At 32.7% G+C, this 57,671-nt stretch carries 60 protein-coding genes, 6 tRNA genes and 1 other annotated feature (1 of these 67 running past the window's edge); of the genes, 2 read left to right on the top strand and 64 right to left on the bottom strand.

Features of this window, described 5'->3' with window-relative positions:
• The 56 genes from PP176A_RS14515 to PP176A_RS14260 all read right to left on the bottom strand — a co-directional run.
• Positions 1–940, bottom strand: the 5' portion of a protein-coding gene (locus PP176A_RS14515; protein ID WP_071141192.1) for a N(4)-(beta-N-acetylglucosaminyl)-L-asparaginase. 20 nt of this gene lie to the left of the window's left edge; 940 of the gene's 960 nt are visible here — the first part of the coding sequence; the start codon lies at positions 938–940; its stop codon lies beyond the left edge, outside the window.
• 26 nt (positions 941–966) lie between these two features.
• Positions 967–2,091 (bottom strand): Sapep family Mn(2+)-dependent dipeptidase, encoded by a 1,125-nt coding sequence (locus tag PP176A_RS14510; protein ID WP_071141191.1) that lies wholly within the window; start codon positions 2,089–2,091, stop codon positions 967–969.
• A 33-nt stretch (positions 2,092–2,124) separates the two neighbouring features.
• Positions 2,125–3,462 (bottom strand): PTS sugar transporter subunit IIC, encoded by a 1,338-nt coding sequence (locus tag PP176A_RS14505; protein ID WP_071141190.1) that lies wholly within the window; start codon positions 3,460–3,462, stop codon positions 2,125–2,127.
• A gap of 2 nt (positions 3,463–3,464) precedes the next feature.
• Positions 3,465–3,797 (bottom strand): PTS sugar transporter subunit IIB, encoded by a 333-nt coding sequence (locus tag PP176A_RS14500; RefSeq protein ID WP_071141189.1) that lies wholly within the window; start codon positions 3,795–3,797, stop codon positions 3,465–3,467.
• Positions 3,798–3,884: 87 nt separating this feature from the next.
• Positions 3,885–4,346, bottom strand: a complete 462-nt coding sequence (locus tag PP176A_RS14495) for a PTS sugar transporter subunit IIA (protein ID WP_071141188.1) — start codon at positions 4,344–4,346, stop codon at positions 3,885–3,887.
• 11 nt (positions 4,347–4,357) lie between these two features.
• Positions 4,358–6,154 carry a BglG family transcription antiterminator gene (locus PP176A_RS14490; protein ID WP_071141187.1) on the bottom strand — a complete coding sequence of 599 codons (1,797 nt, stop codon included), beginning with the start codon at positions 6,152–6,154 and terminating at the stop codon, positions 4,358–4,360.
• Between the two features lie 225 nt (positions 6,155–6,379).
• Positions 6,380–6,655: a hypothetical protein gene (locus tag PP176A_RS14485; protein ID WP_373419521.1), complete on the bottom strand. Its 276-nt coding sequence runs from the start codon at positions 6,653–6,655 to the stop codon at positions 6,380–6,382.
• A 31-nt stretch (positions 6,656–6,686) separates the two neighbouring features.
• Positions 6,687–7,208 (bottom strand): GNAT family N-acetyltransferase, encoded by a 522-nt coding sequence (locus tag PP176A_RS14480; RefSeq protein ID WP_071141185.1) that lies wholly within the window; start codon positions 7,206–7,208, stop codon positions 6,687–6,689.
• On the bottom strand, positions 7,183–8,694 hold the full coding sequence (hemZ, locus tag PP176A_RS14475) for a coproporphyrinogen dehydrogenase HemZ (RefSeq protein WP_071141184.1): 1,512 nt from the start codon (positions 8,692–8,694) through the stop codon (positions 7,183–7,185). The genes PP176A_RS14480 and hemZ overlap by 26 nt, the downstream gene beginning before the upstream one ends.
• Positions 8,695–8,699: 5 nt before the next feature.
• The gene (locus tag PP176A_RS16275; RefSeq protein ID WP_159429072.1) at positions 8,700–8,861 is read right to left on the bottom strand and encodes a hypothetical protein; all 162 of its coding nucleotides are present in this window, start codon (positions 8,859–8,861) and stop codon (positions 8,700–8,702) included.
• Positions 8,862–8,921: 60 nt separating this feature from the next.
• Positions 8,922–9,542, bottom strand: a complete 621-nt coding sequence (locus tag PP176A_RS14470) for an MBL fold metallo-hydrolase (protein ID WP_071141183.1) — start codon at positions 9,540–9,542, stop codon at positions 8,922–8,924.
• 11 nt (positions 9,543–9,553) lie between these two features.
• Positions 9,554–10,003, bottom strand: coding sequence for a D-aminoacyl-tRNA deacylase (dtd, locus tag PP176A_RS14465; protein ID WP_071141182.1), 450 nt, complete (start codon positions 10,001–10,003; stop codon positions 9,554–9,556).
• Positions 10,004–10,017: 14 nt separating this feature from the next.
• A complete protein-coding gene (locus tag PP176A_RS14460) occupies positions 10,018–12,174 on the bottom strand; it encodes a RelA/SpoT family protein (RefSeq protein ID WP_071141181.1) in 2,157 nt (718 codons plus the stop codon).
• A 4-nt stretch (positions 12,175–12,178) separates the two neighbouring features.
• Positions 12,179–14,671 (bottom strand): single-stranded-DNA-specific exonuclease RecJ, encoded by a 2,493-nt coding sequence (recJ, locus tag PP176A_RS14455; RefSeq protein ID WP_071141180.1) that lies wholly within the window; start codon positions 14,669–14,671, stop codon positions 12,179–12,181.
• A gap of 4 nt (positions 14,672–14,675) precedes the next feature.
• Complete coding sequence (locus tag PP176A_RS14450) at positions 14,676–14,996, bottom strand: LapA family protein (RefSeq protein ID WP_071141179.1); 321 nt, start codon at positions 14,994–14,996, stop codon at positions 14,676–14,678.
• Between the two features lie 137 nt (positions 14,997–15,133).
• On the bottom strand, positions 15,134–15,376 hold the full coding sequence (locus PP176A_RS14445; RefSeq protein WP_071141178.1) for a helix-turn-helix domain-containing protein: 243 nt from the start codon (positions 15,374–15,376) through the stop codon (positions 15,134–15,136).
• Positions 15,377–15,389: 13 nt separating this feature from the next.
• On the bottom strand, positions 15,390–15,536 hold the full coding sequence (locus PP176A_RS15955; RefSeq protein ID WP_114219514.1) for a YvrJ family protein: 147 nt from the start codon (positions 15,534–15,536) through the stop codon (positions 15,390–15,392).
• 1 nt (position 15,537) lies between these two features.
• Positions 15,538–16,074, bottom strand: a complete 537-nt coding sequence (locus tag PP176A_RS14440; protein WP_071141177.1) for a sigma factor-like helix-turn-helix DNA-binding protein — start codon at positions 16,072–16,074, stop codon at positions 15,538–15,540.
• Between the two features lie 439 nt (positions 16,075–16,513).
• Positions 16,514–17,869, bottom strand: coding sequence for a thioether cross-link-forming SCIFF peptide maturase (gene scfB / locus PP176A_RS14435; protein WP_071141176.1), 1,356 nt, complete (start codon positions 17,867–17,869; stop codon positions 16,514–16,516).
• A 59-nt stretch (positions 17,870–17,928) separates the two neighbouring features.
• On the bottom strand, positions 17,929–18,069 hold the full coding sequence (gene scfA / locus PP176A_RS14430) for a six-cysteine ranthipeptide SCIFF (protein WP_071141175.1): 141 nt from the start codon (positions 18,067–18,069) through the stop codon (positions 17,929–17,931).
• Positions 18,070–18,224: 155 nt separating this feature from the next.
• A complete protein-coding gene (locus tag PP176A_RS14425; RefSeq protein WP_071141174.1) occupies positions 18,225–18,920 on the bottom strand; it encodes a hypothetical protein in 696 nt (231 codons plus the stop codon).
• A 475-nt stretch (positions 18,921–19,395) separates the two neighbouring features.
• Positions 19,396–19,773, bottom strand: coding sequence for a TIGR04086 family membrane protein (locus tag PP176A_RS14420; RefSeq protein ID WP_083381990.1), 378 nt, complete (start codon positions 19,771–19,773; stop codon positions 19,396–19,398).
• A 98-nt stretch (positions 19,774–19,871) separates the two neighbouring features.
• The gene (gene yajC, locus PP176A_RS16675) at positions 19,872–20,285 is read right to left on the bottom strand and encodes a preprotein translocase subunit YajC (protein ID WP_071141172.1); all 414 of its coding nucleotides are present in this window, start codon (positions 20,283–20,285) and stop codon (positions 19,872–19,874) included.
• A 65-nt stretch (positions 20,286–20,350) separates the two neighbouring features.
• Positions 20,351–21,466, bottom strand: a complete 1,116-nt coding sequence (tgt, locus tag PP176A_RS14410; protein ID WP_071141171.1) for a tRNA guanosine(34) transglycosylase Tgt — start codon at positions 21,464–21,466, stop codon at positions 20,351–20,353.
• Between the two features lie 13 nt (positions 21,467–21,479).
• Complete coding sequence (gene queA / locus PP176A_RS14405) at positions 21,480–22,505, bottom strand: tRNA preQ1(34) S-adenosylmethionine ribosyltransferase-isomerase QueA (protein ID WP_071141170.1); 1,026 nt, start codon at positions 22,503–22,505, stop codon at positions 21,480–21,482.
• Between the two features lie 15 nt (positions 22,506–22,520).
• Positions 22,521–23,900 carry a SpoIID/LytB domain-containing protein gene (locus tag PP176A_RS14400; RefSeq protein ID WP_071141169.1) on the bottom strand — a complete coding sequence of 460 codons (1,380 nt, stop codon included), beginning with the start codon at positions 23,898–23,900 and terminating at the stop codon, positions 22,521–22,523.
• A 15-nt stretch (positions 23,901–23,915) separates the two neighbouring features.
• A complete protein-coding gene (locus tag PP176A_RS14395; protein WP_071141168.1) occupies positions 23,916–24,125 on the bottom strand; it encodes a DUF2905 domain-containing protein in 210 nt (69 codons plus the stop codon).
• A gap of 5 nt (positions 24,126–24,130) precedes the next feature.
• Positions 24,131–25,150, bottom strand: coding sequence for a Holliday junction branch migration DNA helicase RuvB (ruvB, locus tag PP176A_RS14390; protein ID WP_071141167.1), 1,020 nt, complete (start codon positions 25,148–25,150; stop codon positions 24,131–24,133).
• Positions 25,151–25,168: 18 nt separating this feature from the next.
• Entirely contained in the window at positions 25,169–25,753 is a 585-nt protein-coding gene (ruvA, locus tag PP176A_RS14385; protein WP_071141166.1) for a Holliday junction branch migration protein RuvA, read from the bottom strand.
• 15 nt (positions 25,754–25,768) lie between these two features.
• Complete coding sequence (gene ruvC, locus PP176A_RS14380) at positions 25,769–26,263, bottom strand: crossover junction endodeoxyribonuclease RuvC (protein ID WP_071141165.1); 495 nt, start codon at positions 26,261–26,263, stop codon at positions 25,769–25,771.
• A gap of 120 nt (positions 26,264–26,383) precedes the next feature.
• Positions 26,384–26,998: a hypothetical protein gene (locus tag PP176A_RS14375; RefSeq protein ID WP_071141164.1), complete on the bottom strand. Its 615-nt coding sequence runs from the start codon at positions 26,996–26,998 to the stop codon at positions 26,384–26,386.
• A gap of 186 nt (positions 26,999–27,184) precedes the next feature.
• Positions 27,185–27,775: a BofC C-terminal domain-containing protein gene (locus PP176A_RS14370; RefSeq protein ID WP_071141163.1), complete on the bottom strand. Its 591-nt coding sequence runs from the start codon at positions 27,773–27,775 to the stop codon at positions 27,185–27,187.
• 60 nt (positions 27,776–27,835) lie between these two features.
• Positions 27,836–28,471: a CBS domain-containing protein gene (locus PP176A_RS14365; protein ID WP_071141162.1), complete on the bottom strand. Its 636-nt coding sequence runs from the start codon at positions 28,469–28,471 to the stop codon at positions 27,836–27,838.
• A 50-nt stretch (positions 28,472–28,521) separates the two neighbouring features.
• Positions 28,522–29,253, bottom strand: a complete 732-nt coding sequence (locus tag PP176A_RS14360) for a hypothetical protein (RefSeq protein ID WP_071141161.1) — start codon at positions 29,251–29,253, stop codon at positions 28,522–28,524.
• Between the two features lie 458 nt (positions 29,254–29,711).
• Positions 29,712–30,116 (bottom strand): hypothetical protein, encoded by a 405-nt coding sequence (locus PP176A_RS14355; RefSeq protein WP_071141160.1) that lies wholly within the window; start codon positions 30,114–30,116, stop codon positions 29,712–29,714.
• Between the two features lie 52 nt (positions 30,117–30,168).
• Entirely contained in the window at positions 30,169–31,146 is a 978-nt protein-coding gene (gene asnA, locus PP176A_RS14350) for an aspartate--ammonia ligase (protein ID WP_071141159.1), read from the bottom strand.
• 36 nt (positions 31,147–31,182) lie between these two features.
• Positions 31,183–31,433 (bottom strand) — a binding site (T-box leader).
• A gap of 498 nt (positions 31,434–31,931) precedes the next feature.
• Positions 31,932–32,153: a DUF3006 domain-containing protein gene (locus tag PP176A_RS14345; protein ID WP_071141158.1), complete on the bottom strand. Its 222-nt coding sequence runs from the start codon at positions 32,151–32,153 to the stop codon at positions 31,932–31,934.
• An 11-nt stretch (positions 32,154–32,164) separates the two neighbouring features.
• Positions 32,165–33,202, bottom strand: coding sequence for a ComEC/Rec2 family competence protein (locus PP176A_RS14340; protein ID WP_071141157.1), 1,038 nt, complete (start codon positions 33,200–33,202; stop codon positions 32,165–32,167).
• 16 nt (positions 33,203–33,218) lie between these two features.
• The gene (locus tag PP176A_RS14335; protein WP_071141156.1) at positions 33,219–33,767 is read right to left on the bottom strand and encodes a GNAT family N-acetyltransferase; all 549 of its coding nucleotides are present in this window, start codon (positions 33,765–33,767) and stop codon (positions 33,219–33,221) included.
• Positions 33,768–33,844: 77 nt separating this feature from the next.
• The gene (locus tag PP176A_RS14330) at positions 33,845–34,489 is read right to left on the bottom strand and encodes a zinc dependent phospholipase C family protein (protein WP_071141155.1); all 645 of its coding nucleotides are present in this window, start codon (positions 34,487–34,489) and stop codon (positions 33,845–33,847) included.
• A gap of 125 nt (positions 34,490–34,614) precedes the next feature.
• The gene (locus PP176A_RS14325) at positions 34,615–35,145 is read right to left on the bottom strand and encodes an O-acetyl-ADP-ribose deacetylase (RefSeq protein ID WP_071141154.1); all 531 of its coding nucleotides are present in this window, start codon (positions 35,143–35,145) and stop codon (positions 34,615–34,617) included.
• Positions 35,146–35,251: 106 nt separating this feature from the next.
• Positions 35,252–36,637: an FtsW/RodA/SpoVE family cell cycle protein gene (locus tag PP176A_RS14320; RefSeq protein ID WP_071141153.1), complete on the bottom strand. Its 1,386-nt coding sequence runs from the start codon at positions 36,635–36,637 to the stop codon at positions 35,252–35,254.
• A complete protein-coding gene (locus tag PP176A_RS14315) occupies positions 36,630–36,968 on the bottom strand; it encodes a PadR family transcriptional regulator (RefSeq protein WP_071141152.1) in 339 nt (112 codons plus the stop codon). Before PP176A_RS14315 ends, PP176A_RS14320 begins: the two co-directional genes overlap by 8 nt.
• 112 nt (positions 36,969–37,080) lie before the next feature.
• Positions 37,081–38,835 (bottom strand): ABC transporter ATP-binding protein, encoded by a 1,755-nt coding sequence (locus tag PP176A_RS14310; RefSeq protein ID WP_071141151.1) that lies wholly within the window; start codon positions 38,833–38,835, stop codon positions 37,081–37,083.
• Between the two features lie 35 nt (positions 38,836–38,870).
• Positions 38,871–39,896: a S8 family peptidase gene (locus PP176A_RS14305; RefSeq protein ID WP_071141150.1), complete on the bottom strand. Its 1,026-nt coding sequence runs from the start codon at positions 39,894–39,896 to the stop codon at positions 38,871–38,873.
• Between the two features lie 29 nt (positions 39,897–39,925).
• A complete protein-coding gene (locus PP176A_RS15950) occupies positions 39,926–40,483 on the bottom strand; it encodes an SPASM domain-containing protein (RefSeq protein ID WP_083381985.1) in 558 nt (185 codons plus the stop codon).
• A complete protein-coding gene (locus tag PP176A_RS15945; protein WP_083381984.1) occupies positions 40,480–41,178 on the bottom strand; it encodes a radical SAM protein in 699 nt (232 codons plus the stop codon). Before PP176A_RS15945 ends, PP176A_RS15950 begins: the two co-directional genes overlap by 4 nt.
• Positions 41,179–41,219: 41 nt before the next feature.
• Positions 41,220–41,912, bottom strand: coding sequence for an ABC transporter ATP-binding protein (locus PP176A_RS14295; protein ID WP_071141149.1), 693 nt, complete (start codon positions 41,910–41,912; stop codon positions 41,220–41,222).
• 24 nt (positions 41,913–41,936) lie between these two features.
• A complete protein-coding gene (locus PP176A_RS14290; protein ID WP_071141148.1) occupies positions 41,937–44,498 on the bottom strand; it encodes an ABC transporter permease in 2,562 nt (853 codons plus the stop codon).
• A 245-nt stretch (positions 44,499–44,743) separates the two neighbouring features.
• On the bottom strand, positions 44,744–44,908 hold the full coding sequence (locus PP176A_RS16450; protein WP_200796175.1) for a hypothetical protein: 165 nt from the start codon (positions 44,906–44,908) through the stop codon (positions 44,744–44,746).
• Between the two features lie 248 nt (positions 44,909–45,156).
• The gene (locus tag PP176A_RS14285; RefSeq protein ID WP_071141147.1) at positions 45,157–46,179 is read right to left on the bottom strand and encodes a radical SAM/SPASM domain-containing protein; all 1,023 of its coding nucleotides are present in this window, start codon (positions 46,177–46,179) and stop codon (positions 45,157–45,159) included.
• Complete coding sequence (locus PP176A_RS14280) at positions 46,179–46,526, bottom strand: SPASM domain-containing protein (protein WP_071141146.1); 348 nt, start codon at positions 46,524–46,526, stop codon at positions 46,179–46,181. The genes PP176A_RS14285 and PP176A_RS14280 overlap by 1 nt, the downstream gene beginning before the upstream one ends.
• Positions 46,490–47,482 (bottom strand): radical SAM protein, encoded by a 993-nt coding sequence (locus PP176A_RS14275; RefSeq protein ID WP_071141145.1) that lies wholly within the window; start codon positions 47,480–47,482, stop codon positions 46,490–46,492. The genes PP176A_RS14280 and PP176A_RS14275 overlap by 37 nt, the downstream gene beginning before the upstream one ends.
• Positions 47,483–47,661: 179 nt before the next feature.
• Entirely contained in the window at positions 47,662–48,381 is a 720-nt protein-coding gene (locus tag PP176A_RS14270) for a LytR/AlgR family response regulator transcription factor (protein WP_071141144.1), read from the bottom strand.
• Positions 48,382–48,853: 472 nt separating this feature from the next.
• Positions 48,854–50,047 (bottom strand): DHHW family protein, encoded by a 1,194-nt coding sequence (locus PP176A_RS14265; RefSeq protein ID WP_071141143.1) that lies wholly within the window; start codon positions 50,045–50,047, stop codon positions 48,854–48,856.
• 48 nt (positions 50,048–50,095) lie between these two features.
• Positions 50,096–51,508, bottom strand: a complete 1,413-nt coding sequence (locus tag PP176A_RS14260) for an MBOAT family O-acyltransferase (protein ID WP_071141142.1) — start codon at positions 51,506–51,508, stop codon at positions 50,096–50,098.
• Positions 51,509–51,768: 260 nt separating this feature from the next.
• Here PP176A_RS14260 and PP176A_RS14255 point away from each other — a divergent pair, with 260 nt between their 5' ends.
• Together PP176A_RS14255 and sfsA are read left to right on the top strand one after the other, a co-directional pair.
• Positions 51,769–53,874: a methyl-accepting chemotaxis protein gene (locus tag PP176A_RS14255; RefSeq protein WP_071141141.1), complete on the top strand. Its 2,106-nt coding sequence runs from the start codon at positions 51,769–51,771 to the stop codon at positions 53,872–53,874.
• A 98-nt stretch (positions 53,875–53,972) separates the two neighbouring features.
• Complete coding sequence (sfsA, locus tag PP176A_RS14250; protein ID WP_071141140.1) at positions 53,973–54,659, top strand: DNA/RNA nuclease SfsA; 687 nt, start codon at positions 53,973–53,975, stop codon at positions 54,657–54,659.
• Here the strand turns inward: sfsA and PP176A_RS14245 are convergent.
• The 8 genes from PP176A_RS14245 to PP176A_RS14215 all read right to left on the bottom strand — a co-directional run bounded on the left by PP176A_RS14245 (position 54,651) and on the right by PP176A_RS14215 (position 57,394).
• Entirely contained in the window at positions 54,651–56,297 is a 1,647-nt protein-coding gene (locus PP176A_RS14245) for a glycosyl hydrolase family 18 protein (RefSeq protein ID WP_071141139.1), read from the bottom strand. The two genes, sfsA and PP176A_RS14245, sit on opposite strands and share 9 nt — an antisense overlap.
• Positions 56,298–56,533: 236 nt before the next feature.
• Positions 56,534–56,680, bottom strand: a complete 147-nt coding sequence (locus tag PP176A_RS16090) for a putative holin-like toxin (RefSeq protein ID WP_143037700.1) — start codon at positions 56,678–56,680, stop codon at positions 56,534–56,536.
• A gap of 200 nt (positions 56,681–56,880) precedes the next feature.
• Positions 56,881–56,954: transfer RNA gene (locus PP176A_RS14240), tRNA-Arg, on the bottom strand.
• Positions 56,955–56,959: 5 nt separating this feature from the next.
• Positions 56,960–57,033 (bottom strand) — tRNA-Cys (locus PP176A_RS14235).
• Positions 57,034–57,045: 12 nt separating this feature from the next.
• A tRNA-Gly gene (locus tag PP176A_RS14230) sits at positions 57,046–57,119 on the bottom strand.
• A gap of 19 nt (positions 57,120–57,138) precedes the next feature.
• A tRNA-Gly gene (locus tag PP176A_RS14225) sits at positions 57,139–57,213 on the bottom strand.
• Between the two features lie 19 nt (positions 57,214–57,232).
• Positions 57,233–57,318 (bottom strand) — tRNA-Tyr (locus tag PP176A_RS14220).
• Positions 57,319–57,394: transfer RNA gene (locus PP176A_RS14215), tRNA-Thr, on the bottom strand.
• Positions 57,395–57,671 lie beyond the last annotated feature (277 nt).

Here is a 57,671-nt window from a genome sequence, read left to right as displayed (position 1 = left end):
CTGTCCTTTTTTTCATATAGTTATCCATCCATTCTTCGGTTGCAACTTCATAAATTGTTTTATTATCCTTAACTGAACATACATAAGCAGTCAGCGACAATTTTTCGGTAGCTACCACAAAAGAAAATCCTTCAGCATTAGTCGCTGCACCAAATTCTCCTCTATTATTAATACATACCACAGAAATATCTCCAGATTTTTTTCTTCTGTCGACAAGTATATTATTAAGTTTAAATACAGCCTTATCTGCAGCCTCTTGAGGACTGCAGCCTTCCCCCATCAGCCTCACAATTTCATAAGAAATACAGCCTTTCATTATATCTTCTCCTAATCCTGTAGCCACTGCTCCTCCTATTTCACTGTCCACATAAAAACCTGAACCTACCAAGGGGGAATCCCCCAATCTTCCTCTTTTTTTCATGAACAAACCACTTGTAGATGTTCCGCAGGCCATAGAATCATTTAAATCCAGAGAAACAATTCCTACAGTATCATGTCCCTTATAGGGAGTTAACCTTTTGTCTGCTGTTTCTTTCAATCTGTTCTTATAATGAATAATAGCTCTGTCAGTAAGCATGTTCTTTCTTTCAAAGCCATTTTTATCGGCATACTCTTCTGCCCCTTGCCCTATCAGAAAACAGTTAAATTCTTCTTTACTTAATTTTTTGGCTATACTTATGGGATTTTTAAAATTCTTAATTCCGCCTACCGCACCAATAGACAAAGTGTCACCGTTCATAAAAGCGGCATCCAATTCTACTTCCCCATTTTCATTAGGAAGGCCGCCGTATCCAACGGATTTATAATATGGAAAATCCTCTACCATCTTTATGGCTGTTTCAACAGCATCTCCTGAATTTCCTCTATTCACCAGCAATTCCGCTGCCTTTTCAATGCCTTCCAAGGCCATTCTCCATGTACCTATAATTGCCCAACTCATATTTTACCCTCCCTTTTTATCTGTTTTTATTTTGCCAAATTATAAATTGCCTGAGCAAATATCTTTCCGTTTAATACTATATCACTTATATCCATATATTCATTGGGATTGTGAGAAATTCCCTTTTGTCCAGGAAAAGAAGGTCCGAAAGGAACTATATTGGGCATTATCTTTGCATAAGTTCCTCCCGTTGTCGTAACGGGAGTCCCATCTAAATCAGTAATATCCTCATAGGCCTTTTGCAGGGATTTAACCAAAAAAGAATCTTTGTCAAATTTAACGGGATTATAATTCACCAAAAGATTTAATTTTATATTTTTATTCAACTTTGACTTTATCCTTTTCAATATTTCATCAATACTGACTCCCGCCGGATAGCTCAAACTAAGCTTAAATAATAACTTAGATGGTTTTATTCCGATATTATAGTTTCTCATCTCCATGGTTCCAAATTCTCCATCACTAAAATCAATACCCAGCCTATCCCCATTATTCTTGCCGGATAAAATATAACCGTTTAAAAAGTCAAAAAATTTCCCGACGATCTTCTCGTAATTCTCATCGTTATAATCCGCCTCAAATTGAACATTTGCTCTTCCTCTTTCTCCATAGACAACGGGATATTTGCAATCCGGAGTAAAACCCATTATAGGCGGCTTTTCTTTTTCCAGATAATATGGAATATCCTTAAAGCCGCTTTCCTCATCGGTACCAAATATTATCCTCACCGGTTTATTAATTTTCAATCCCGATTCTTTAATGGCATATAATGCATAAAGAGCTGATATAATCGGGCCTTTATTGTCCAAAACACCTCTGCCGTATATTTTCCCGTTTTCAATATGTCCGCTGAAAGGCGGAAACTTCCATCCTTCCCCTACATCTACCACATCCAAATGTCCTAAAATCCCTATATAATCTTCGTCTTCACCATATTGAGCGTATCCGATATAATTATTCAAATTCTTCGTTCTGAACCCCAAATTTTCAGCTATCTCTAATGCCCTTATCAATGCATTCCTTATATTTTCTCCAAAAGGGGCATCTGTTTTTGCTTCTCCTTTAATACTTGGTATATTGATAACTTCTATGATGGATTTCAATAATTCTTCTTTGTATTCGTCAATCTTATTGTTCAAAATTTGTTCCATTATACAGCCTCCGTTAAAAATCACTTTATTCTCTTACATATCATCTAAGGATATGTCGTCAAAGGAAATATCCTCCGTTTTATCTTTTTTAGTTTGAGAATGTTCTTCTTTCAGATAATTCCTGTCTAATATCTTTACAAAGGGATAATATACCGCACATCCCAAGATTAACAATATAACTTGAAATACAGCCGCTTTTAAACTGCCGGTTGAAAGGTATCCCGAGAAACCTAAAGGTGTCGTCCATGATAATGCAACTCCATTTGTATAAGGTAAAAACCCGGTTTTAAATGCTACCCCCGACAAAACGGTATTCATCAAGGGTACCGCTATAAAGGGTATAGCCATTATAGGATTCAATACAATCGGCAGTCCAAATATAATGGGCTCATTGATGCCAAAGATTCCTGGTACAATCGATAACCTTCCCAACTTCTTAATTCTTTGCGATTTACAAACCGTCATCATAAGGATAACTAAAGAAAGAGTACTTCCTGAACCTCCGAATGTCTGAAATAAATCTACAAATTGCTGCGTATATATATGAGGCAGCGTCATCTTAGCTTCGAAAGCCGCAAGATTTTCTACCGACAGAATCCCGAATATTGGCGAAAAAACTGAGTTTGCAACTGAAGGACCATTTATTCCGAATAACCAAAAAACAGAACATGACACAATATAAATAATTTGTGCTTCCAAACTATCTACGGCTCCTGTTAGCGGAACCTGCAATATAGTGTATATGAAATTATGTACGGATTCATAGGGCGTAAACTCAAATAAAATTCTCACTAAAAAAAATACAAATATTACTACACCACTTGGTATTAAAGCTTTAAAAGAGTCAAAAACAGCAGGCGGTACTCCGTGAGGCATCTTTATTGTATGTCCCTTATCGTATGCCCATTTAAATATCCGAACAGATAAAATTGAGACAATCATCGCAAGAAATATTCCCTTTGGACCTGTATAAGAAAAATTTATAGCCTTTAAGGATGCCAAACCATTATCGGAAATTGTTGTAGGCATTAATATTATAAATGACACGAGCGAAACCATTGCACTTTGTATTTTATCCGCTCCTATTTCTCCGGCATAGGAATATCCTATACCAACTGCCGTTAATAATGATATAATATCAAAAGTTGCCCGCGCAATATCAGAAAAATGAGATTCCCATCCTTTTCCGAAAACTCCTGCCCAAAATTCTGACCAGCCGGGTATCGGAAAGTTTGCTATTAACAAAAATACAGAGCCGACAACAATTAACGGGGTTGAGATTAAAAACCCCTTATGTATGGCAACTAAAATTTTATTTTTTCCTAACTTGTCCGCGACAGGCATTAAAACTTTTCCCAGTTTGTCAAACATTATTATTTTCCTTTCTCCTTATATTCTCTCATTAACAGTATTGATTTCTTTAAAATCTTTTCTCCATCCATCATCCCATAATCTGCGGAATCAATAACTCCAATGGGAACGTCATAATTCTTTAACCTGTTTTTAGTATCTTCAAGTAAATGCCTGACCTGAGGACCTAACAATACACAATCGGGATTTTCTTCATCCATTATCTTTTCTAAAATTTTAATTGAGTATGCTTTTACTTCCAAGGGTAAATTATGCTCGCTTCCGATATCCTGCATCTTTTGGGCAAGCATACTTGTACTCATCCCTTGGTCACAAAACAAATATATTTTTTTCATTATTGTTAACCTCCATATTTATAAATTTTATATCTTTCTAACTTTTAATAGATTTCCCGAAGCTTATTTGACTGCCATATTTTAATTTCAATTTGTTTTTGTGATACTACAAATGAATTCAATTATTTCCTTTTTTGTATTTAATTTTAAGAGCTTCTTCACTAATTTTGTATCTCCCAATGCCGAAAATATTTTTCCTATCTTTTTTAGGTTGTTTTCCATTTCGGTATTTTCAGGTATAACAAACATGATAACTAATTTAACCAAATTACCGTCTTTATCCCAAGCAAAGGCAGTATCTGTTTTGGCAATGGCCATTGCCGGCTTTATTACATATTCAGACCACCCATGAGGAATTGCCAAGTAATCTCCGGCATATGTAAAACCCCTGCTTTCCCTTTCATATATATCTTTTATAAAACCTTCCTTTTCAGAAACCGCTTTTGAATTCACTAAAAGATCCGATAGCTTATTGATAACTTCTTCTTTAGAATTCAGTTTAATATTTAAAAGAATATTATCTTCACTGATTAAATTTTCATCTTCCATTATCTTCTCTCCTATAACCGTTTCCTTATCAACAGCCTTACAGCCTTTGACAGATAAATATAATCAGAATAATTTATAAAGATTATGTGCTTTTCCGCTCTATTTTTCTCAGGTAAATATTCTCTGATTGAATTTTTTCTGTCACCTGTAAGACATACATAAGTATTGTCTTCTATATGAATTAAATTTTCCTCAATGAAGAACTTCTTAGGTCTCTTTATATCATTCTTTTCACCAATAGTTTCTATTGAAATTTCCTTCATATCATCCTTCAAAAACGATTTCCTTTTATTTCTCAATATACTTTCTATATAATTTTTTATATTTTCTCTGTCTATTTCATTTAAAAATGCAGACACCATTAGGTAAGACTGGTTTATATCAAAATCCACCGTAGAAACTATTAAATCTACTTTACTCAAATCAATCTTATTAATTGAATTGGATGAAACTATCCCTGATATTTCAATATTGTTAAAGGCATTTTTCAGTCGCGTAGCCAATAATTGACTTGTCCCGTATCCGCTGTGACAGATTACTACCGTTTTTATTTTCACAGCCTCGGCAATTTTTTCATCTTCGGATATAAAATAGGATAAAATATATGCCACTTCATCATCATTTATCATATTAAATCCATACTTTTTACAGATTAAGAAACAAGCAATCTTCACTACAAAAAAATCTTCTTTAAATTCCTTTAAAAAATCTTTTAGCAACGGATTTTTAATCTGGATATTATATCTTATTCTATTTAACATAGGTCTTATATGTAATGATAAATTATCGTATAACCCAATTCTTAAATTATAGTTCACCTCTGACATCTGTGATATAATATCTATCAGACCTTTAGTAAAATGAATGTATGACGGATCCGATCCTTTAATGCCTTTTTTATTATCATCAAAACTTAGCCCTATTGATATTAAATATTTATAGATATAGGCTACTTCTTCCTTGTTAATTTTGATATCAAATTTCTTTTCTATTTCTTTAATCAAATAAACAGCGCTATTATATAGTTCATTGCTTATTGATAACACAGAATCCTTATTCCCTGCTTTATCATCAATATAATTCCCATCAATTATTCTCTTTGTCATGATCACTAAATGGCTTAACAAATTCGTATAATAAGGTTCATATACCACCAATTTCAATTTATTTTCCAATTCGTTTAACAAATTTTCAAAGAATGAAATGGATTTGACATTTAAAATACCGCTGATTTCATTAATATTAAGTTCCTTATGACGAATATTTTGATATTCCGTAATATAATCAGGATTGATTTTTCCGTACTCTTGAATTGCAAATACCCAGGCCCTTCTGATATTTATTTCACTGCCTACTATCCTTGTTCCTTTTAATGTCCTTGAAAGTTCTAAATTATATTTATCCAAGCTTTTCCGAATTTCATTTAAATCATTATTAATAGACGTCCTGCTTACCATATATTTATCGGAAAGTTTTTGAATTGTAGTGTATTCATTTGTATTGATGAGCAAATTCAATAAAATTTCAGTTCTTCTATGTTCCAAATCCTTATTCCCATCAAAAGCTTTTGCATCATTCAATATAATGTTCAGCCTCTCCAACTGAGACGGAGTATAATACAGCCTTATGCCGGAACCTTGTTTTCTCTCTATGTAGGCCCCAATAGGATTAATGATATTTTCAACTTCGTCAAGATCCTTTGAAATCGTTTTTCCCGATATGTTAAACGCATCGGAAAAATACCTTAACGGCTGATAACCATCCTGAACTATTAATTTTTTTAATAAATCCACCTGGCGTTTATTCATAATTATACAAACCCTTTCTTAATTAAAATTATACATATATATCTCTTATAAATCCATACCATATATCTTCCTTAATGATAAGTAATTTATGTTCAGGAATCAAAAAAAATATGTATCTATTCTTATAAGTACATCAGTAATTAATTTATTGAGGTTAAACAAAAAATTTTGTATAAGTATAAATATCTTGGTAAAATAAAGGAAATTGGAAAAAGCGGGACGTGATTATCGGTGGCACGGTATGACTACATTTATGTATTTAACGCTTGAATTTATCATTTCAAAATCTATGGTTCTGTACTCCAATACAAAAATTAAATCATTAAGTTTTGTATAAAGCTGGGAAAAAATTTCTTTAAATTCAATAATTCCTTTCCCTACTTCCAAATGAAGGTCATTTTCCCCGTCATTATCATGTATATGAATTCCGATAATAAAGTCAATAAAATCCTCCAAATTTTTTCTGACTCCCAGTTGGTAATGACCGATATCAAAGAGTATTTTTCATTTTGCACCCTTCCCTTGAATATATTCAAAATCTGATATCATTTATATCTTTCCAGCCGTATAATAATTCGTTAAGTTGTACATCTCCTACTTTTGAAACTTTTTTACCCATTATTTTTCCTCCGAATTTTTCATAAAATTTTCTTGAGGGATTATCTTCAAAAGCCCACAACTTTAACGAATTAATACCGTTTTCTTTTAATTTCTTCACAACAGATTTTACCAATTCTCTTCCAATGCCTATTCTCTGATAAGGTTCTAAAATATATAAAGTATAGAGAGTTCCTTGATATTGTTTATCTTCTTTATCTATATCAGCCGATGCAAAGCCTACAATTTTTTCTTCTTCATTTTCCGCAACATACATAAATTCTGTTGACTCCTTATTTTCAAATAATCTTTTCTTCCAGTTTCTTTCTCTGTTATCACAGCTTAGATTATCCAAATATTCATCAGACATAATTCCCTTATATGCAGTCCTCCATGAATCCACATGAACTCTTGCTATCTGTTTAATATCACTAATCAATGCCTTTCGTATTTTCAATTTTTTTATCTCCCAAAAATACCTTTGATTTTCTCTCTATCATCTCATCAATTCTTGTGAGATATTCTCTTAAATCCTTCACATTGGGAACTCTTTCAAGTTTGTTATCTTCGGGATAATATATCTTGGAAACCGCCCCTGCTCCCGCACCTATAATGGTTTCTTTTTCTTCCATAATAGCTATGTTATATATACATTCCGTGCCTTCCTTGGCATATCCCGTATTTTCAAAATTTCCCAACATCTGTTTTTGTCTGTATAAATAATAAGGCTTAATGTTCATTTCTTTCGCATATTCTTGTGAAATTTCAATCATCTTTTCTATTTTCTCTCGATTTATCTTCTTAAAATAGTCTTGGTGCTCTATAAACTTAGAGCCTTTTTTTATTGCGAGAGTATGAACTGTTAAATTTTCGGGATTCAGTTTTTTTATTTCATCAAGGGTGTGAATAACATCATTAATTTCTTCTTTGGGAAGCCCCACAATCAAATCCATATTTATTATGTCAAAACCAATTTCCTTTGCCAAATAATAAACTTCCTTTATGTCCTCGGAGCTGTGATTTCTCCCTAAGGCCTTTAAAGTCCTGTCATTCATGGTCTGAGGATTTATGCTTATTCTGTCTATTCTGTTTTTCTTTAACATCGACAGCATGTCCCTGTCCATGGTGTCCGGTCTTCCGGCTTCTACCGTTATTTCATCGATATTATCCTTATTAAATGTTTTATATATACATTGGATGACTTCGTCCAAATTTTTTATGGGTATGGCAGTGGGAGTACCGCCTCCTATATATACTGTGCGGATACTTCTGTTTTTCATGATTTCACCGATACTTTCTATTTCATGAATCAATTTTCGAGTATATTCATCTACATAACATCTGTTTGATTCGATGGCATTGGACGGAAAAGAACAATAATAGCACCTGCCGGGACAAAAAGGTATACTTATATAAAGGCTAAAATCATCCTTTTTAATATCACCGATATATTTTCTCTGTCTTTCGGCAACACGAATAATCAATTCCGCTTTTTCTTTGTCTATTTTATATCCATTTACAAGAACATTAAATATTTCATCTTGAGCTGCTTCTTTATTCATTAAATCATGAACAATTTTTATGGGCCTTACTCCCGTAAGTATTCCCCAGGGAATTTTGATTCCCGTAAAATCCGTTAAAGACTCATATAAATTTATCTTTATCCCATTTTTAATCTTCTTATTTAGACTTTTCCGTCCAATGTTAAGATTTTGAATGGACTTATCTTTAACATTTGTTGTCAAAATACCGTCTTTGTATATTTTTGTTTCAACTGTCCAATCATTTGATTTCTCCGTCAATAAATTTTCTATAAATATTTCTTTATCTTTATATTCTTCATCCTCATCTAAAAAGATTATATCTTCTCCAAAAAAAAATTCCCTTATAAGCTCATACATTTCATATCTGTAATCATGACCTTTAAGCTGTATATAAACCATTTTCCTCACTCTTCTCTATCTGCGTCCTTCATCAGGCTGTCCACATATTTTATTGGTATATCAAAATCCCTGGCAATTTCTTCTTCACTCAATCCCATCTCATAAAGTTCCTCTATATCATGCAAATCGATATTTTTATGGTTTAATTTGATTCTTTTCTTTTTCATTATCCACACCTCCCATACTTTTATATATATTAAGTTTCCCAGGGAGATAGGATAGTATACTTAATTAATAAAGGGATTATATTTTTTTTCTTCTCCGATAGTGGAGTATCTGTCATGCCCCGGATAAACCACAGTTTCGTCAGGATATATAATGAGCTTTTCTTTAACCGAATTTACTATATCTTCAAAGGAACCTCCGGGAAAATCCGTCCTTCCTACGGAGTGATAAAACAATGTATCTCCCGTAAACAAGCTATTTCCGCATTTAACGCTTATTCCTCCGGGAGTATGCCCCGGAGTGTGAATTATCTCAAACTTTAAATTTCCCACCTTGATTTCTTCTCCGCCTTTTAATAACATATCAGCTTCCAGATTCACATTCTTTTTATTAATTACATTTGATAGGCTTTTATCTCCGTCCTTAAGCATATCCTTATCCAATTCATGAATAAGTACAGGAGCATTGGTAAACTGTTTAACCTCAGATAATGCTCCTATATGGTCTCCATGACCGTGAGTAATTATTATATACTTTATATTTAAGCCTAATTTCTTTATTTTATCTATTATAATATCTCCTTCGGCACCCGGATCTATGACTATCCCTTCATTTGTATCTTCCGAATATACAATATAACAATTTGCCGCATAAACCCCCACAACAGTCCTTTCAATTTTCAAGTTTATCCCTCCTAAAAAATTTTTTTGCTATCTAAAAGAATGGTAACAGGTCCGTCATTTATAAGGCTGACTTTCATTTCCGCTCCGAAAATTCCCTTTTCCGTCTTTATACCTTTATCAACAGACATCTTTATAAACTCTTCGTAAAATTTCTCTGCAATTTTCGGTTCGGCAGAATCGGTGAAGCTTGGTCTCTTGCCCTTCCTTACATCTCCGTAAAGAGTAAACTGAGAAACTATTAATAACTCTCCTCCCGCATCAATAAGGGAAAGATTCATTTTCCCATTTTCATCCTGAAATATTCTTAATCCCCATATCTTTTCGGATAGATACTTTAAATCCTTTTCGTCATCTTCCTTTCCGACACCCAAAAATACCAACAACCCTCCGCCGATTTTTCCTACCATCCGACCTTCTACCTGCACTTCTGCCGAAGATACCCTCTGAACTACTGCCCGCATATATTCACCCTCTCCTAACTCGTCACCCTATATACATCAATGACTCCTTTTATCTTTTTTATTTTTTTCATCAAATCTCTAAGTTCTACAATATCTTTTATCCCTAAGGTTATATTAATCAAAGCAACTTTTTCTTTGTTTGTCCTTGCATTTAGAGATATTACCGTTAAATTGGAATCCGTCATCTTTTGAGTTACTTCTGCAAGAAATCCTGTTCTGTCCGAAGCTTTTATTTGAATTTCAGCTTTATAAGAAGCCTTTTTCTGAGTATCCCATTCAACTTCAATGAATCTTTCATCTTTTCTTAATTCTTTTATATTGGGACAATCTGCCCTGTGGACCGATACGCCTCTTCCTCTTGTGATATATCCGACTATTTCATCACCCGGCACAGGATTGCAACATCTCGAAAAACGCACCTTTATATTATCCAGTCCTTTGACTATTACTCCCTGAGCCAGAGGATGGTCTTTTTTAACAGTAGATCCGATATTCTTCCCTATATTATCTTTTTCATCTTTGTTGATATAATATTTCTTATAAAATTCTTTAAGTTTAGTCATTATTTGTGAAAGGGTAACACTTCCGTATCCCAGTCCCGCATAAAGAGCATCTGTCGAACTTAACGATAATTTACTCGCAATAGATTTGAGCCAATCTTCTTTTATCATATCAGCAGGTTTATATCCCTGCCTTTTGACTTCTCTTTCAAGTATCTCTTTTCCTCTATTTAAATTCAAATCTTTTTCTTCTTTTTTAAACCACTGTCTTATCTTGCTCTTAGCTTGACTGCTTTTAACAATTTTCAGCCAGTCTCTGCTCGGCCCCGTATTATTGGAAGTAATGATACTAACTATATTCCCATTTTTCAATTTATAATCAAGGGGAACTATCCTTCCGTCCACCTTTGCACCTACACAACTGTTGCCCACATCCGTATGGACTCTGTAAGCAAAATCTACGGGAGTAGAACCATTGGGAAGATCTATAACGTCACCTTTCGGTGTGAATACAAAAACCTCGTCGGTAAAAAAGTCAATCTTCAACGATTCCATAAATTCTTTGGGATCTTTCAGATCCTTCTGCCATTCAAGAAGCTGCCTCAGCCAAGTAAGTTTATCATCAAAATTATCAGATTTTGTAGTCCCTTCTTTGTATTTCCAATGAGCTGCGATACCGTATTCGGCAGTCCTATGCATTTCCCAAGTTCTTATTTGAACTTCAAAGATTTCTCCCTTAGGTCCAATAACCGTAGTATGGAGAGACTGATACATATTAGGTTTTGGCATAGCAATATAATCCTTAAACCTTCCCGGAATAGGCTTCCATAAAGTATGAACCATGCCCAATACTCCATAACAGTCTTTAACGGAATCCACAATTACTCTTATAGCAGTTAAATCAAATATCTGCTCAAAGCTCTTATTCTGATACACCATCTTTCTGTATATACTATAAAAATTTTTAGGCCTTCCGCTTATTTCACAATGTATATCCATTTCATCCAATTTTTTTTGCAAGGTAGTAATAATATCCTGAATATACGCCTCTCTTTCCTTTCTCTGCTTTGAAACCTTATCCACAAGGTCGTAATACCCTTCAGGATCAAGATATCTCAGGGATAAATCCTCCAATTCCCATTTAATTTTTGAAATACCAAGTCTATGAGCCAAAGGTGCATATATCTCCAATGTTTCCAGTGCTTTTTCCTTCTTTTTTTCATCGCTCATATATTCAAGAGTACGCATATTATGAAGTCTGTCTGCAAGTTTTATAATTATAACTCTGATATCCTTGGCCATAGCCATAACCATTTTTCTCAAATTCTCTGCTTGATTTTCCTGTTTGGTTTTATAATTCAACTTTCTTAACTTTGTCACTCCATCGACTAAATTAGCCACTTCTTCTCCAAATTCAGATACAATAGTCTCATAAGTAATATTTGTATCCTCCAATATATCATGGAATAATCCCGCTATAATCGTAGGAGTATCCATATTCATATCAGCCAATATCATCGCAACATTAAAAGGATGGACAAAATACCTTTCTCCGGAATTTCTAAGCTGTCCCTCATGAGCTGTTTCAGCAAAATTATAAGCCTTTATTATTTGCTTCATATCTGCCTGAGGATTATATTGTTCTATTTTTAAAATTAAATTTTCTATCATAATTTCACCTACTCGTCATTTCTTGATTTTTTGTCCATTGAGAATACAACTCCTGTAAATATCTAACCTTAGGAATATTCATTATATCTATCTTTTCTTTTCGTCTATTCAAAAGTTTAATATTATAATTACCGTTATTCTCAATATAATCAATTAAATTACAATCTTTAAATATATCCAATATTAAATCAAGTTTTGGTTTTGTAAATCCGGAACTTAATTTTTTGCTCAAAGAATGAACATAGGGATTTGTTTCAATCATTAAAAAATTACTCTTTGCAGAAAATAAATTTCTATATACTATACGCATATCTTCTAAAGAAGGAACTATATAATTTAATACTTTTTTATTTAATTCAATATCCTCTTCTTTCCCCAAGAATTCAACAGAATAATCATTGCTGTCATCTAAAAATTTGAATAATTCATCCTTATTAAAATTAAAATCATATAATATAATCTTATTATATCTATTTTTATCAATTAATTCTAAATTGGGTAGAAAAACAACGGAATTTTCTTTCTCTCCTTCATCCCATTCAAAGTTCAAACAAATTCTTCTGATGAAATTTCTTCCCTGGGTTTGAATTCTGTTAGACACTCTGACTAAATTAAAATAATTATTTATTAAGATAAGAACTCCCTTTTCTTTATCCAAGATATCAAAGATATAATCAAATCTGTTCTCCTTACTATGAGAAATACTTATATTATTTTCATTTTCATCATTATATTTGTGTCCGCTATTTAATTTCCTTTTAAAATAATAATAATATTTATTCCTATATTCATAATTACCCACTATATCCTTTATAAATATCTGAGGGCTTAATATATTCATATATTCGTTTATGCCGAGGAAACCTACAATGTTTATTTCATCTTTGGGATTTAATATATTAGCATACTCTCCTAAATCAAATCCTATACAATTTACTTTTTTTCCATCTTTTGTAATGGACATTTTAATATGCTTTCTATATTTGCCTACAGTCCTTAAATCCTCTATCTTGCCGTTCTTCAATATGAATTGAGGAGTAGGATTATCAATACCGAAGGGTTCTAACTTCTTTATATCCTCTATAGTTTCCAATTCTATATCCTGAGAAGAAATTGCGCAGTCTATATCTATTTCTTTAATTAAATCCTCCTTACTCAATACCTTATCAGCAATCTTATTGATTTCCTTTCTGAATTTTAAAATGTTATTTTTATTGATTGAAATACCCGCCGCCATCTTATGCCCGCCATATTTCTCCAAGAGGCCTTCGCATGATTTTAAACCCTCATATATATTGAAAGCAGGAATACTTCTGGCAGAGCCTCTTGCCGTATCTCCTTCCACCGCGAATAATATAACAGGTCTATAGTATTTTTCCAAAAGCTTCGAAGCAACTATCCCTATAACTCCCGAATGCCATTTATCGGACTGCAGCACTATTACCTTTTCGGAATCCAAATCTATTTCTTCGGCTATTAATTTTTCGGCTTCTTTTAGTATATCATTCTCTATACTTTGTCTCTTTGAATTTTCTTCGCTTAATTCTTTTGCAATAGATAACGCCGAATCATAATCCTCAGAAAGGAAAAGTTCCACTCCCTTCCTCGCTGTCCCCAATCTTCCCGCTGCATTTAATCTCGGTCCCATAACAAACCCAATATGGTAAGAATCAATATCTCTTCCCTTAAGTCCCGAAACTTCTATTAATGCTTTAATTCCTATATTAGTTGTATTTTTTATCATATTGAGCCCATTTTTAACTATAATCCTATTTTCTCCTGTTAAAGATACTATATCAGCTACTGTTCCGAAAGCCACCAACGGAAGTATTTTTTCATAATCTACAGGAATATTCAATACAGAAGATAAAGCTTGTATTAGTTTGAATGTCACCCCTACTCCTGCCAGTTTCTTAAAGGGATAACCATCATCAGACCTGTTTGGATTAATTACCGCACTGCATTTTGGAATGATATCGCCGCATTGATGATGATCGGTAATTATTATATCCATATTCTTTTGCTTCAGATGCTCCACTTCTTCAATATTAGTTATTCCACAATCAACTGTTATTATCAAAGACGCTTTTTGAGAAGAGATATAATCCACCGCTCTTTTACTGATCCCATACCCTTCTTCAAGCCTGTTTGGAATATAATAGAAGCAATCTCCGCCTATACTTTTAAGAAAAATTAAAAGTATAGATGTACTTGTAATTCCGTCTACATCATAATCCCCATATATACATATCTTTTCTTTTTCATTAATTGCTTCAAGTATCCTTTCCGCTCCTTTATTTATATCCTTCAGCATAAATGGATCATACATATTGTTTAAATCGGTGTCAAGGAATTCTCTGCATTGAGAAGAGTCAACAAAACCTCTGTTTACCAATAGCTTGGCAATCAACTTCGGAATATTTAATTCTTGTGAAATTTTATTAATTAATTTATCGTCGTATTGATGAATTTTATAAAGCCTATCGAATTCAATCACGAAATCACTCCTTGCCTATCTCTGTTACCTCTTTTTCTCTTTCGTTTACCGATTCCAATAAATTACTCAGTTCCTCTTTTTCATTCTGCAAAGCTTCCACCGTTTTGTTTGCTTCCTTTAAAGCCTTTTTCAATTTTATATTTTTTACAAAACCCAGTATAAACACAATTAAAGCGCCTGCCACAGTTGAAATAAAAATAATCAAGGCTTGAGATACCATCACTTTTCCAAATAAAAAATCAATTAGTACTTTATCCGCATTTTTCAATGCAAACACTGCAACCAAGGTTGCAAATATAAGTGAGAGTATAAATCCTTTTTGCATACATTTTTCCCCCTTTATACCACGATATATATATATTACATTTTTTTTACCCAAAATAAAAGCTTTTAATAAAAAAACCGATTTATTAAAAAAATTATCCTATTATAAAATTAAATTTACAATAGGATAATCTCTTTTTACTTCTCTTCATTTTTTATATCCAGGCAGGAAAGAATTTCATCCTTGCAGTTAAAATCAAATTTTTTAATACAATCTATTAATTTTATATTTAATTCCTGATATAAATCCTCATCAAAAACACCATCGATCATGCTATTTTGATATAGTAAAGGTTTAAATATAAGAATTAATTTGTTCAAAGCATCTTTATTACCTGCTTTCGATAACTTGCAAAGTTCTACAAATTTCTCATCTTCCATAATACTCCTCCCTTTAATCTTTCTGAGTTGCAAATAATTCCATTATTTTTATAAGCATTTCGTTTAATTTATCAATTTTCTTTTCTATATTGAATAATAAAAAGCCCGCCACCGCAATAGGAAATCCAACATTAGCTACTATTTTACTGAATGTATCCACTTTAATCCCTCCCCAATTGAAATTTTATTCTGCTTATGGCTCTGTTCCTTGTCTTGTTCACGGACTGCCTCGTTATATTCAATTGAACTGCTATTTCCCATTCTTCCTTTTCCTGGACATAATACATGTACAAAATTTTCTTCTGTCTGTTGCTTAGCATATCAATAGCTGATAATAGTTTTTCATCCGAGATTATCTGTCTGAAATCAAAATTATCATAAATGTTGCATATCTCTTCTACATAATCTAAAGATATATCCGGAATATTATTGATTTTTTCTTCATTGAAATCTTCGTCAGAAATGTTCAAAATAGGTAATTCCCTAAGGTTTAAGAGATTATATTTCTTTTTAAAATTTAAAGCGGTATAAGTAATTGATTTGTTTATATAACTTGTTAAATAAATTTTGAACAGATAATTAAAAAATTTTTCCTCTAATATTGGCAAAGATTTTCTATCGTTATTGGTTATTACCTTATTATATAAATCTCGGTTTTCATCCTTTTCATAGAAAAATTTCTCTGCCAGCTTATTCACTTATCCCCCCTCCTTTTTCACTATCATCTCCATTCTTCCTCTACAATCTGCCCATAATTATAACAACATTTCCATTAAAACATTGAATATGAATATTTTAGTATGTAAGGACTACCCTCTTATTCTTTACTTATTATATAAAAACATTTTTATTCCGAATTTAGCAACCGTTTTTAAAAAAATTTTGTCCATATACCATTTTTTTGATTTTAATATTGTATTTTCTTTAGATGGATTAAAGTGTAATTATAATTCTTCACATGATGATATTCTATCTAAACTTTAGAATTCCTTCATCAAATTTGATTTGAATTCCCCCTACGCAAGTAATTACAAAGTGTAGCTCTGATTTATAGAAAAAATAAAGTTTTAGATTATATAATGTTATATAATCTAAAACTTTATTTTTCTCCGATAATTCCAATTCACATTTTTAATTCTACATATTAGCCAAAATTGATATGGCACATTCTATTCTCTTTTTTTCCATTTCACATCCTATTTTATAAGGTTTTTTAATATCTTTGTTGAAATTATAGGCATTGGCATGGCATCCTCCGCTGCAATAGTATCTTGCCCAGCAACCGCTGCATTCTTCTTTAGTCAATACATTGGCTTTTTTAAACTCATCCCTGATAGTTGTATTTTTAATCCCTGTAAACACATTCCCCATTTTAAAATCCTCATTTCCGACAAACTGATGGCAGGGATATAAATCTCCTTCGGGAGTGACCGCCATATATTCCGATCCCGCCCCGCAGCCTACGGTCCTCTTTATGATGCAGGGGCCTTGATTTAAATCAATCATGAAATGAAAAAACATAAAATCTTTATCCTTTTTCTTAATATCTATATATTCTTTTGAAAACTTCTCATATTCTCTTAATATTTCTTCCAAATCCTCTTCCATTAAAGCATAATCTTCCTTTGGAGAAGCTACCACAGGTTCCATGGACACCTTCTTAAATCCCAAGTTATAATACTCCATTATATCTTCTGAAAAATCCTTATTATATTTAGTAAAAGTACCTCTTATATAATAATCCTTATTCTTTCTCTTCTCTACCATTTTCTTCATCTTAGGGACTATAATATCATAGCTTCCCTGGCCGTTAACCGTTTTTCTCATATAATCGTTAATTTTCTTTCTTCCGTCTAAGCTCAGTACTACATTGCTCATATTTTCATTAATAAAATCCATCTTATCTTCGTCAAGAAGCACTCCGTTTGTGGTAATCGTAAATCTAAAGTTTTTATTGTATTTCTTTTCCAATATCCTTCCGTAGGAAACAAGTTCCTTAACCACATCAAAATTCATCAAAGGTTCCCCCCCGAAGAAATCGACTTCCAAGTTTTTTCTTTTTCCGGAATTGATTGAAATAAACTCCAAAGCTTTCCTTCCCACCTCCAGAGGCATGAGAAGCCTTTCTCCTTTAAAATCTCCTTGAGAGGCAAAGCAATATTTGCATCTCAGATTGCAATCATGAGCTACATGAAGGCAGAGAGCCTTAACTACATTCTGCTCATTATATTTGATATTTCCCATGTCTATCTCATCAGAAAAAAGCATACCTTCCTTTTTCAATTCACTTATTTCTTCATAAGCTTCCTCTAAATCTTTTTTTGAATATTTAGATGAAAGTTTGTCCAATATTTCTTCTTTAGTATATTTTTCATAAAAATCCAACATATCATATACTATATCATCAACTACATGTACAGCTCCGCTATTTATATCAAGAACAATATTTCTATCATTCAAAGAAAATTTATGGATCTTTTTATTATCCGACATCCTCATCCTCCTCCGTTAAAATAAATTAAAAAGCAGTGGAAAATCCACCACCTTTTAATTTACTTTCTTTCACACTTCTGATTTCCAACTGTACAGGAAGTCTTACATGCCGACTGGCATGAAGTCTGGCATTCTCCACATCCGCCCTTGGACAAGGTTTCTTTCAAATTTCTTGAGCCTATTGTTTTTATATGTTTCATATTATATTAACCTCCTTGAACTATCATTAATACTTTTTTGATTATATCATATATTCGGCTACAGTTAAAGACTATTTTAAAAGTTGTATTTTTAAACCATAGGGACGTCAGACTGCGCATAAAAGCCACAGGGGCGGTTCTCATGGCTTGTTTTTTCAATCCATATTTTCTTCTTTCTTTAACTGGTAATATCCTAATATTGTAATAACCAAAGCACTTAGAGCATCTACTATAAGGTCTTCCATTGTATCGGAAAGAGCTTTTCGCCCTACAAGCCTTGTACCATCAGCCAACGCATATTTTTGCATATTAAGAGATAATAGACCATCGGCGGAATACTCATAAATTTCCCATATAACACCCATTGTTAATGCAAAACAAAATGAAAATAATGCAATATAGAAAGGACTTAGATAATATTTTAAATGCCCTGTTTTCTTGATTATCCCTATTAGAACAAATCCCAGTGAGGCAAGCATTCCGGCACTGAATGCATGAAGTATAATATCCCAATAAGGTATTATATAGTAAAAATCCCTTACCTCTCCCAATACTATCGCTAAAAACAAAAATATAAAATATAGTATTTCCATACTGTCGGGTATATCTATCGATTTTTTTCTTTCTATGACTGAAGGAATAAACATGACAATTAATCCTAAAATACACTGCAGAAGCATTAATACGTAATCACTTCTGACTTTTACATACTCTTTTGAACTTTCGGACTCTGACGGAGAAACGATTATCCTGACAATAACATAGATTACACACACAATCAAAATAAGAAAAAGTAACATCCCTAATTTGTCTTTAAAATTTCTTTTCTTTTTTACAGAAAAATATCCCATAGTTTCCTCCGAATTCATTTTAATTTATTTTACTGCCATTGATGTAAAATATCTTTTATTATTTATATTATAACATTTTATACTATTTATTTATATAAGGAGGATAAGGATAAATGTACAGCAAAAAAATGTCCGTATAGTAAGAAGAGGTCCATATGGGGACATATATGATTATAGGTAAAATAACACAAAGAAAATAATGGGCTCCGCAAACTACGGCAAATAATATTAGAGCATCCTTTTGGAACAATAAAAAGGGCTTTAGGTTTTACTTAGTGATTTTTACGCAGCCTGACGGTTCTCTTGGTTTTCGGTTTGCTGTCAACCGTAAGAACCGTCCGGGACCGGTGAAAAAGTCCAATTTTTTAATTTTTTGTATCCCCAAATCCGCATTTTTACTGAGTAATTTTTAAAAATAACGACTTTATCAGTAGTCCCGAACCGTCCCTGCGTCACCCAAAAAACACGCAAAAGATTATTTTAAATTTATCCCGATCATTCCTCCTATTACTCCCGCTCCCAAGGAAATTAAAAGTTTAGACATGGAATATATATCCATTGTAAAAGGCTTCGCAAAAGTATAATTTAATATCAGTAAAACAACGTAATACAATATCCCCACAATTCCTCCATGGAGCCATCCTTTCTCTTTGATTTTTATAGTTGAATATATTGCTCCCAAGCTTATACTTGAGATCATGGTTATTGTATTTAACATTGGAATGCTGTTTTCTTTAACTTTTGTATATGTAAGTAATGCTGAAAAAATTAAAATAAATACTATGGTGACAATATAACAAACAAGTAAACCTTTTAAAATGTTAATCGATACGTTTAATATTTTTTTATTCAAAATTCCACCTCCTTATCCCTACTCAATTCTATTTAAACGGAGGAGAATTTATTACTCCATACACATAAAAAACTTCCTTTATACAAGGAAGCTTTAAATTATTTTTTATATTCGTTATCATCTTTTTTATCATTTTCTGATAAATCTTCGGAATTCTCTTCTTTTACGTTATCATTCTTGCTATCTTTTTCAACAGCTTTTTCTTTCCCTTCTTCTTTCTTTTCATTCTTCTTTGTTTCTTTCTTCTTTGTAACGCTACCAATTGCCCATTTAGCCACTTCAAGTCTAACTTTTCCTGAGCTTAGCTCAATTACAACAAGATCTTCCTTAACCTTAACAACTTTACCGTAGATCCCTCCAATGGTAATTATCTCATCACCTGCATTTAATTCTTCTCTCATCTTTCTGATTTCTTTTTCCTTTTTCTGCTGAGGCCTGATAGCAATGAAATAAAAAATTGCTAAGAAAGCTATAGGTATTATTAATGCTCCAAAGTTACCGCTACCTTGCAAGATTCATCCCTCCTTAATAATATATTTTATATTCAATAAAAACTATTGAATTCCTTCTTTTATTATTAAACATATCCAAATTTTTTATAAAATTCATCTCTGTATTCCAAAAGTCTGTCCTGTTTAATAGCTTCTCTTATATTTTCCATAAGTTTTAATAAAAAATACAGATTATGAATAGTAGTCAGCCTTGCACCCAGAATTTCATGGACATTAAAAAGATGTCTGATATAAGCCCTTGAATAATGAGTACATGTATAACAATCACATTCCTCATCTAATTTTCCAAAATCTCTTTTATATATTCCGTTTTTTATTATTATTTTCCCTCTGCTTGTAAGTACCGTGCCGTTTCTTCCGATTCTGGTAGGAAGCACACAGTCGGCCATATCTACTCCTCTGATAACAGATTCAAAGAGATAATCCGGACTTCCCACTCCCATCAGATATCTGGGCTTATTCTCAGGAAGAAGGAGAGTTGTAAATTCCAATATATCATACATAAGTTCCTTAGGCTCCCCCACACTTAGCCCTCCTATTGCATAGCCCGGTAAATTCAAAGAAGTGATCTGTTCGGCGCTTTTTTCTCTGAGATCTTTATACATTCCTCCTTGAACAATACCAAACAAAGATTGCTTATCCCAATCCTCGTGATACTCTTTACATCTTTCGGCCCATCTTCCCGTTCTTTCCATGGATTCCTTTGTATATTCCCATGTACTCGGGTACGGAGTACATTCATCAAAAGCCATAATTATATCCGATCCCAAACAGTTTTGAATCTCTATAGAATCTTCGGGCCTTAAAAAATGTTTCGAACCGTCAATATATGATCTGAATTCTACACCTTCTTCAGTTATCTTTCTCAAATCTCCCAAACTAAATACCTGAAATCCCCCGCTGTCGGTAAGAATAGGACCGTTCCAATTCATAAACTTATGAATTCCTCCTGCTTCCTTTATAAGCTCATGACCCGGCCTGAGATATAAATGATAAGTATTTGCCAATATTATCTGCGCTCCCAAAGCTTTTACTTCTTCTGGAGTCATAGCTTTTACCGTAGCCTGAGTTCCTACAGGCATAAAAACAGGGGTTTCAACTATACCGTGAGGTGTATATAATTTCCCCAGCCTTGCCTTGCACTCTTGAGACTCTTTTATAACTTCAAATTTTGCAGCCATTATGTATCTCCTTCTATTTAATAAACATCGCATCCCCGAAACTGAAAAATCTATATTTTTCGTCGACAGCTGTCTTATAAGCCTCCAATATCTTTTCTCTGCTGTAAAACGCACTTACAAGCATAATCAAAGTCGACTCAGGCAAATGAAAATTAGTTATAAGTCCGTCAATCACTTTAAATTTATACCCCGGGTATATAAATATATCCGTCCAGCCACTTGCAGGACTTACCCTGCCGGAAGAATCTCCGATGGATTCAAGAGTTCTGGTAGATGTAGTACCGACGCTTATTATTCTTTTCCCTTCATCCTTTGTCTTATTGATAATCCTTGCGGCATCCTCAGATACTTGAAAATACTCGGAGTGCATATGATGTTCTTCTATTTCATCTTCTTTCACCGGCCTGAATGTTCCTAACCCTACATGAAGAGTTATAAAAACCGTATTGACTCCCTTATCTCGGATTCTTTTTAATAATTCCTTGGTAAAATGAAGACCCGCTGTGGGAGCTGCCGCAGAACCCAAATTTTTAGAATAAACCGTTTGATATCTTTCTTTGTCCTTGAGCTTTTTCTTTATATATGGAGGGAGAGGCATTTCTCCCAAACTATTCAATATTTCCTCAAATATTCCTTCATATTCAAATTCAATCAGTCTTATTCCTTCTTCACCAATACTTATAACATTTCCCTTCAACATTCCTCCGCCAAAGACCAATTTAACATCAGGTTTAACCTTTTTGCCGGGTCTCACTAAAGTTTCCCATACATTTCCTTTAACCCTTCTTAAAAGAAGTATTTCTATGATTTCTTCTTTTCCTTCTCGGTTTCCGAAAAGTCTTGCAGGAATCACTCGTGTGTCATTTAGAACCAAAGAATCCCCCTCATTTAGGTAGTCAACAATATCCTTAAAATGTCTGTGTTCAATACTGCCCGATTTTCTGTCAAGTACCATAAGTCTCGACTCTTCTCTGTCCTCTAAAGGAGTTTGTGCAATCAGTTCTTCCGGCAAATAATAATCAAAATCTTTTCTTTTCAATTATATCATCCCTCGCTACATATCTTCCTTCACTACGTCTACTCCATTATAATAATATTTTAGGATTTCCTCAAATTTATATCCTTCCTCCGCCATTTTTTTTGCTCCCCATTGGCTCATTCCAACACCATGACCATAACCTTTCCCTTCAATTACAAAATCACCGCCGCTATTCTTTTCCTCCGGCTCTGATATTTCTTTATCCCCTGCGGAAGTTACAACTCTTTTTACCATTCCTCTGCTCACAGTTTTTTTACTGTCTCCGTTAATAACATTAGCATCATTTAAATTTACCGTTTTGGGATTATCCATGGTTCCGTCCACTGCATAAACTTCCTTTGTTCCTTCTCCGAAACCGTTAGATTTAGCTATGGTAAAAAGGGTACTTTTTATATCATTCAACCCAAGTACCTGTCTTATTTTATCCTTCTCCAAAACATATTCTCCGGCACTTCCCACAATTTTTAGCTTTAGTACCCTTCCCGATGAAGATGTTTCCAACACTTCCAGATTATTTATATCTCCTACGTTTATTCCTTTTGTCTTCAATTTTTCTTTAAGCTCACTTTCCGAAAAAACCGCAGTCCATACGCTATTGGGAGAATCCGTTGAAAAAGAATCTTCTATGGATTTCAAATAAGGTTCATCAACCGCCCAAGCACTTCCGCTTTCCTCGGTTATCCCTCCGCTGTTTGAACAATATACTGCATCTATCAATTCTCCGTTATATTCGGCAATAATTCCTTTGGTTTCATCAACGGCTTTATTTGTTATTTCCGTTTCGGCATCCATTCCGCCATAAACCTGACAATCAGTAGTATCGGATAGATTATATCCCTCGGAAGAATATTTCCCAATATTTTTTAAAGCAAAGTTTCTTGCTGCTACAGCCTGAGCTTTCAACGCTTCAAAAGGAAATGAAGACGGCATCTCCCTTGGAACAACACCGTATAAATAATCATTAAGAGTAACTCTGTTTATCACAATAAGGTTGTTTCCTTTTCTCTGAAAACGGATATAACCTCTGTATCTGTTATTTTCTACCTTTAATACTGAATTATTCATATCTTCCGAAGAAAAATATATTTTCTCTTTAGAATCCATGGTCATTAAAATATTGCCGTCTTTATCCAGGATATTTATTTTCTCTGATTCTCCAGGCACTATGTATATTTCGTCCTTATCTATAAACTCGGTTTTGGGGGTTGATTCTTCAAAATCTCCTGTCAAAAATCCCCCGCTGCTTGACAGCTTTATTTTCTGAGACGATTTTAAGGAAGATGTTATCCTTACCTCTACATATTCAACTTGTCCATCTGATGCAAATGCAAATTTAGGTAATATCGAAACAGCAAACAACGATATCAGCAAAACAAAAAATATTTTTTTCATCATAAGTTCATTTCCTTTCTATTTTCTAAATAAGTTAAATAATATTGTAAGTATCAAACTAATAATTATTGATGAAACTATCGGAAAGAAAAACGTGAAATTCCCCCTTTTAATAAAAATATCCCCCGGAAGTTTTCCGAGCCCGATTTTCCCTCCCAGCATTAATATCCCTCCGATAATTAATAATACCAATCCCATAATAATCAAAGTTTTACCCATATACGGCATAATAATCACTCCAATTCTTCTTCAGGATAAGGTAAATTAAAATAGTTATAAGCTTTTCTTGTCAGTACTCTTCCCCTGGGGGTCCTGTTTAAGAATCCGATTTGAATCAAATAAGGTTCATAAACATCTTCAATGGTTTCTTTTTCTTCTCCCGTTGCCGCAGCAAGAGTATCTAATCCTACAGGCCCTCCGTTAAAATTTTCTACTATAGTTAATATCATTTTTTTATCAGTACTGTCAAGCCCTAATTTATCGATTTCCATCATCTTTAGTGCATTTTCGGCGACCTCTTTTGTAATTACTCCGTTTTCCACAACTTGGGCATAATCTCTTACTCTCTTCAAAATTCGATTTGCAACTCTGGGAGTCCCTCTGGATCTCTGGGCAATTTCCAAAGCTCCCTCGTCATCTATTTTTATATTCAATACTTTGGAAGACCTTTTAACTATTTTTTTTAAACTTTCCTCATCGTATAATTCCAGATTCAGTATTACCCCAAACCTGTCCCTGAGAGGAGAAGTCAAAAGTCCTATCCTCGTAGTTGCTCCGATTAGTGTAAACCTCGAAAGATCAAGCCTTATGGATTTCGCACTGGGCCCCTTTCCAATAATTATATCCAGAGCAAAGTCTTCCATGGCAGGATATAATATCTCCTCAACGCTCCTGTTTAATCGATGTATCTCATCTATAAACAATACATCGTCTTCCCCCAAATTTGTAAGTATACTTGCCAAATCCCCAGGCCTTTCAATGGCAGGCCCCGAAGTTACTCTGATATTTACTCCCATTTCATTAGCTATTATATTAGCCAAAGTTGTTTTTCCAAGTCCCGGAGGGCCATAAATAAGGGAATGATCCAAAGGTTCCTTCCTTTCTTTAGCTGCCTGTATAAATATCTTCAGCTTATTCTTAACCTTATCCTGCCCTATATATTCTTCTATCCATTTAGGTCTCAAAGCCGTCTCTTTTTCATCTTCTTCAATTTTAAAAGAAGGCGCAACTATTCTGTTATCATTATCCTGCATAATATCAATTACCTTTCTTTAATTTTTTAAAAGTTTTTTAATTGATAGCTTTATTATGTCCTCGGTTTTTAAATTTCCAAGTTCCATTTGAGAAAAAACATTGTTAATTTCATTTCTCGTATATCCTAAAGAAAGAAGGGCGGAAACTGCATCGTCAATATTTCGGTTTTCTCCGCCAATTTTGACTTCATCTATGCTTATACTGTCTATTCTGTCCTTTAATTCCAGTATAATTCTTCCCGCCGTCTTTTTACCTATCCCCGGGGCTCTCGACAATAAGTCCGGATTATTATTGAATATAGCGGATTTTATATCATTGACAGTCAATGAAGAAAGCAGCCCCAGAGCCATTTTAGGTCCGATTTTAGATACCAGTAACAGCATTTTAAACATATTCAGTTCTTCATAATCGTAAAATCCATAAAGATATATTCCGTCTTCCCTCAAATTTAAATATGTAAAGACTTTAATTTCATCTTTTGTATTACTGACTTTAGCTATAGAATTCTTCGACGTATATATTCTATATCCTATCCCCTTATTTTCCAACACTAAATAATCCTCTCCCAAAAAAGTCACACAGCCTTTAATATACTCAAACAACTAATACAACTCCCATCATTTCATTCTAAACATTTCTTTAAATTTTAACGAATTCCCATGACAAAGAGCAACTGCCAGGGCATCCGCCACATCATCGGGCTTGGGTATTTCCTTTAAATTCAATAACATCTTAACCATTTCCTGAACCTGATTTTTGTCCGCTCTTCCATATCCAACAACAGCCTGTTTAATTTGCAGCGGAGTATATTCGTATATTTCCACTCCTTTATTAACAGCGGCAAGTATCTCAACGCCCCTTGCCTGTCCTACCTTAATAGCCGTTTTAACATTTTTGTTAAAAAACAATTCTTCCATTGCCAAATCAGTAGGACTATATTTATCAATAATTTCCGTCATCTTATTATATATAATCTTCAATCTGTTTGGAAAAGCCATTTTTGACTCCGTTGTTATAGCGCCATAATCCAATACTTCAAATTTGTTTCCGGTTAATTTAACAACTCCATATCCGACAATTGCAATTCCCGGATCTATTCCTATTATAATCATTTACATCTTCCTTTATATCTTTTATTCTATTTTAACATACTTTTTCAAAAAAACTATATAAAAAACTAAGTTGGCATTAAAACCAGCTTAGTTTTTGTATATTCCGTATAAAAAGATTTTCTAAATATTTGACTTCTTTTCATTATTATCAATATTGGCTGCCACGACGTCTTTCTTACTTGTATATTTAGGAATCTTTATTGTTTTAGCAACATATTTCCAAATAACCTGAGAAATATAAAAATCAACCATGCTATGAATCACGGAACCAACCCCGACCAGCAAAATAACCGACTTAACAAATCCCTGAGCATAGTAACCGCCGCTCATGCTGTTGCTGAAATAAAATGGTATTACCACAAGCACTTCACAAAGGCCGTGCAGCAAACCAATTCCAAAGGAAAACGGTAAGGCCGACTTAAAAGATTTAATTATATTAGGATGTTTATTTATTATAATCGCTCCTACAACGGCAAAAATAACATGAGTCGCCGCACGCATTACTACAACAATTGGAAATCCGCTAATCAAGAATCCGATTGTTGTTCCGACTGCCACAAAAGCTGCCGTAGACGGTGAAATAAACATTGCGATAAAAATTGCCACGTGACTTGCCAATGTAAAAGAAGCAGGTTCCAACACAATTCTTACAGGAGAAAATACCGGAATGATGATGCCGATTGAACATAATAAAGCTGAAATTAACATTTTATAAAGTTTATTATTTCTATTCATTTTAAATTACCCTTTCTATAAATTATTTATGCATAGTCATCTGTCTTGACACATGACTATGCTATTATATTAAGGTAATTTAATTTTTTTGTCAAGTTCTCCCCTGTTATTATTTTTCCCTTTCTTTTCTGTTGTTGAATATTATGAAAAAGGAACCAATAGACAATTTATCGGTTCCTCGTCAATCTAACTTATAAAGTTTTCCAAAACGTTGGACAATTCTTCCTCATTATCAACAACTATTCCTTTTTTTAATTTTTCTTGATCTACATCATTAAGGAGTGATATGGGATAATCATTAAACAGCTTTTCTAAAACTCTTTCTCCGTTTTCATCTATCTTAAATATAGCAATATTTCCTTGATATTCACCCACTACATAATGATTAGGGCAAAGATAATTCTTTACTTTCTGAAGAACTATTTTCTTAGCAGAAAATGATACTATTTTAGTATTAGGATAATTATCCTTCATATATTCTCTAAATTCAGATTCTATCATATTAATAAATTCATCTTGAGCCTGAGAAACATTAGTAATAGTATGGCCGCACTCAGTATATTTAGTTTGGGTTTCAATAAAAGTATTAGGAGAAATTCGCTCTTCTTCCTTAATTATTTCCAAATCACCTTTCTCATCATCTGAAGCTACAAGATCATTATCAGTATTAGGCTTTTCCGATACTCTTTTATCAATAAAATAATATCCATATCCAAAGCTTATAATAAAAAGTACCGTACAGATCAAAAATATTATTATGATATTACTTTTTTTCATAAAATATCCCTCCATTACTATCTAGAGGAATATTTTTCCCATTTTAAAAATCTTTATACACTATTTGCTTACATCTTCAACTTTGAACCCTGATTTTTCAATTTTTTCTATAATATTTTCAACATCTTTAGTATTTATTCTTATAACTACTTTATATACATCCATAATTTTAGCATCCATTACGGCGATATTGAGAATATTCACATTTTCTTTCCTTATAATTTCTGTAAGTTTTGCTAATTGGCCGGGAACATCAAGCAAATTTACCGTAATTCTCGTTCCTTCTCCCAGTCCGAACATTTCTGAAAAAGCATCAAAAATAGCTTTATGGGTAAGTATGCCTACGAAATTATTTCTGGCATCAAATACCGGCAGAAAAGGTGTTCTCAGTTCATTTAACAAATAGGAAGCATCTTCTATAGGTTCATTTTCCCTTATGGATTTAAAATTTATACTGTATATATCCTTTACCTTAACATCATCAAGAAATTTAGATTTATTACCACAAAAATCGGAATCATAATAATACCTGTATATTGCTTCTTTCATCAAAATACCTTTAAAATTATTGCGATCAAATACGGGCAGAGACAAAAAATCTCCTTCATCAATCTTTTTTAATGCACTTCTCATATCCTCATCAAGATATACTACTGTCAGCTTATCCTTTGTTAACATATGATTTTTTACGTACATATCATAAACCCCCTTTAATGATATTAAATAGTATTCAATAACTTTATACCTTATGAATACCTTCTAAGTACTTTGTCGTTCAATCCAAACCAACTGGCATCTGTATAGACTCTTCTCATATTTTTATATATACCCCGTATAATTACACCATAAACCTTATTTATTTCTTCGTGTGTAAATTTATGGCTGTCAGATTTGATATTTAAAACCTTATGGTTATAATCAATAGTTAATTGTCTATCTATATATTTATTTATATTAACAATTTTTGACTTGATAACCCTTTCACAGAAAGAATTTACCAACTTTTTAAATTCACCGTCTCTGTTTATATTTCTTCCTTCTGCTTCAAATCCCTCTTTTACTTTTCTTATTTCCCCAAAATTAAACCTATAATGATATAAAATTCTCATTTCATATAACTTTTCCATCCCATAAGATTCTAACGCTTTTTTCTCTAAAATATTTACCCATTTATAATTATAATAGCCGTATTTGTAACCCTCCAAATAGAAATATAATTCCAATCTATCGATATCTTCATGTATCAATAAAATAATATTGTTTGAAACTAAATCTCTATCCTTTCTATACCTTAATAAACTTCTTATCTTTTTCTTTATTTCTTTAATGCATTTATACTTAGGGCAAATATTAGTTATATTTTCTTCTAAGTCATATAAAGAAAGGAGGATATGTATAGAATTAATATCATTATTAAACAAAAAATCATATTTTAACCCTTCATATATTCTACATAACTCTGGGTTAGCCGTAGCCATAAATATCCCTCCCATAACAATTGTTGCCAAATTAGTGAAGGATTAAACCATCATTAAAAGTAATTTATGTTTTAAAAATCTTTTATGTTAATTATACTACATATTTTTTTGTTTGTGCTAAAATAAATTTATTTTGTTATATAAAATTTTAAAATGTAGAAAAATGCAAATATCTGCATAAAAATTAAATATGTAACCTCTATTTCATGTAAATCATAATTATATATTAACCAAAGTTATGGAGGTGTTCTTATGGACGGAAGAGATATGAAAATGACCGAGGGCAGAAATAATCACCATAGAAAACCCAAAAAAGATAATTCTATATTTTTTATTTTTTTTATATTTATATTGTTTTTCCTCTGTCGTGGTTGTAAAAAATAGGATACGATATAGCATAAGCTGATATAAACCCCATGATCTTAAAAAAATCATGGGGTTTACCAATAACAGAATAATTATTCCTTCTCCGTTAATATTTTCAAAATAGTAGTATAACTAAGGTTCTTTTTTAATTCGTACTTTTCAGGTGCAATTTTTCTTTCCAAACCTTTGTCTTTAACAAATTGAGTAAATTCATCGGGATCATCGACAAAGCCTTTTTTAAACAGGTTGTTCGATATATCAATCAATGTATCCCCATTTTTAACAACAAATGAACTGTATTCTTCTTTCGACGACGGTTTCACATCAATATTTTCCTTAACAAAGACCATACCCAATTCTTTTGCTTTTTCTATTATTTCATCATCCGAATATTGTCTATCCTCAACTATTGGATTCAGTTTAAATATAAAGGTTGAAAATATTATTCCAATTCCTATACCAATTAAAATGTAAAAAAAATATATTTTTTTGGTCAATTTTGTTCCCCCTTAGTTTACTACATAAATATTATTAACAAAACTAATTATACTATAGCAGAAAAATCTTTTCTTTTCTACATTCTTCTATTATTTCATCTGTCCAAAATGATGATTGAACTTCTCCTATGTGCTTCTTGTCCAAGAAAAACATACATATTCTCGACTGTCCTATTCCTCCTCCGATCGTGTCGGGAAGTTCTCCGCTCAGAATCATCTTATGATATTTTAGTTTTTTTCTTTCTTCACAATCAGCTAATTTCAATTCTTTCTCCAAGGCATCTTTATCAACTCTTATTCCCATACTTGAAAGTTCCAGAGCTTCTCCGCATGTGGGATTCCAAAATATAATATCTCCGTTTAATTCCCAATCATCATAATCCGGTGCTCTTCCGTCATGAGGTTCTCCGCTTTTCAGTTTGCCTCCGATTTTCATTAAAAAAACAGCCTTTTTATCTTTACAAATTAAACTTTCTCTTTCCTTTGGTGTTTTGCCGGGATACCTGTCCTCTAATTCCTGAGTGGTAATAAAACAAATATCTTCCGGCAACTTCTTTTCAAGGCCAGGATACAAACCGTTTATAAAAGCCTCTGTTTCTTTAAAAACCTCATATATTTCGCCAACTGTTGATTTTAAAAATTCTTCTGTTCTATCTTTCTTTGATATAACTTTCTCCCAATCCCATTGATCCACATATGCGGAATGAGCATAATCCAATTCTTCAAAAGGCCTTATAGCGTTCATATCCGTATATAACCCTTCTCCTGCCTTAAATCCATATACCTTTAATGCCATCCTCTTCCACTTTGCTAAAGACTGTACTACTTCCAGCCTTTTGTGATAATTGTGTAGTTCAAAGGATATGGCTTTTTCATATCCGTTTAGATTATCATTCAATCCTGTTTCCGGTGCGACAAATAAAGGTGCCGATACTCTTGTGAGGTTTAATTTTTCTGAAATTCTCTTTTCAAAAAAATCCTTTAGTTTTTTAATAGCTACTTGAGTTTCCAATACATTTAGCTTATCCATTTAAAATTCCTCCTTAAAATAAAAAATCCCTCCGTCCAGAAGGACGGAAGGTTTAATTTCCGTGGTACCACCTTAATTAGTAAATACTCACTTAAATCCAGTACGGATCATCAATCGATACTGTTCAGCTGATAACGGGCTGATTCCGTCTAAGTCTACTTTCTCCCGAGAGATTTGGGTTAGATCCTCTAAGATGTTCTTCAACTGCCCTATTGCATCGGATTTCCACCACCGCCGATTCTCTATAGCCTTAAGCAACAGTTTACTCTTCTTATCATCGCTTTAAATAGTTTATTTAACTATTTATTGTATTAAACTATTAAATATTTGTCAACAGTTTTTTTAAAAATTTATCTGCCAAGTAATCCCAAGAATCAAACTATACCCCTAATATCCCAAAATACCTTGACTCAACTTCATCACCGGCACTATAAATCTTCCACATATTCCAATATATCACCGGGTTAGTCAATATATATTTATCGTAATACATACATATAAATGGCAAAAATTGAAATTTGAATTTGAAAATTTAATTTTTGAGTTTTAAAACTTCTAAGTTTACTTTTTATTCATTTATGGTATAATATTAATACGGTAATCGGATTCGCAAAAATGCGATTGCCACTAAAGTGTTAATTAGTTATAATCACTCTGCGGCAACAGGGTGATTATTTTCGTTTGTTATCCCTACTTCCACCACACCCTGCTTTTTTCCGATTACCTTATCTTTATTTTACCAAAATATTCATATTTGTACAAGAATATAATTCTTAAGGTTTTAGTTATTTGTCCCTTTGTCCGCTTAATTCTTTAAATAAATTATCCATATATTTTTTTCTTTCTTTTGTTTTTTTGGGAAGAATCTTGAATTTCCCGTTTTTTTCTTCCAAAACATCCCCTTCTTTTACTCCTTTGGGAAGCTTATGAATTTCAGTAGGAACCATTTCTCCGTCAATTTCTATCATGGCGATATTTTCTTCTATTCTATCGATTATTCCTATCATACTTTCATCTCCTATTTGATACATTTTTCATGAGGTTTGTATCCACTTTTTTCTGCTTCTTCTTTTGTATTAAAATATACCCGATTTTCCTCTTTTGGAAGACTTCCGCAATCTTCGGAATGATATACCTTTGTATTTTTGTTCCCGATAAATACCTTATCTTGAGAATCGGATTTGCTCTTTACGGTTGAAATTTTAATATTGCTGCCGTCAGTAGTCACTATTACAGTTCCCGACTCGTCGGTTCTATATACTTGAGCACCAATAGCCTTAAGCCTATCCAAAGTCTCCTTATGAGGATGATTATACATATTATCCTTCCCTGCGCTTATAACGGCATACTTAGGCATTACCTCTTCAAGAAATTCTTTAGTGCTTGAAGTTCTCCCTCCATGATGCCCTACTTTTAAAATATCCGATTTCAAATCATAATTTTTGTCTATCATTTCCTTTTCAGAAATATTTTCCGCATCTCCCGTAAATAAAAAAGATACTCCTTTAAACTGGATCTTCGTAACTATGGAATAATTATTGATTTCACCATAATCATCATTATTAGGGGCAAATATGTCGTATGAAAATTCATCATCTTCGGCTATTTTATCTCCCCCATGACCTACCGTAATATGTAAACCTTTCGATTTTATTTCATTTAAAAGCTCTTCAAATATCTTAGTATTTGATGTTTTATCAGGCATATATATTTTCCCAATGTCAAACTGCTTAATTACCTTTGGAAGTCCTCCTATGTGATCTTCGTGAGGGTGAGTAGCCACCAAATAGTCTATCTTTTTTACTCCCAATTTAGTTAAATAATCGCATAGAGTATCTTCATATATTTTTGAACCTCCGTCTATAAGGGAAGTTTGTCCATTGGGAAGTTGTATAAATATACTGTCTCCTTGACCTATGTCAATAAAATGAACGACTAAATTGTTTTCACCGGAAGGTGAGATAACTTGAGATTCATCTTTATACTCACATCCTGAAAAAATAAATGTAAATAATAAAATAAATACAAATAATAGTGTTAATTTTTTATTCTTCATATAAAGTCTCCTTATACTATCTTATATATCTTGAAAAATATTCATCTCTAAGCATTGATTTAAGATTAAGATTATAATATTTTCCATTCTTTTTAATGGAATTTCTGGCACAGCCTTCGTTTACAAACCCTAATTCCTTATATAAATTATCGGCCCTTTTATTGCCGTCAAACGTATCCAGAGTCACTCTTTCCATTTCAAGGTTTACAAAAGCGTATCTTAAAATTATTTTCATAGCCTCTTTTCCATAGCCCTTCCCTATATATTCTTCTTCCCCTATGTATATCCTTGTTATATCCAAAGACTTTAAACATTCATCATAGTGAGAAATATAGATTCTTCCAATAGGAATTAAAACTTTTTTAAAAACTATCGTAAACTGCATATTTGTAAAATCATCTTCCCTAAGTATAAATTCTCTTACTATTTCCTCATAATCTCTTGAATCGTCAATTGCCAAGAATTCTTTCACATAATCCTTTTTTTCCCATACTTCAAAGGTTTTACAATCATTAAATGTTGAATTTCTGATAATCAAATTTTCCGACATCAATTCCATAACCATCTTTCCCCCCTTATTATTAATTTTTACATATAAAAAATGGGTTATAAAAAAATCTCCCTATCAAAAAATAAGGAGATTTAAAATTCAAAGGCAAACTGTTTTACAGTATTTTCATCATAGGCATTTATGGTATCAAATATAAAGTTCGTCACTTTTAGGCTTAAAGATAATGAATAATCCAAATCTCTTTCAAAACTCATATCCTCTGAATATTCTTTTACGACTTTTTCAATATACTCCTTAATCAGTGGCCTTAATTTTATTATTTTATATTGAAAAATATCTACATCTTCTACATTAATCACATTTTTTTTGAATAAATGAATTGGAGCATAATTATTTAATTTGGATTCATAAGATATATGCTTAAACATACTGTTTTTAAAAGTCCATCTGTTGGCATGAGGAAAACAAACAAAATCACTTAAATAATGAGATATAATTCCTATTTTCTTACTAACTATTTGTAATTTCAAGGGAACCATTTCATCATTAAAATCAATATATCTGAACAAAAATATCAGCTTCACTATTTCATTAACTATATAGTTCAAACTCTCTTTTTGGTAGTGTCTGTGAAATTTGAACTGAGGTAAAATATCCGGAAGTACCGACCCCCAAAGAAGCTGAGATTTATCCAATTCTATATCGTATACTGAAAGTACATTTTCATATATATTATTTCCGATAATCCTGTGAGTATCTGCAAAAATAATAAACACTCCCTTTATTTTTCAATATCGTCTTACTATAAAATAGTATAATAAATGATTTACTAAGTCAATATTAATCAATTTCCTATTTTTAAAATATATCCCTTAATGTGAATTTATTAATACAAGGGGTATTACCTAAAAATTTTATTCAACTTATTTTCATATATGCTAAAGTCTTTATCATTAAACAAAACAAAAATTATTTCTTCAATAAAATCTTCTTTATCAATAAATTCTATGATTGATTTTATGGCTATATCAGAGGCCTTATCTATGGGATAAGAATAAATCCCTGTAGATATAGAAGGAAATGCCACAGATTTTAAACTATATTCCTTTGCTAATTTTAAAGAATTAAAATATGCATTGTGCAGAAGCTCTGCTTCTCTCGAGTTTCCTTTTCTGTAAATCGGTCCTATGGTATGGATCACATATTTGCTCGGCAATTTACCGGCAGTAGTTATTCTTGCTTCGCCGGTGGGACATCCTCCTATTCTCTTACATTGCTCAAGAATTTCCGGTCCTCCCGCTCTATGTATCGCTCCATCCACCCCTCCTCCTCCAAGAAGGGTATTGTTTGCCGCATTCACTATTCCGTCTGCTTTTACCTTTGTAATATCCCCCTGGAACAATTTAATCACAGTGTTCTTGTATTTATACATTAAACTTCACCTCTTTTTATTATTATTTCTATATAAATCGAAATAATCCTCTATAAATTTACAAAAAAAATATATGCCGGCATTAAAAACCAGCATATAATAAATATCACTTTAAGTTAATGATTATCCTACCGTCCTCATATGATATAAACTTTCGGTATGGCAGACTCTTTGACCCTATTCCGGTCCTTTTAACTATATTGTTTCTCCTCCATACAGACAATATAATGCCTAAAAGTATCATGTCCACAATATAATTCGTTCCCCCGTAAGAAATAAAGGGCATACTTACCGATGCCAGAGGAAACATATTAAGGTTTACAAGTATGCTGAGAATAAACTGCAGCGATAAAATAACACAAGAAGATAAGGACAGATAAAATCCATAGTCGTTTTTAATTTTTCTTGTTACGGCAAACATTCTTATAATAAAAGCAGCAACCGCTATTATAAGACCTAACCCCAAAGCCTTTCCAAAAGTGGCAACTATATTTACGAAAACAAAATCAGTATTTGCCCCGGGCAAAATCGATTCAAGGGGACTTCCGTTAAAGGTAAGACCGGTTTTCCCGAACCATTTGGACATTGAAAGCCACTTACGTGCTATATATTGTTGATAACCTGATCCCATAATATCTCTGTCTTTATCCAAAAAAACCTTTATTCTCTCCAATTGATATGGCTGAAGCGATAACAATACAAGGAAAATTATCATTGAAAATATGCAGAACAGCAGCAACATCTGATTTCTTACCTTTCCGCCGAAATTTCCTCTTAAAATCCCCGTCATAAGTATTACAAAAAAACCTGAAAAGAGGAGCACTGCCATACCCTTAGCGGGAAATAAAAACATCAATGCGACAGACAAAAAAGCAAGTATAATCAGCTTTACAAGGCTAAAAGTTCCCCCGCCTTTATATCCATCCAAAATTCCTGCGAAGGCTATTAAAAAGAAAGGAGATAAAAATTCAGGCAAAACCGAAAAAGAACCTACCTTAATAATCGGACGGCCTGCAACAGTAATACCAAATAATTTTATAATTAAAAACAAAATAAATAACCCTGTATATAAAGAAAAGGATCTGTTTCTAAGTCTTGTATAGTCATAAAAATAAACGCCGAGCATTACAGCAATACTCAGTAGGGCAATAAACAAATATCTTTCAAAATATACACTGTTCATTGACTGATATTTGCTGCATTCAAACATAATCATACCGCCTATGGATACTATGATTGATACCAAAAACAGCAGAGACCATTCCGTTTCCGGTTTATGCTGCTTATTTAGTCTGTCGCCTATTTCCTCACTGTTTCCCATCTGCAGAACGGCTTTCCTTACGGCCTCGTCTTCCGTCAGCCCTTCTTTTTTGTACTCTTCCGCCAAACTTAAAATATGTTCCGAAAGCTCGGTTCTGATTTCACTATGTATCTTTTTATATTTAATTCTTTCGCATACTTCATCTAAAAAATTATTCAATTCTTTATTCATAGCAAAAATCCCCCACAATCTTATTGACAACCTCCGTATACAGTTTCCATTCCTTCTGTTTTCCTTTTAGAAATTTCAGCCCTTCTTCCGTTATTCTGTAATATTTTCTTCTCCTCCCGGCTTCTCCGTCAACCCAATAGGAAATTATACAGCCTTTATTTTCAAGGCCGTGCAAAATAGGATACAGAGTGCCTTCTTTAAGGTTAAAAATAGAGTCGGATAGTTTTTTAAGTTTGCTTATTATTTGGTATCCGTACATATCTTCTTCATTAAGCAGGCTTAAAATAATCATCGTAGTACTTCCCCTCATCAATTCCTTATCGACTTTCAATACCGCTACCTCCTTATACATATGACATCTATATACATAGTGTATCTATGTATATAGAATAACAGATACTGTTATATAAGTCAAGAGAATCACAAGTAAAAATAATAAAAATTTATGCAATAGAATCTGCATCGGAATCCATACTTTGTTCCTTCAAGAATCTGTAATAATATCCCTTCTTTTCTACCAATTCCTCAAAGTTCCCTTTTTCCACTGCTTTCCCTTTATGTATTACATATATGATATCTGCATCTTTTATTGAGGATAATCTATGGGCTATTTCTATGACTGTCTTCTCTTTTAAGAATTCTTTCATGTTTTCGGATATTTTCTTTTGGGATATGCTGTCTAAGGCTGAGGTGGCTTCGTCAAATATTATTATCTTTGAATTGTTCAATATGGCTCTGACTATGGCTATTCTCTGTTTCTGTCCTCCTGACAGTTTTACTCCTCTTTCTCCTACTATTGTGTCAAATCCTTGGGGAAGATTTGAGATGAAGTTATAGATCCCCGCTTTTCTGCATAAATCTTCTACATAGCTCTTATCTTTATTTTTTTCTAAGGTTAAATTATTCATTATTGTATCGTCGAATAATAAAAGATCTTGGGTTACTATTGAGATCTCTTTTCTTATACTTTTCAGGTTGTATTCTTTTAATGGTATTCCGTCTATTGTTATGTTTCCTTCGTCCGCATCCCAAAGTCTGTACAGAAGTTTGATTATTGTTGTTTTTCCGCAGCCGCTTGATCCTACTAATGCTGTCGCTTTTCCATTTTCAAATTTTAGGTTTATCTTGTCCAAGATTTTATTGTCTTTGTTATAGGAAAAGCTGACTTCGTTGAATGAGATGTTTCCTTTGAAGTCTTCGGTGCATCTTTTCCCTTTATTGTCTTGTTTTATGGTTATTGGTTCGTCTGTTATATTAAATACTCGGTTTATTGATACTGAAGATCTCTGTATTTTGGTGTTTGCGTTTATTATTTCCATGCAGGGCCCTATGAACATTCCTACATATTGCTGAAATGCAATGAGTTCACCGAAGGTCATTTCTTTGTTTATTATTTTGTATCCTCCGTATCCGTAGATTAATATTGTTATTAAGCTGCTTAAAAGTCTTCCCCAGGAGGAATTGCATGAAATGATAACGTCAAGTTTTACGAATTTCTTTATGATGTTTTTTTCTTTGTTTATATAGTTTTTAAAAAATTTAAAGATCGATTTTGTTATTACTACGTTCATTATGTTCGATATGTATTCTTCTATTATGTTTGATATGTTTCCTGCTTTGTTTCTTATTTCACTTATTCTTTCCGATATGATCTTATTGAATTTGAATTGGCTGAACATCAGAATGAATTGAAGTAATACAACTAAAATCAGCAGGCTTGATTCCATTTTTATTAGAAAGAATAAAGCCATGACGGCTGTGAAAATGTCTATTATTAATGAGAATAATACGTCAACTCCGAAACTTTCTATGGTGTATATGTCGTTTTCTATGGTGCTGAGTATATTCCCGGTTTTTATGTTTGTAAAATAATTCCCCGATAGTTTTGATATATGTTTTAGGATATTCATCTTCAAATTGATTGAGATTTTCTTCTGCATCTTGGAGTACATATACTGCAGTATTATATTAAGCATGGCTGTTATGAGGCTTATTAAACCGTATAATACTGCAAGTTTTATCAGTAATTTAATATTGCTCCCCTGTATGGCATCGTCGAGGATTCTCTTTATCAGCTGAGGCTGAAAAAGGCCCAATACTGATATGGAGAGCATTATGATAAAGTATATAAGCATAATGCCTTTACTGTTTTTTAACAATATTTTTAAAAACCTTTTTATGTTTTTCCTTTTGTTCATTTTTTCATCTCCATCATTATTTATGTTAATGGAAATTATATATTATCTTTTTGATATGATAAGGTCTTTGCTACAAGATCCGTTAGGGTTTCTATTGATACGAAATCATATCTTGATATATTGGGATAATCAAATTTAATATTAAATTTTCCTTCCAGTTTCTTTAATACTTCAAAGCAGTTATCATATGTTAATCCGATTTTCCTGCTGAAAAGGCCGTATTCGTATATACCATCGGATTTATCTAATTTTAGTGCTTCTTTTACGGCATCCGCTGTCTTTAAAAGAATGGGACTGTTTTTGTCATATAAATTTTTCTTAAAGTCGGGGTACCTTTTGCTTGCTTCCAAATCCTTTTCTGTCCAGTTTTTTCTGCGAGCCATCCTTTCGAGTTTGTCATTTAATGATTCAAATGTCATTTCCGGTTCTTCCGATAACATACGGGCAATCTTTCCCGTAAGTTTTCCTGCTGCCTGACTGTTGCATTTTCCGAACAGAGCATAAGAATTTCCTGGTTTGCAGTTCATATACGGGTTATTGTCCATGATGCACTGGATATCTTTATCTTTGCTGTACCAGAAAGAGTTTTCATCTTCCAATATAAAACCCTTAACACCTATAACATTATCAAATGAAGCAGGATAACTTTTTTCAAATCCGTTTGCAAGGGAACATACAATTATCTTGCCTTTTTCTTTCAGCTTCCCGCATATTCCGTACAGATCTTCCACTTCTTCATTTTCTATAACCGACAAGCTCAAATTTATAAGCCTGAAATTCTTATCCAAGAAATACTTTAAGGCTTCTTCTAATATCTGTATGTTTGTCCTTCCCTTTTCATCAAGGACTTTCACCGCAAATATTTCCACATCCTTGAATTCTCTCTTTATAACGGAGGCACAGGAAGTCCCGTGGCCGTTCTCGTCTTCATAATTATCATCCGCCGTTATATATTCATCATCACAGCTAAAAGACATTCCTCCTATTATATTATCTTTCAGATATTCGTGATTTTTATCAACTCCCGTATCCATCAGTACTGCCTTTACTTTATTTTTCATATGTATCACCTTTCAATCAAATAAAGTAACTATGATATCCGCCATATTTTAGGCATTAATGTTTTTTTCATAAAATTACAATTATAATCAAATGCATTTCTATTATCTAATAATGTATATACCTTGGCCGGACACACATCACAAAATATGTTTATCTTACAATTTTTACAACAGGAAACATTCCTGATTTCTATCCTATCAAAATTAGAAAATGCAGGAAAGTTTCTTTTCAATATTCTTTTTATGACATCATCATTTAAATCAAAAACATGACATATCTTAAATTCTTCATGCTGCAGCAAAGGACACAAATATATATTACCGTCATAATTTACAAACAGTTGGGAACTGCCGGCCCAACAATAATTGGTCCGAAATGTGCTCATGTCATCAAAGTCGCTCATCTTATAATAATGCATTGCAAAATCATCCGATAAATATTTATGATAAGTATGTGCTCCTCTGCCTAACCTGCTGAAATTTCTGACGGTTGCTCTGGTCCCCAGTTTTTTGTTTAACTCTAAAAATGGCCCAACCCAATCCTCGTTAAATTTCCCTGCTACCATTGATAAACTTATATATTTCATTCCATTTTTTTCAGTAACTTAACGTTGTTAATAACTTTGGTAAATATCCCTTTTCCCCTTATTTGGCTGCAGCTTTTTTCATCATATCCGTCTAAACTTATTTCGGCGGCATAAACATTTTCCGCCAATTTTTTGATATCTTTTTCTTTAATCAAAGTTGCATTAGTACATAAAATTACCTTTCCCGAATACACTTCTTTGATATATTCCAAAATATCATAAAAATCTTCCCTTATTAAAGGCTCCCCTCCCGAAATCACAAGGTTCAGCGGATTTAACTTTAAAACATTATCAATTGCCATTTTCACGTCGCCGGTAGATAATATATCGGTTTTCCCCGTGCTATTACCGGAATCTACACAACAATACTCACATTTTAAATTGCATCTGTTTGTTATTGAAAATACCACCTTTTGAACAGATTTTATTTCAAATCTGCTGTTCTTGCCGGTCATCAGCAAACCAATACCATCAATACTCTTTATCAATCTGTTAAAATAATTTTGATCATCTTTATCTTCAAAAACGTCCGTAACTCTATTTATAGGAATTGAAGTCTCCACGGAATATTTTATGGCTTCATAACATTCTGCCGGAATTTTAAGCCATCTGCCAGTTAGTCTGTTACTCAATATAACTTCATTACCTTTTGATATTACATCACAGATCTCATCCGCAAAATATTTATCTTTCATTTCTATCCCCCATTGGCAGTTAATCAAATATTATAACTGCATCACTTTTTTCTTTCTGCATTATCTCTCTTGCTTAAAATTTTTCCGTCTCTCATGGTTATACATATATCCGTCGTAAATGCCACCTCTTCATTGTGAGTTACCATAACTATTGTTTCTCCCAACTTTTCTACGCAGATTCTAAAAAATTTTATTACTTCCTCCGCTGTTTTGCTGTCCAGATTCCCTGTAGGTTCATCTGCAAATATTACATCCGGCTTATTTGACAGTGCCCTTGCTATTGCCACTCTCTGCTGCTGTCCTCCCGAAAGCTCGTTTGGAAATCTTTTTATTTTATCTTTCAATCCCAAAATGTCTATTATCTCAGATATATAATCTTTATCTATGCTTTTATTATCCAAAGATACGGGAAGGGTTATATTATCATATATATCTATAACAGGTATCAGATTAAAACTCTGAAATACAAATCCGAAATTACGCCTTCTCAGTACGGAAAGCCTATTGTCGGACAGATCAAATATGTTTTCTCCGTTTAAAAGCACTTTACCCGACGTAGGCGTGTCCAATCCCGCCATACAGTGAAGCAGTGTACTCTTTCCCGAACCGCTCGGGCCTATTACGGAAATAAACCTCCCCTTTTCAACGGAAATGGAAACATCCTTTAGAGCCTCTACTTTATTTTCCTCTCTTCCGTATATTTTTGTAAGCTTATCGGTTTTTAATATATCCATCATTTTCACCTCATCAAATTTATATTATTCAGTCACATTCAAACCATCCACTATATTAAACTTTCCCACTTTCCTTGCGGATATATACGCTGATAATATGCATATGCCTATTACTATTCCGCTGTATAATAGTATTGGGATTATGGGAAATTTGAATTGAGGCATATTGATAACTCCAAAACCATTTTTGTAATCTCTGCTCACTCTCTCATAGCCTTCATAAACCCTGTAAATTCCCAAAAAAGCTGCTATTATACTGCCAAATATCCCATATACAACCGCTTCTTTTATTATCATGCTTTTGAGTTGTTTAACTGTCATTCCAATAGCTCTCATTATTGAAAATTCATTTATCCTTATTAACACGTTATTTTTTATAGTATTATATACATTCATTCCCGCTATAAATAAGATAAGGATTACTATTACCATATGTGATTTTAATACTTCTGTTCTTGACTCTTCACTTTCTTCTATATAGCTTAATTTACTCTCTACATATGGAAACAGCTTATTCTGCAAAACTTTGTTTATTTCATTATATACATGGATATCCTTTCTCTCCTCTGATTGTACGCTGACTTGATCATACATGTTTTTTCCAGATACAGACATCAGATATTCTTGAGGAAGAATCACTTCCATATATCTCCCTCTCGTACTGTCTCCCTTAAAAACCCATTCGGATTTCAGAAGGGCAGCTACTCTTACTTTACACTTTTTATATTTAAAACTGTTATTTTCAATATTGGGAATTTGTATCGTTATTATATCTCCTATTTTTAAGTTCTTCCTGACCTTCTCCAAACTATGATTCTTTAATATATCATAATAATAGTTAAACACTACAGCATTGGGATATTCACTTAAGGAATTGTTTAAAGAGGATACATCTCCCTTCTCAACATATTTCTGAAATCCTTTAAGCCGCTTTTCGTCATATCCTTTCACTTCTATAGGAGTACTTACATCTTTTCCGGTAATACCGTTGTACTTTACGAAATCATCATGCAGGTCCTTTATATCCGATTCCAAAAATCCTTCTAAAGTAACCTTTGTGCCCACATTTTTCACTCCGTCTATATCGGATATCCTTTTTACATCTTCCTTTGTATATCCCACAAAATCAGAATCCGTATTCCCGGCAAAAGATAATTTAAAATCATTTGCCTGCATATTTGACATCTGAATAGAAGTCGCATTATCAAGCTCTGCATTATTAACAATTGCAATATCGTACACAAATAAATATCCTGCCATGGCCACCGATACCACTATTATCAGAGTTCTCCACTTATTCCTCCATACATTTTCATAGGCCACTTCCCCTGTCAGTCCAAACAATTTCTTTCCCACTCTGTGGTGCCATCCGTTCTGATGGTTTTTCTTTGATCTATCCATTTTCCTTACAGCTTCTATAGGCGATACTCTCCCGGACATCCATATCGGAATCATACTTGATACCGCAACTGTTATTATCCCTACCTCTATTGCCTTCCATATACTGTTTGAGCTTATATATATCGATGATTCGGATACATCCAGCAGAGTTGACATAAAACTGTATAATTTAATTCCGAAGTATGAAAATACGGTCCCCAGTAAAAATCCCGAAATAATTCCTACTATTAAAATAAACAAACTCTGAAATCCTATTATCAACCTTGTATGTTTCTTCGATGCTCCTATAACTCTGAGCATGCCTATTTGTTTTATCATGTCTATCAAAGAAATGTTGAACATGTTATATATGAGCAAAACTGCGGTAATGACCAACAGTATATTTAATTTGTCTCTAAAACTGCTTGTATTCTGAGAAGCAAGATCATTGAGAGCAGATATAAGCTGGCTGTTTACTTCATAATCCAGTCTTCCGATACCGTACCTTTCTCTTATCTGATTCAATTCTCCCGACAGATTTGAATTCGATTTCAGTTTGACTATTTCATCATATGTTATCAGATTATTCGGAATCAAATTTTCTTCATCTTCTTTAAAATAGGTGAAACCTTTTAACGAATAAATTCCGTCATAATACTGTTTGGGTTTATCCAATATACCTACTAATTTAAATTTTCTTCTCTCTATATGTACCTGCTTCATTCCCTTTCCGTCTGTATACTGTTTTTTTATTTTGAAATCTATTGTTTTCCCGAGTTCTTCTTTTAATCCCATCTTGTCAAGAGCCTGAGCTTCCAATACCAACTCACCCTGAGAGTCGGGAAGACGCCCTTTTACAAGTTTATATCCGTTCATCCCTATATAATCCTTATCCGAAGAATTCAATATCATTGAAAGTCCGTTATCGGCAACAATATTACCAAAATCAGCGGCTGCTGCAGATTGAGCCACATCTTTATCATTTTTGATTTGTCCCAGTTTATCTTTACTCAAATTAGTAAAGATACCTTGGTATGTACCGTACATCTTATAAATATTTGCAAGCTGATTTCTGCTTTGGCTTTCGGATATAACATTAAAACCAAACACAAGCATAACTGCCAGAGCAACACCCAATATCAGAGCAGCGGTTCTCCCCTTCTGCTTTTTTAAATAAGATAATGCCAAATGTATGTATACCTTCATCTTATCATCTCCTTACAAAATATTGTATCAGATAAACCTTACAAAACCATTACGGTCTTCTTGACAGTTTTGTAAGGTTAATTAAAAAAACGAGTTTATTTTCTTCCAATTTATACATTTTAGGTAATGCGTTCCATAAATTATAGAAAATAATTTATCAAGGCAGACTAATTATAACTTTATCTACAGCCTACCTTGATAAAATTAGTACAGGCTAATAAAACTTAATCTAAATCATATTTTATTTAATACAAGTCTGAGCCATATGGAGCTGAGTGATCATAGCAGTCAACTAAACAATCATATTTTCCTTTTTTCCCTTCATCTTCCCAATAATATCTACATGGATCATTTTGCCCTGCTACATCTTTAACTTCTATTTTATTCTCTATCTTCTTGATCTTTAGCATTTTTTATCCCCCTTTCATGATTATAGTTTTATAAAATCCCATTATTATAAATATTTTTTGGATTTTACATCTATATTCAAGCAGGATTTCTTCCATCTTTGTTGAATTTATATTTGGTTCCTTAATATAAGTTTCAGCATTAACAGAAATACCCTGTATGAATATTCCGGTATATTTTCTGATTTTGCTGTTTAACTGTGCTCAGGCCGGCAACCGATATCAATTATTATGCCGGCTTGTTGCATTTATCAAGAAACATTAAGCAACTTTTTCATAATATCGACCCTTATATTTTCCACGGCACATACTATGCCGGGAGGGGTTGTATAATCTCCTGTTATCAATTTGTTCAGGATTTTACACCTTACTCCTTCGCAGTATTCATATCTTGTACATCCGGCGCAGCATTTATTTTCCTTTTGATATATTTCAATCAGTTTGCATATTCTTTCTTTCAACAGATTTCCGTCATTTACATTCCCTATAACAAAATCTTTGTTTCCGGCACTGAAAGTACAAGGATAAATACTGCCGTCGGAATCTATTGTGTAGTTGGCAACACCTCCGAAACAATCTCCCTTTTTTCTGCTGAATAAATCTGCTGCCGTCAGTGAAATCTCCTGATGTGGGTTTTTTTTCTTTATATTTGATACTTTAAGTATTTGCTTTTTCAATATCTCTATATTTTCTTCATTCCATCTTTCATCATAAAGATCCGCTACGGAAACTATATATCTGAATCCCATATCGACCAGTGATTTAACCCCTTCATACAATTCCCCCACATTTTGAGAGTCAAAAGTCATTCTTCCTCTTACATTTATACCTTTAGCTAAAAGCCTCTCGGCATTAAATACCGCTTTTTCATAAGAACCTGTTCCATCGTAAAAAGTCCGGTTTAAGTCATGGGCCTTTCTTGTCCCGTCTATACTGACGGATATATTGTTTATATGATTTTTTATATAATCAACCATTTCGTCCGTCATTATTGTTCCGTTAGTTGTCATATTAAAGATAACCTCGTTGTGGATTTCTTTCAAGATACAAGATGATATATATTTTATCAGTTCAAAATTCAGTAAAGGTTCTCCTCCGTGAAACGTTATATTTATCAGCCCTGAGCTGCCTGATTCTTTAATTCTGTCTGCTATAAATTCAACTGTCTTATCTGCCGTTTCCTTTGTCATATCCCTGTTTGACTTCTTGTTCCCTTCATAGCAATATCTGCATTTTAAGTTACATTTGGATGTTGCAAATAAGGTAAAATCCATTAAATCACCCCTTCATCCCAGACAATTCCGTTTAAAACGGGTTTCATCATACTACACCATCTTTTAAAATCTTCCTCATCTTCTTTTGCGATATCCAAAACTGCCGGGCAGTTCCAGCAAAATATATTTACATCGCATTTACTGCATTTTTCAAAATTGAAGGGATATAAGCCTTGAAATCTTTTATAAGCATCAATTTTATCCAAATTTTTGTCTTTTATATTCAATACCGTTTCTCTCTCAAATATACTTCCTATTTTATATTTTTCTTTTATTAAGGATGGACACGGATATATGCTTCCATCATCATCTATATATATTTGTGATTTAAAGCACTGCACGAGCATGAGCTTATCTTCTTACTTCTTTTTCCCTCGTCATAATACAACTTATGAAGCATTTTAGGAATTGAAATAGGTAAATTGGTATTTACAGAACAGTATTCCAACACGTTCTCCTTTCCCCTTCCTTCCGGAACAAAATATCTTTCCAACGCTCTCGTATTCAAAGATTTATTTAATTCTCTGAATTGTTTACTGAGGTTCATATTTTTGTCACCGAATACCATGGATAACCCTATATTGTAAAATCCTTTTTTCTGCAAACATTTTACCGAATTTATTACTCTTCCAAATATACCTTTTCCCCTTGTGGCACTACATGTTTCTTCATCTATCCCGTCTAAGCTTATTTCGACTCTATCAAATTTCTCAACAATTAAATCAATATTTTTATCATCAATCAATGTTCCATTTGTCGATAATACTAAACATATGTTTTTTATTTTTTCTTTCATATAATTTACTATTTCTGAAAAATCGTCTCTTATTAGAGGTTCTCCTCCTGTCAGTACCACTGTTTTCGGATTCAAAGGTTCAATTATATCCGTTATATTTTTAATTTGTTCAGTACTCAAAGTATCCGATCTATTGATATCACAACTTGCACAACAGTGCTTGCATTTAAGATTACACCTTTTGGTAATGCAAAAATGTATATTTTCTCCCATGAAATTTACCTTTTTTTCAAGACTTCCTTTCCTCTTGGAAGTAAATACACCCATCTGTGTTAAACAATAAATGACTTGTTTTATATACTTTCTGTCTTCTTCATCTTGAAAACAATCTATAAATTCTTCAAAGGTAATTTTTTCTTCGGAAGCATTTTTGAAAAAGTTATATACTTCTTCCGATACAATAAAGTGTTTCCCCAACACTTTATTGTATATTACAACTAAATTATTTTTTTCGTAAATTATTAAATTTTCTTTGTTTATCTCCATATTATCTTGCAGACTTACCATAACATTACCCCTTAATTAAAAATTATTAATGTGTTATTATCTATTCTCAAATCAAATATTTGAACTTGTCCATTTCCTTAATTTAAAAATATCACCTTAAAATTACCATGTCAATAGATTTACGTAAACAACACCTCAAACAACATCTCGAACAGCATTTTTTTGTAATAATAAGGAAATCAATATGGTCTGCAAATCTTTTCCTTTAGATTTTTCTTGTATTTTCTTCCTATAGGGATAATCGAATCCGTACATTCAAGACTAATAACATTGCCTTCCGGCTCGATTCTTTTTATATAATTAAGGTTTACTGCATAGCTTTTATGGCACTGTACAAAATTTGATGTCAGTTTATTTAAAATATTATGCAGCGTATAAGTATGCAGTACTATTTTCTTTTTTACGGTTGTAATCACCAATTTTTTGTTCTGAATCTCAATATAGACTATGTCATTCTGATTTATATGATACGAACAACCTCTATCTACCAAATCAAGATATTCGTTCTTCCCATTCTTTTTTATTTTGTTGCATATTATTTCATATAGCGGTTTCTTTAATCTTTCATCTGTGAAAGGCTTGACTATATAATCATAACAGTGTATTTCTTCAAAAGCCGTTATTTTATCTTCATCCTTTAAGGATTCAGCAATAAATATAATGGGAGTCAGCTTGTACTTAGCCATATCTCTTATTTTTTTTGCAATTTCAAAACCGGAAGTACCCTTGAATTTCGTATCAAGGCAGAAGATATCATAATCATCCAATATTGCATATTTTAATACATCAGCGAAATTGTATATTATATCGATTTTTAATTTATTATCTACGGATTTTGAAATAAACTCCAACCTTTCAGCAACAATTGGTTCCTCCTCTGCAATTAATAACTTAATCATTTAGATTCCCCCTGAGTTATTAAATATTTTAGTTTCCCCAATCAAAAAATCCGAAGGTTTTAAGGTAAATATATTAACTCCATCGTTATTAATATTATAACACCCAAAAGTTACAAAATAATTACAAATAATATCATTATATTTATAATTTTGTAATTTTTTAAAATTCCCATTCCTCTAAACTAAATCGCGTATCTACCCCCATAAAAAATTAAATGTTTTAATATTTGGTTAATTTTACTTTATTATATCAGCCTGTCCCTTAATATGCCGACCAATTTATATGTCTTTTCTTCATTTCCGTCTCTCACGGTTATACATATATCCGTCGTAAATGCCACTTCTTCATTGTGAGTTACCATAACTCTGGAATTATATTTTCTTCATCTTCTTTAAAATAGGTGAAACCTTACCCTTACAGTTTTCTTGACAGTTTTGTAAGGTTCAATAGCAATCAATTAATCAGAAAATTTTAACCGTGTTCTTCCATCGTGTTTATCATTTCTTTAAATCCTCTGTTGTTATACATAAACATGAGTATATCAGCATCGCTTTCTTTTATTATATCTTCAACACTCATATTCAATTTTTCAATATACCTCGGATCCACAAGCTGAACTTCAGAAAACACATCTGCAAACATTAATGAGGTGGGAGGCTGATAGCTGTCTATAAATATAATAATTTTTTTATCTGACAAAGCATCTTTATTTCTTATCTTTAGAATAGAACATGCGCTGCTGAACATGTATGCACCGCCATATATTATTTCCTTCCTGTTTCTATGGGTAGCAACAAAATCTTCTTCTCTCTTTTTAATCTCTTTAACCCCGTCAAATGTAAAGAATTCATAATGAGGTTTGTTTTTTAAATAAACATAAGGTATTGATTCTTTTTCTTTTACCAAATTCCCGATATTCTTGTTGTAGCTTCCCAAAAATCTTCCTTTATCATATGTTGTTGTAACGTATTTGTCCCAAGAAGGATTGACTCCAGGCATGTCCATCTTTTCTATAATATATTTAAATCCCTCAAATGCACCTATTCCATTCCAATGATGATCGGTTTTAAAATACAATTTTTCTCTTTCCTTTTCTGTAAATTTACTTAAAAAATATTCGTCTATATTTATAATTTTAATTTTTGTCGCATCAAAATATTTCTCCACATTCTTTTCATTTTTTAATGTGTTATCCAATCCATCAGTATGCTTAGGATATAAATAGGACAGCACACTGTCTTTATGAGGAGTAGACACATAGTATACCTTTTTCCCGGTTTTTATACCTATCTCAGTTAAACTGTTTATCTCCTTTGCCATATCCTTTAATTCCGAATCCGGAATTATTTTAGAAGGAGACGGCATAATCCAATTATCTTCAAGCAAATAATAATAACTGTTGATCTTACTGTTCCCTATAGCAATTTTCATTCTGCTGTATATTTTAGATAACTCTTCTCTAAACACAAACTGATCGGAAAAATAACTTTCAAATTTATCCCCATATGTCCCGTCCTTCAGATCTTCTATGGTAGGTTTTTGCTGTAATGTCCTATTCTCCTGAGTACTAATCGTTTTATCCCCGACAATTATATTGATAAAAAATATACCTAAAATTATTATTATAAAAGGAATGGCTATCCACTTGGCCTTATTGTTGCTCATTATACTCATCCCTTTTTCACATTATTTTTTTGATATTTAAATCCCTATCTAAAAGTTAAAATACAAAAATGGCTTATAAGTGGAATTTACTAATAATATTATAACGATAAACAATATGGAAGATAAAAATACGGAATGTAAACAATATCCGAAGTTATTCTCAAGCAAATTTTTATTCTTTCTTTTCATGAAACCTTTCATCTTTGGTATTATATTAGTTGAAAATAAAATCGCTAAAATAATTAAATATCCCGAATTATCTATATACGTCAAAAACGAATTATCATACAGCAGACTGTCATTAATACCCATTATAACTTTTATAAAATTTTTTGCCTGAATTATACTTTCGGATCTAAAAAATATCCATCCTATCATAACCCAAAATAACAAATATACATGTCTGAATACTTCAGGCAATTTATGCAACCATCTTCCCATAAACAATTTTTCAAAAATTATAAGTACTCCATAATACAATCCCCATACAATAAAAGTCCAATCAGCTCCATGCCATATGCCCGTCAGAAGCCATACTATAAACAAATTTCTGCACTGTTTTTTTAAGCCTGATCTGTTTCCTCCCAATGGTATATATACATAATCCCTAAACCAATTTCCCAAGGATATATGCCATCTTCTCCAAAATTCCGATATTGATTGAGAAATATAAGGATAATTAAAATTTTCCGGGAAATCAAATCCAAACATCTTTCCAAGCCCTATTGCCATATCACTGTATCCGCTGAAATCATAATATATTTGAAGGGTATAACACAAAACTCCAAGCCAGCCACCCATAACTGATAAATCCGATATCTGAGAGTTAAAAGCGGCATCTGCAACAACGCCAAGTTGTTCAGAAAATATAACTTTCTTTCCCAGTCCGATTATAAATCTTTCTACCCCTAAGGCAAATTTATTCAATGAATGTTTTCTATTTCTTATTTGTTTACCTACCCTTCGGTATTGTACTATCGGACCAACTATGAGTTTAGGAAATAAACTTATATATAATGCCAAATCAAAAATATTTTTTTGTATTTCTGAGTCATTCCTATAAACATCAATCAGGTAACTCATTATTTGAAATGTAAAAAATGATATTCCCAATGGTAACGGTATATATGGAAGATGCCAGTTAGTATTAACTGCTGAGTTTATAATTCTCACAAGGAAATTTGTATATTTAAATGCAATCAGGATTCCCAGATTAAATATGAGTGAAAATATAAACCATAATTTTTTCGTTTTAGTGTCTCTTGAGACCTTAATGCTGAAAATATAATTTACGGATATCGATATGACCATCAGAAAAATATATTTCGGCTCTCCCCAAGCATAAAAAAACAAATTGCACGCCAGCAATATGTAATTTTTTATTTTATCATTTGAAATATAATAAAGAATCAAGACTATCGGCAAAAATACAAATAAAAATACCAAACTGCTGAATACCATCGTACATCCATATCAATTTTCCGTTATAAAATTGATATATCCTCCTTTCGTACTTAACTTTTCCATTCTCGGCAATATTATATCAAAAGAATCCTATTTAATCTTTACAGTTTTGTAAGGTTGATACAAATACCACCGAAAACATCGGAAATCAACACAAAAATCATTGATAGTAAAATTTTATTATGATAAAATTTTAGTGTTGTAGTATATTTGGGGTATAAGAAGAAAAACAAAATATTTTTTAGGAGAAGATACTAATGAAAAATATCAAGATAAGAATTGCTACATTTATGGCTATTTTATTAATCATTATCTGTACGGGATTAGGTATCCAGTCTTATAATACTTCATCTAAGGCTTTAATTGAAAATACAAAAGATACAATGCCTCAACTTGCATTGGAGGCTTCAAAAGTAATCGAATATGGAATATCCAAAGAATTGAGTTCTTTGGATATAATATCGTCGAATACAAAAATATCCTATGTTGAGAAAAGCCCTGAGGATATATCCGAAATTATAAATATGATGGACAAGGAGGTTAAAAGATCCGGATATTTAAAAATGGCAATAGTAGATAAATCCGGAAATGCCATATACAATAACGGTCAAAAGTCCAATTTAAAAGGCGAAGAATATTTCAAAAATGCTATGTCGGGTGAAAAAACTGTAACAGATCCCATCAAGGACAAAGGGAGCGATTCCATCGTTATGGTATATGCTGTGCCCATAAAAAATAACGGAAATACAATAGGTGCATTAATTGCTTTCAGAGATGGATATGAGTTATGCGATTTGGCAAAAGAAACAAAATTAGGAAAAACAGGAAGTGCTTTTGTAATCAACAAGGAAGGAAAAACTATTGCCCATTCGGACCAAAGTATAATATCAAAAATAGTTGACGCAAGCTCCAGTGCAACAGTAACTCAAGACAAAGCAGATGTCAGCTCGTCAGCAACTGTCAAAGAAAACGAAACCGACGCAGGCTCATCGGCTACCATCTCCGGCAATATTACAAAAACAGCTGAGGGATTTGAAAATTTCAGCAACCTTCAGACTTTAATGTCGGAAGGGAAAACCGGATTTGGAGAATATAAATTTAACGGAACTCCAAAGCTTATCGGATACGCTCCGGTAAAGGAAAGAGTATGGTCTGTTGCTGTAGAGATGGATAAAAAAGAAGTACTTTCCGGACTTACAGAATTGAAAACAAAATTTATAATTATTTCCACAATATCCTCCCTTATAGGAATACTTGTATCATATATCATAGCTGTCGGAATAGACAAACCTATTAAATTTTTAACCGGAGAATGTGACAAAATGGCAAATGGAGATTTTACACTGATTTTAAATGATAAATATACAAAGAGGAAAGATGAAATCGGCAATTTAGCAAAAAGTTTCAACCAAATAAACATAAGCGTATCGGAAATAATAAGAAATGTTATGTCTGAGGCCAACAACGTAAACAGCTTTGTTAACACTTCCACTCATTCGATTTCTCAGCTCAATACCATGATTGAGGAACTGTCTTCTATCACGGAAGAAATCTCGTCAGGTATGGGAAGAACTGCAACTTCCACTGTAGAAATGAAAAACTCTTCGGCAGATATTAAAAAATCCGTAGAATCAATCACTGTAAAAGCACAAGAAGGCGCTTTGTCTGCCAAGGAAATCAGTGAAAAGGCTTTAAAATTAAAAAATAATTTTCTATTATCTCAAAACAGCTTGTCTAAAATATTGGATGAAACAAAAAAGAATCTTGAAGAAGCATTAAAGAGGGCTGAATCCGTTGATGAAATAAACAAACTGTCATCAGCGATACTTCATGTGACTTCCCAAACCAATATGTTAGCCCTTAATGCAAACATAGAGGCGTCAAGAGCCGGAGATGCCGGAAAGGGATTTATGGTAGTAGCTGGAGAAATAAGAAAGTTAGCGGAATACTCAAAACAGACTGCAACCGAAATACAGGGTATTACCAAGGACGTAATAGATTCCGTTGGTAACCTTTCCGTAAATTCCAATAATATGCTTGAATTTATAGCTTCCGATATCAACAACGACTACAATTTAATACTGAAGACGATGGAACAGTACATAAGCGATACGGCTCTTACAAATAACCTCATAAATGATTTCAACAAAAACTCCAGGGAAATATTCAATTCCATGGAAGGTATGCTTAAAGAAATTGAAGGAATATCATCGGCAACATCCGAGGGTGCGGAAGGAACCGAAAGTATCGCGGAAAAATTAAACAGGGTACTTGAAAAGGCCGATGAAGTTAAAATGCAAGTAAAATATTCAAAAAATAGTATTGACACATTGGTGAATATTGTATCAAGATTTAAAGTCTAATAGAATATTTACGGATAAATTGAACGGCAATGAGGAATGAATATTTTATTCCTCATCGCTGAAATCCAAATATTAATTTAATTTTTAGGAGGAATATTTTGAAATATAATGATGTTATCGAGGGAATATTTTTAAATCGTCCCAACAGATTTATTGCTGAAGTACTAATTGATAATAATGTAGAAAGAGTCCATGTGAAAAATACAGGAAGATGTAAAGAAATCCTCGTCTACGGAACAAAAGTATATCTTGAAAAGTCAAATAACGCTAACAGAAAAACTAAATTTTCGATTATATCGGCTTTTAAAGAAAATACTCTCATAAACATCGACTCCCAAGCCCCCAATAAAGTAGTATATGAAGCTATAAAGAGCGGAAAAATAGACGAATTTAAAGATATAACTTATATTCGAAGGGAAGTCGTCTTTGACAAATCAAGATTTGATTTATATTATGAAAGAGGAAAGAAAAAAGGATTTATTGAAATAAAGGGAGTGACTCTCGAAAAAGATAAATTGGCGCTGTTTCCCGATGCTCCTACGGAAAGAGGAGCAAAACACGTTGAAGAAATGATAAAAGCAAAAAAAGAGGGCCTTGAAGGCTTTATCTTCTTTTTAATACAAATGGAAAATATATCTATCTTTACACCAAATTATCTGATGGATAAAAAGTTCGGAGAAAATGTAAAAAGAGCTAAAAGCTGCGGAGTAAACATCATTGGGTATAATTCCATAGTAACAAAGAATGAAATTAAAATAGGAAAAAAGATTAAAATATTAGTTTAATCTTATGTTATTACTTATGGTTTCCCATATTTCTTCTTTTTCGTATCCTTTCCTCCAGGAAGCAACTCCCGCTAAATCATACTTGTTTACAAGAGACGTTTTTAATTTAATAGAATTTTCGTCTTCAAGCCATATCTTATAATTTTCTCCTTCTTTATCAACTTCCCCATAAAATTGTCCGCTTTCCTTATCCCAACGTTTAATCATATTATTATCGGCAACAAATTTATCCTGAGCATCCATGGATAATGTTACAGAGCTTAATTTCCCATCGGAATCGGTTTTCCATAATCTTGTATAATAAGGTATTCCAAGTATCAGCTTATTATTAGGTACCTCATTAATTATATTTTTAATACTTTCCTCTACCCATGTATACTGAGCTACCGAACCTGCATTAGGACTTGCCGCCCAATATTGATCATAAGTCATAATTACTATATAATCAACAATCCTTGCCAATTCTACTCTATCATAAAACTTCGACCAGTTTTCACTGGAGGATATCGGTGTTACATCTATGGAAACTACCATATTATGTTCCTTGAATATGGGAGTCAGCTCTCTTACAAATTGGGTAAGAAGCTCTTTATCCCTTAGGTATACATTTTCAAAGTCAATATTTATTCCATCTAACCCATAATTAATATAGATCTCTAAAAGTTTATTTATGAGCTGCTCTCTCGAAGATGTATTCTTGAGAACTTCCCCTGTCACATCCGGATCAAAACTATTGGATACTAATCCCCATACTTTATATCCTAAAGATTGATATTTAGAAACATACTGTTGATTTCCTTTATCTTTAATTGTTCCATCTTTATCTGTTATGGAAAAAAAAGTAGGACAAATAATATCTAACCCGTGAACAGGAAGAATTTTATCAATATTTCCTCCATAGTCCCCTATATAATCCCATGTAATATTGATTTTTTCTGAAACCGCTCCATCAGAAACCTCTTCTCCCTTTTTTTGAGCCAAATCCTTCTTTACATATCTTTTTTCGATAAACCCGACTATTCCCTCTTCGGTTCTTATCTTGTACCATTTATCATATTCTTCGAATATGAGTAATTTACTTCCTTCTTCCACCTTTCCTAAAAGTAAATGTGACTTAATGGAAGGCCCTGTTCTCACAGTTCCATTTACGGTATAAACTTCTCCTATAGGGTATTGTCTGTCTTTAAAATCAATAATCACAGTATTTCTTTCTTTTATATATCTTATATCAGTTTTATAATCCTCCGGAAACAATTCTATAGGAATATATAATATATTATTAACTTTTATAATAGAATTTTTTAGTTGAACTTCTCTTTCGTTTACTGATGCTTTATCTTCATTTATTTTAGCTTTAATTACTTTATTAATAGTAGTTATTACAATTGTCCCTTCATTTTCATCATAAAATATATTTGGATCTATAAACTTCTTTATTGTGTCGTATGATAAAAATATGTTATTATCTTCAATCAATAGGGAATCATCATTATCTGTTATAACGTCATCTTCTATTATAAGTGTAGGTTCATCATAACTATAAGATACTATTTCAGCATTAGGTACATATTTATATAAAAAAAATATTCCCGTAAATATGCATAATGCGAAAATTAAGAAAATTATAAATTTCTTCATTGGACTCCCCCTTATTTTCAACTTCTTAATATTTATTATAGTATATCAAATTTATCATTTTATTGGTTAAAAAATAGTTACAATAATTTATAACTATTTTCCATAAACACTTTGAAAATTAAACTTGCAATTTATAAATATAATAAAATTTAATACATATGTTTACTTTTTACTTGTTTATGGTATAATAGTAATAAGGTAATCGGCGTCGCAATAATGCGATTGCCACCAGATGATTAGATCTTACAAATCACCCTGTGACTGGCAGGGTGATTTATTTTTTTTCCCTTTTTGTTGGCTGTTAAGCCAACAATTAAGGAGATTAGCGATATTACAAACATAGAAAACATAATCATTAAAGATATGGATTCATATGTATTCATACCGCACCACCTCCCTTCTTTAGTGAATGGAGGCAGCGATCACACCATTTCTATTTTTTTAGGTTTCTTCATCAATTTCACATCCTTAAACAAAAAAACAGGTATAGTGATTACCTAAATTTCTTTAAATAATCACTATACCTGCGTATAAGTTTTCTTATATGCAATTCTGCTTAAATCCGCTTATTTACTGTATTTAATGTAGCTATGGGGACTCGAACCCCAAACCTCTTGATTCGTAGTCAAGCACTCTATCCAGTTGAGCTATAGCTACTCCTCTGGAGGCGGCACCCAGATTTGAACTGGGGATAAAGGTTTTGCAGACCTCTGCCTTGCCTCTTGGCTATGCCGCCATATATATCTCCTGGAGCGGGTGAAGGGAATCGGACCCTCGCAACCAGCTTGGAAGGCTGGGGCTCTACCACTGAGCTACACCCGCATAGCTAAAAATAATTTCATGGAGCGGAAGACGAGATTCGAACTCGCGACCCTCGCCTTGGCAAGGCGATGCTCTACCACTGAGCCACTCCCGCGCATATATTATTTTTTTTGTGGTGGAGGGGACTGGATTCGAACCAGTGAAAGCTCAGCTAACGGATTTACAGTCCGTCCCCTTTGGCCAACTCGGGAACCCCTCCTGGAGCTGGTGAGAGGACTTGAACCCCCAACCTACTGATTACAAGTCAGTTGCTCTACCAATTGAGCTACACCAGCAGATTTATTAAATTACTGCTTTCAATTTACACACTGGTTATATCAGCTCATCCACTAAGCGATTCACACCAAATCGAAATACACGATTTGGGTTCTCTGCTTATACCAATTGAGCTACACCAGCAAGTTTATTAAATTTCTGCCTTAAAACTACAATACTGCTTATTTTAACTGTTCCACTAAGCGATTCACTCCAAATCGAAATACACGATTTGGGTTCTCTGCTTATACCAATTGAGCTACACCAGCAGATTTATTATATTCCTGCTTTCGATTC

It is taken from the genome of Sporanaerobacter sp. PP17-6a (genome assembly GCF_900095615.1).
GTDB lineage: Bacteria > Bacillota > Clostridia > Tissierellales > Acidilutibacteraceae > Acidilutibacter > Acidilutibacter cellobiosedens.
Note: the sequence above shows the minus strand (reverse complement) of the source record. Positions and strands in the feature narration are given on the sequence as shown.

What these genes read in the sequence shown, in the direction of transcription:
- PP176A_RS14345 (WP_071141158.1), bottom strand. Translation starts at nt 32,153, where the DNA reads ATGATAGGAATAATCGATAGAATAGAAGAAAATATCGCCATGATAGAA.
- PP176A_RS14370 (WP_071141163.1), bottom strand. Translation starts at nt 27,775, where the DNA reads ATGAAAAAAAGTAATATCATAATAATATTTTTGATCTGTACGGTACTT.
- PP176A_RS14335 (WP_071141156.1), bottom strand. Translation starts at nt 33,767, where the DNA reads ATGGTTATGGAATTGATGTCGGAAAATTTGATTATCAGAAATTCAACA.
- asnA (WP_071141159.1), bottom strand. Translation starts at nt 31,146, where the DNA reads ATGGATAAGCTAAATGTATTGGAAACTCAAGTAGCTATTAAAAAACTA.
- PP176A_RS14320 (WP_071141153.1), bottom strand. Translation starts at nt 36,637, where the DNA reads ATGAATAAAGAATTGAATAATTTTTTAGATGAAGTATGCGAAAGAATT.
- PP176A_RS14445 (WP_071141178.1), bottom strand. Translation starts at nt 15,376, where the DNA reads ATGGAAGATGAGAAATTTGTAGAACTTTGCAAGTTATCGAAAGCAGGT.
- PP176A_RS14425 (WP_071141174.1), bottom strand. Translation starts at nt 18,920, where the DNA reads ATGGGATATTTTTCTGTAAAAAAGAAAAGAAATTTTAAAGACAAATTA.
- PP176A_RS14490 (WP_071141187.1), bottom strand. Translation starts at nt 6,154, where the DNA reads ATGAATAAACGCCAGGTGGATTTATTAAAAAAATTAATAGTTCAGGAT.
- PP176A_RS14460 (WP_071141181.1), bottom strand. Translation starts at nt 12,174, where the DNA reads ATGATAGAAAATTTAATTTTAAAAATAGAACAATATAATCCTCAGGCA.
- PP176A_RS14295 (WP_071141149.1), bottom strand. Translation starts at nt 41,912, where the DNA reads ATGGATATATTAAAAACCGATAAGCTTACAAAAATATACGGAAGAGAG.
- PP176A_RS14510 (WP_071141191.1), bottom strand. Translation starts at nt 2,091, where the DNA reads ATGGAACAAATTTTGAACAATAAGATTGACGAATACAAAGAAGAATTA.
- PP176A_RS14255 (WP_071141141.1), top strand. Translation starts at nt 51,769, where the DNA reads ATGAAAAATATCAAGATAAGAATTGCTACATTTATGGCTATTTTATTA.
- PP176A_RS14450 (WP_071141179.1), bottom strand. Translation starts at nt 14,996, where the DNA reads ATGCAAAAAGGATTTATACTCTCACTTATATTTGCAACCTTGGTTGCA.
- PP176A_RS14400 (WP_071141169.1), bottom strand. Translation starts at nt 23,900, where the DNA reads ATGATGAAAAAAATATTTTTTGTTTTGCTGATATCGTTGTTTGCTGTT.
- ruvC (WP_071141165.1), bottom strand. Translation starts at nt 26,263, where the DNA reads ATGATTATAATAGGAATAGATCCGGGAATTGCAATTGTCGGATATGGA.
- PP176A_RS14505 (WP_071141190.1), bottom strand. Translation starts at nt 3,462, where the DNA reads ATGTTTGACAAACTGGGAAAAGTTTTAATGCCTGTCGCGGACAAGTTA.
- PP176A_RS16275 (WP_159429072.1), bottom strand. Translation starts at nt 8,861, where the DNA reads ATGAAAAAGAAAAGAATCAAATTAAACCATAAAAATATCGATTTGCAT.
- PP176A_RS14290 (WP_071141148.1), bottom strand. Translation starts at nt 44,498, where the DNA reads ATGAAGGTATACATACATTTGGCATTATCTTATTTAAAAAAGCAGAAG.
- PP176A_RS14275 (WP_071141145.1), bottom strand. Translation starts at nt 47,482, where the DNA reads ATGGTAAGTCTGCAAGATAATATGGAGATAAACAAAGAAAATTTAATA.
- scfB (WP_071141176.1), bottom strand. Translation starts at nt 17,869, where the DNA reads ATGTCGGATAATAAAAAGATCCATAAATTTTCTTTGAATGATAGAAAT.
- PP176A_RS14375 (WP_071141164.1), bottom strand. Translation starts at nt 26,998, where the DNA reads ATGAATAGAAATAATAAACTTTATAAAATGTTAATTTCAGCTTTATTA.
- dtd (WP_071141182.1), bottom strand. Translation starts at nt 10,003, where the DNA reads ATGCGGGCAGTAGTTCAGAGGGTATCTTCGGCAGAAGTGCAGGTAGAA.
- PP176A_RS14340 (WP_071141157.1), bottom strand. Translation starts at nt 33,202, where the DNA reads ATGAAGAATAAAAAATTAACACTATTATTTGTATTTATTTTATTATTT.
- scfA (WP_071141175.1), bottom strand. Translation starts at nt 18,069, where the DNA reads ATGAAACATATAAAAACAATAGGCTCAAGAAATTTGAAAGAAACCTTG.
- PP176A_RS14325 (WP_071141154.1), bottom strand. Translation starts at nt 35,145, where the DNA reads ATGTATAAATACAAGAACACTGTGATTAAATTGTTCCAGGGGGATATT.
- PP176A_RS14495 (WP_071141188.1), bottom strand. Translation starts at nt 4,346, where the DNA reads ATGGAAGATGAAAATTTAATCAGTGAAGATAATATTCTTTTAAATATT.
- PP176A_RS16450 (WP_200796175.1), bottom strand. Translation starts at nt 44,908, where the DNA reads ATGCTAAAGATCAAGAAGATAGAGAATAAAATAGAAGTTAAAGATGTA.
- tgt (WP_071141171.1), bottom strand. Translation starts at nt 21,466, where the DNA reads ATGGCTGCAAAATTTGAAGTTATAAAAGAGTCTCAAGAGTGCAAGGCA.
- PP176A_RS16090 (WP_143037700.1), bottom strand. Translation starts at nt 56,680, where the DNA reads ATGAATACATATGAATCCATATCTTTAATGATTATGTTTTCTATGTTT.
- PP176A_RS14310 (WP_071141151.1), bottom strand. Translation starts at nt 38,835, where the DNA reads ATGAACAAAAGGAAAAACATAAAAAGGTTTTTAAAAATATTGTTAAAA.
- PP176A_RS14395 (WP_071141168.1), bottom strand. Translation starts at nt 24,125, where the DNA reads ATGCCGTATATGGGTAAAACTTTGATTATTATGGGATTGGTATTATTA.
- PP176A_RS14285 (WP_071141147.1), bottom strand. Translation starts at nt 46,179, where the DNA reads ATGGATTTTACCTTATTTGCAACATCCAAATGTAACTTAAAATGCAGA.
- PP176A_RS14245 (WP_071141139.1), bottom strand. Translation starts at nt 56,297, where the DNA reads ATGAAGAAATTTATAATTTTCTTAATTTTCGCATTATGCATATTTACG.
- PP176A_RS14305 (WP_071141150.1), bottom strand. Translation starts at nt 39,896, where the DNA reads ATGAAAAATAAAGTAAAGGCAGTACTGATGGATACGGGAGTTGATAAA.
- hemZ (WP_071141184.1), bottom strand. Translation starts at nt 8,694, where the DNA reads ATGGTTTATATACAGCTTAAAGGTCATGATTACAGATATGAAATGTAT.
- PP176A_RS15950 (WP_083381985.1), bottom strand. Translation starts at nt 40,483, where the DNA reads ATGAAATATATAAGTTTATCAATGGTAGCAGGGAAATTTAACGAGGAT.
- ruvB (WP_071141167.1), bottom strand. Translation starts at nt 25,150, where the DNA reads ATGCAGGATAATGATAACAGAATAGTTGCGCCTTCTTTTAAAATTGAA.
- PP176A_RS14270 (WP_071141144.1), bottom strand. Translation starts at nt 48,381, where the DNA reads ATGATTAAGTTATTAATTGCAGAGGAGGAACCAATTGTTGCTGAAAGG.
- PP176A_RS14365 (WP_071141162.1), bottom strand. Translation starts at nt 28,471, where the DNA reads ATGTACGTAAAAAATCATATGTTAACAAAGGATAAGCTGACAGTAGTA.
- PP176A_RS14265 (WP_071141143.1), bottom strand. Translation starts at nt 50,047, where the DNA reads ATGAGCAACAATAAGGCCAAGTGGATAGCCATTCCTTTTATAATAATA.
- PP176A_RS15945 (WP_083381984.1), bottom strand. Translation starts at nt 41,178, where the DNA reads ATGAAAGATAAATATTTTGCGGATGAGATCTGTGATGTAATATCAAAA.
- PP176A_RS14260 (WP_071141142.1), bottom strand. Translation starts at nt 51,508, where the DNA reads ATGGTATTCAGCAGTTTGGTATTTTTATTTGTATTTTTGCCGATAGTC.
- PP176A_RS14360 (WP_071141161.1), bottom strand. Translation starts at nt 29,253, where the DNA reads ATGGCTACGGCTAACCCAGAGTTATGTAGAATATATGAAGGGTTAAAA.
- PP176A_RS14280 (WP_071141146.1), bottom strand. Translation starts at nt 46,526, where the DNA reads ATGCTCGTGCAGTGCTTTAAATCACAAATATATATAGATGATGATGGA.
- PP176A_RS14500 (WP_071141189.1), bottom strand. Translation starts at nt 3,797, where the DNA reads ATGAAAAAAATATATTTGTTTTGTGACCAAGGGATGAGTACAAGTATG.